Raw genomic sequence first — 55,898 nt, forward strand, 5'->3', positions numbered from 1 at the left:
CAGCATGTTTCTTTTCTCGACAATCAGAATCATACCGGGGCGGGCCGTGCCCTCCTTCCTATCTGGACGCTATTCCGCTGTCAAAGTGCGCAAGAAATTGTACGTTACCGCGCTCTTGGGAGGTTGCCGACGGCGAGCTTGCCATCACCACGGAGCCCGGGACCGACCTGTGGCAGCGCACCTACTATCACTTTCGCAACGACAACGCGCCGGTGCTGCAGCTCGAGGTTGCCGAGCGCTTTTTCTCGCTCGTCGTGCGCACGGATTTCTCCGGCGCGCACCATCGCTTCGACCAGTGTGGTGTCGCGCTCTACCTTGACGCCGAGAACTGGATCAAGGCGTCGGTTGAGTACGAGAACGAGGAGTACCAGCATCTGGGGAGCGTCGTTACCAACCACGGGTGGTCCGACTGGGCGACGACCGAGATCCCCGCGTCTACGCGGCAGATGTGGTATCGCCTGAGCCGCCGCGAAGGCGACTTCCGTATCGAGTGCTCCGGTGACGGCGCAAGTTGGCAGCAGATGCGCATCTGCCATCTGCACGAGGCTGCTGGCGTGGTGCGCGTGGGCGTGTATGCGGCATCGCCGGAAGACTCGTCGTTCACGGCGCGGTTCAGCGACATCTCGCTCGGCCCCTGCGCATGGGCGGCGCACGACGGCCAGGCGCCCGACGAGGACTGCTGAGACGGGCATCCGGGGAGAAGACGGGCAAGCGGCGTGCTGCCGGGCCGCGTGGCGGGGCGGACCGTGGAGGTGCGAAACGGGTGGCGAGCATCATGAGAGATGGGGAAGAGGAGCTGGCCGCACCCGATCTGTGGCTGACGGAGGACATGCTGGCGCCAGATGGCGAGCGTGAGCCGGGCGACGAAGGCACATGTGATGCGGGAGCACCTGACGAGCGCGCCCGCACGCCGTTTGAGCTGCCCGCGGCGGCGTATTCGTCGATGGAGCGCTACCGGGAGTTCGTCGACGGGTGTTTTGGCAGGCGGGGAGGGTTCAACCCGCAGGATCCCGTGCACTGTCAGCTTAGGATCATGCTGGTGAGCGGGGCGGTGATCTATACCCTTGCCGACGGCAGGGAGGTCGTCGTTCCGGCACCCGAGGTGCTCACGGCAGTGTTTCCCGGCAAGGACTTCTCGCCGCGGTCATAGCTGCGCAGTGCCATGCCGCAGCATGCCGTTGAAGCCCCGCGCGGGTGCAAGGCGGCAGATTGCCGGTTTTGGAGCCTCTTGGTTAGCCCAGACAAGACGCTGCTATAATCTCCGCAGGTAGCTTGCGGAGGTGTGCATGGCAAAGAAAGCTCGAAAGAAGACGGGTTCGCGCGCCGGCGCTCGGCGGCGCGCAGGGGCGGATGCGGCCCTGGATGCCGCGGCGATCGCATCGCTGCCCTCCGGCGCAGCCCTGGCCGATGCCCCGTCGTTCGACGACCTCCGTGTGGACGATGCGCAGCGCGCGGCCTTTGAGGCGTTTCGGGTGGGGAGCGAAGCCCCCGACGAGATGCACCTCGGGTTTGTGATCAGGCTCGACCGGGGGTTTCCCCTGGTGACGACGGCGGAGGCGACGTTTCGCGCCGAGCACGCCGTGGGTTTTGCCAAGCGCGACCGCGAGCGCGACGAGGGGCTGTTGCCCGCCATCGGCGACGCGGTGGCGGTTCGTCTCGCCCCAGGGCACGACATGGGCGTGATTGAGCGCGTGCTGCCACGGCGCAACGCCTTTGAGCGTTGGCGCGGCAAGAACCGCGGCGAGCGGCAGGTGCTCTGCGCCAACGTTGACCGCGTGCTCGTGGTGGCGGCGCTCGGTGCGGGCGAGGTGCTGCTCGACCGCATCGCGCGTTCCCTTGTGCTCGCGGCGGATTGCGGCGCGGCGGCGACCGTGGTGCTCACCAAGGCCGATCGCTGCACGCCGGACGAGCTCGAGCATGAGCTTGGGCGCGTGCGGCGGCTGGTGGGCTCGGGCGTTGACGTGGTGGTGACCTCGTCGGCAGAGGGCGAGGGCGTAGACGCGGTGCGCGAGCGTGTGCCGGCGGGGACGTGCGCCATGATTCTGGGAGAATCGGGTGCGGGTAAGTCCACCCTGCTCAACGCGTTGCTTGGGCATGAGGTGCTGGCCACGAGTGCCGTGCGCGAGCGCGACGACGCGGGCAGGCACACCACGGTTGCGCGCGTGATGGTCTCGCTCCCCGGTGGCGGGGTGGTTGCCGATGCGCCGGGTCTTAGGAGCTTGCCCCTGGTGGGGCATGAGCGCGGGCTGGCGCGCGTCTTTCCCGAGGTGGTGGAGGCGGCGCATGGCTGCCGCTTTAACGATTGCACGCATACGCATGAGCCGGGTTGCGCCGTGCGCGAGGCCGAGGCCGCGGGCGAGCTCGACTCGGTGCGGCTCGAGGCGTGCCTGACCTTGGCGCGGGCGATGCGCGTGAGCGCCCAGAGTCTCGATCCGGACGTAAAGCTGTAGCGGATACGCTGCCGGCGCCGTTGGGTGCCGGGGTGCTGTGCGGCGCGCGCAGCGCGTCGCGCAAAAACCCACCCGCTAGGCGGGCGGACAACGGCCTGCTTTACGAGACCACCCTCCCGCCGGACACTTGCGATTGTTCGGGCCGCAGGCAATCCGAGTCGGAAGGGCGGTGGTGGCGTATGGCCCAGAAGGCCTGCAGCCTGTCGCACACGAAGTGGCCGTGCAGGTACCGCATCGTGTTCACGCCGAAGTATAGAAGGAAAGTCATCTACAACCAAACCAGGTCCGACCTGGGGGAGATATTCAGGAAGCTCTGCCAGTACAAGGGGATCGAGATCATCGAGGGGCACCTGATGCCCGACCACGCGCACATGCTGCTGGCGATACCGCCGAAGTGCAGCGTCGCGAGCGTGATGGGCTACCTGAAGGGGAAAAGCCCGCTGATGACATTCGACCGGCACGCGAACATGAAGTGCAAGTTCGGCAACAGGAAGTTCTGGTCGGCGGGTTACTACGTGTCGACCGTCGGGCTGAACGAGGCGACGGCCGCGAAGTGCATACGCGAGCAGGAGAAGGCGGACATCGCGCTGGACCGGCTGAGCGTCAAGGAGCACGGGGACCCGTTCTCGAGGGGTCCCAAGAAGAGGGGCTAGCGCCGGTTTGACCGGCTGGCCGCGAGTCAAGATGCCGTGCGGCCTGAACAGCGTGAAGGCCGGCGCCTTTAGACGCGGGCCGGCATTCCGAGGGTTATACCCTAAGAGCAAACCACCCCTTTTAGGGGTGGTTCTGATTGCGCACCGCAATTGAACTGCTTCACTTTTTATCCAACCGGTTTTGGGCGACTTTCCCGCTGAATCTGTCGCAAACCTGACCGGCGTGTCAGATCTGCGCACAGCGATTGGTTGGATGCCGCACCGACTTTCTGAGATTGTGCCCAAGAGCACGCACATCCGCTCTGAGAATGAAGCCAGGGGAGCCGGACGGAGGCTCGGGTGCGGGAAAGGCGGGTGCGAAGCGTGAGACGAACCACCAAATTGCTGCTGAGCGTTGCTTCGGGAGTGCTCGCTTGCGTCGTGGCCCTCTGGTACGGCTCCTCGGTGCGCGCGGAAGCGGAGCAGATGCGGCAGGAGGCCCTCGCGGCTTACGGGGGCGATCTGGTGAGCGTGTGCGTCGCGACGCGCGACGTCGATGCCGGCGAGGTGTTGAGCGAGGCGAATGTTCATGTCGAGGAGTGGGTGGCGAGTCTGCTTCCGGAAGATGCGGAAACCTCGCTCGACAACCTCGTCGGCGAGCGCGCGACATCGGCTATCCCGGCCCGTGCGGTTATCAGCCCCGTTTATCTCGAGCGGGGCGACGGCGCCATCGAGGTGCCGGCGGGCACGGTGGCGGTTTCTGTCGCGGTGGACGAGGAGCATGCCGTGGGCGGCGCCTTGGCCGCGGGCGATGCGGTGGACGTGTACGTCTCCACCAACGGCGTCGCGGACCGCCTGTGCCGGGCGACGGTTATCGCGACGAGCGCCGAGGGCAGCGAGGCGGGTGGGGCGGCGATCAGCTGGGCCACGCTCGCCGTCGAGCCGGAGCGCGTGAGCGAGGTTCTTGCAGCGACGGCGCGCGGCTCGGTGAGTCTGACGCTGCCCGATGCGAAGCTGCCCGACGAGACGGATGCGGCGCCCGACGAGAGCGTCCCGGCGTCGGATGACGAGGCAGTGGAGGACGGCGGGGCGGCCGCTCCAGCCGATGAGGAAGGGGCTTCCTGATGGAAACGATTTGGCTTGCCTGCTGTGCGTGCGAGGCCTACCCCCAGATTCAGCGCGAGATCGCGGCGCGCTCTCCTCAGGCGAAGATCATGCGGGTCGACGGCGCCGCGTCGCTCGCGACGGTGGTCTTGGCGTTCGCGCAGGCGGAAACAGAGGTCGGCGTGGCGGTTGCGGCATCGGGCGCGCGGGTGCTGGAGGCACTTGAGGCACTGCCCCGGGATACACCGGTGTGCCAGGTCATCGCGCTTTGCCCCGAGACGGACGCCGCGCTCGCCGCGCGGTTGTTCCAGGCGGGTGCAACCGAGGTCATCGCGGGAGCGAGGGCGCTTCCAGACGATAGCGAGGAAGAGGAACGTGCGGAGACGGAGCGCGTCGCAGGCGCGCCCGCGCGGCCGCGCGCCTGCGATGAGGAAGCGTTCGGGGCGCCCCATGGTGACATGCGGATGGCTTCTCCTCCGGAGGAGGCCGTCGCGGAGGCGGTGCCCCGGGCGCTGGCCGGTGCGGGTTCCTTTGCGGATGATTTGGACGAACCGGAGCGGACGGGGGTTGCCGAGCCGGTTGTCGCCGAGGTGATACCCCGCCGGGGGCACGCGACCCGTTGCGAGGATGTTCCCTCCACGGAGGAGAGCGCTCCTGCGGCGCCGTTGGTGACGCTCATCTCGGGGCGCGGCGGATGCGGCAAGACCACGCTGGCGGGCGCGATGGCGCTCAGGGCCAGTGCGCGGGGCCTGCGGTGCGCGCTCATCGATCTCGACCTCATGTTTGGCAACCTCTACGCGCTCTTGGGGGTTGAGGAGCCCCGCGATGCAGCGCCGCTGGCAGCCGCTGTCTCCCTGGGGGCCCTGACCGAGGGCGAGCTGGTGCGCGCCTCCATGCGGGTGGGGCCCGGCCTCACGCTCTGGGGTCCCGTGCAGGCGCCCGAGCAGGCGGAGCTTATGGGGCCCGTGGTAGACGAGCTCATACCCCTGCTGCGCCGAGAGGCAGACCTCATCATCGTGGACACGTCGGTCACGTGGACCGATGCCGTGGCGGCGTCGGTTGCCGCCTGCGACCGGTGCCTGGTGGTGGGCGACGACAGGGTGGGTGCGACGGCGGCCGCCGAGCGCGCGATCGATCTGGCGGCACGCATCGGCGTCTCCCGCACCAAGATGGTGAGCGTCTTCAACCGGTGCTCGTCGCGCGAGGGCGCCGAGGATGCCGCCGCGCGCTTCGAGTTTACGACGGCGCTCGGCATGAAGGCGCGTATCGACGAAGGGGGTTCGGATTTGCCGGGGCTCGCAGCGGTCGGACGGCTCGACCGGGTGCTCGCTCAGCCCGGGGCGTTTCAGGCGAGCGTGTGCGCCCTCACCGACACCCTGCTCGGCGAGCTCGGCTGCGTCGGCGCGGCGGACGATGCGCCGGCCGCTCCCGCCGAGCCGCGCGTGCGCATCCGCCTTCCCTGGAAGCGGGGAGGGGGATGGGAGCCATGAGCGTGCGGGAACGTATGCGCCGCGCGGCAGAGGGCTCGCCGCGCCAGGCGGGTCGATCTCAGGCGGTGGTGCAGCGCCGTGCGCTCGTGAGCGCTGTCAAGCGCGACGCCATCGCCCGCGTGGGCTTTGACGAGATGGTGCGCATCGTGGGCGGCGACGAGCCCGAGCGCTCGCGAGCCGAGCTGCGCCCCGCCGTCGAGGCGATGGTGAACGCGCAGGGCCTCTTCGAGTTCGACCGCGCTCTGCGCGGGCGGGTTATAGAGGGCGTCATCGACGATATCGTCGGGTTGGGTCCGCTCCAGCCCCTGCTCGACGACGATACGGTGAGCGAGATCATGGTCAACGGGTGCCGTTCCGCCTTCTTCGAGCGCCGCGGTGTGCTGTACCCCATGGAGAGCCTGTTTGAGAGCGACGAGCAGATCCGCATCCTTATCGACCGCATCGTCGCTCCGCTCGGGCGCCGCCTCGACGAGCGGAGTCCGCTCGTGAACGCGCGCCTCAAGAGCGGGTATCGCGTCAACGCGGTTATTCCGCCCATCGCCCTCGACGGCCCGATTCTCACCATCAGGAAGTTCTCCGATCGCATCACATCGCTTCGCGAACTCGTGCGCCTGGGCTCGCTTCCGGAGTGGTATGCCTGCCTGCTCTCGTGCGCGGTGTCGCTCAGGCAGGATCTTGCCGTGGTGGGGGGCACCGGTTCGGGTAAGACGACGCTTCTCAACGCGCTGTCGAGCGAGATTCCCACAGGGGAGCGCATCATCACCATCGAGGACGCAGCCGAGCTCAAGTTCTCGCGGCACCCCCATGTGGTGCGTCTCGAGGCGCGCGAGGCATCGATCGAGGGCGAGGGCGCGGTCACCATCCGCGACCTGGTGGCCAACGCGCTGCGCATGCGGCCCGACCGTATCGTGGTTGGCGAGGTGCGCGGCGGCGAGGCGATCGACATGCTGAGCGCCATGCAGACGGGTCACGACGGCTCGCTCACCACGCTGCACGCGGGGAGCGAAGAGGAGGCGGTGGTGCGCCTGACGCTTTTGGCACGCTACGGCATCAACCTGCCGTCGGAGCTCATCGAGGAGCAGATCGCCCTTGCGCTCGACGGCATCGTCATGTCCGAGCGCCGCCCCGATGGCCGCCGGTTCGTATCGACCTATTCGGGCGTGTCACGCGCACCCGGCGGGGGCGTCGCGCTCGAGCGCTACGTCTCCTTCGACCGTGCCACGGCGACATGGCGCCTTGAGCGCGAGCCGCCGTTTATCGCGCGGGCACTCGAGGCGGGCACGCTGAGCGAGGAGGAGGTGGCGCAATGGAGGAGCTCATGCCCTGGGGAGTAGGGGCGCTGACCGCCGTCTCCGTGCGCGCTGCACTCGACATCGCCTCGCCCGCAGGCTCCCGCCGCGGTGAGGGGAGGGTGCACTCCGACGTGCTGCGTCTGCGCGCGCTTGCGCTCGCCCGGCGCCTGGGCGGATGGGTGCACGTGCCGGCGCGGGTCGAGCGGGTGGTGGACGCGTGGGCCGCTGAGGCCGCGCATCTGGCGGCGCCGCTTGTAGGGCCGGCCGCGCGCGAGCGCACCGCTGCGCGCGGAACGCTCTACCTGCAGGTGGCCGCGGGGGCGCTTCTGGGCTTTGTCGTCGCGCTCTCGCCCTGGGGTCTTCTGGTGGGGGCGGTTGCCCCCGCGGCGGTCTGCGCCTCCCGCGCGGCGCGCCGTGCGCGCGAGACTGCCCGGCGCGTCGAGGCGGCCATGCCCGAGGCCTTCCAAGCGCTCGCCATCTCGCTGGGGTCGGGGCATTCTCTGGCGCAGGCGCTGCGCTTCGTGGGGGCGCACGCCGAGGAGCCTCTTCGGTCGGCGTTTCTCGAGGCCTCGCTCGAGATCACGTGCGGCGTGCCCGCGCATGAGGCCCTGCAGGAGCTGCTGCGCCGCCTGCCGGCGCCGGGGCTCGGCCTCGTGACGACGGCGCTCGCGGTCTCGCAGCGCACGGGCGCCCCCTTGCGCGATCTGCTCGGCCGTGCCGCCGGCATGGTGGGGGAGCGCATTGAGCTTGCGCGCCGGTTGGAGGTCAAGACCGCGCAGGCACGTCTCTCGGCACGGCTCGTGACGGCGATGCCCGTGGTGCTCATGGGCGCCCTGACGCTGCTCTCGCCGGATTTCCGGGCGGGCATCGCGTCTGTCGCCGGGGCGCTTTCCGTGGTGGTCGCGCTGGCGCTCGATGCCGTCGCGTGGCTCATCATCCGCAAGATCATGGAGGTGAAGGTGTGATGGCAGGGCTGTTGTGGGGAGCCGCGGCGGTGGGCGCGGGCACCTCGGCCGCTGTGGGGGCATGGCTGTCGTGGCGGGCGGACGAGCTGCGGTGGCTGGGCCATCGCGTCCGCGACGAGCTCCGTGTGCTCGGGGCGCTGCTCGAGCGCACGGCACATCGTCTGGCGCGCCCCCAAGACCCCGATGATGCCCGGGTGTCCCTCTCAGAGGTCTCCGAGATGATCGATGTTGTCAATCTGGGGCTCTCCGCGGGGCTCTCGTTCGATGCGGCGCTCGAGCTCTACGGCGCTTCGCGGCACACCCCGCTTGCCAGGGAGATGATGCGCGCGCTTTTGCTGTGGCGCATCGGGGCGGGGACGCGCGAGGAGGAGCTGACGGCGGTTGCGCGCCGCGTTCATATGAAGGTGCTGGAATCGTTTGCCGTGGCCGTCTCAGAGGCCATCGCGCTCGGCGCGCCCCTGGCGGAGACGCTCGCCGCCCAAGGGCGCGAGATTCGCGCGGCGCATCGTGCGGAGATCGAGCGCGCTATCGAGCAGGCGCCGGTAAAGCTCCTGATACCTACCGGCACGCTTATCCTGCCGGCGCTGCTGCTGTCCATATTGGGGCCGTTCGTCGCGGCGAGCGGCATGTGGTGAGGAGGTCAACCATGGGAAGAGGATCTATGTATGTCGGTCGATATCTTGAGGGCTGGGCGCAGCGCTTCCGTACGGGGGTGGCGCGCGTCCGGGAAGATGCGTGTCGGCTCGCGCGGGAGGAGAGCGCACAGGGGACCACAGAGTACGCCATCCTCGTCGGCGTGCTCGTCGTGATCGCCATCATCGCCATCGTCGCCTTCCGCGACCGCGTGAGCGAGCTGTGGCAGGCGATCTCGGACGGCATCAACAGCTTGTGAGGCGCTGCCGGCGTCTGGCCCGTCTGCTGCTGCCCGCAACGATCACCCTGGCCCTGATGGGTGCAACGGCGCTCGCCATGAGAGGGGGCGGCGCTGGGCCGCGCCCCTCTGCCGCCGGGGGAGAGGGGGATGCGCCGGCGGCTGAATATCCCGATGGGACAAGGGGACAGGGGATTCCGCTGGTAGAGGGGGGAGCCGACGAGTCGGCTGCGGACGAGCAAGAGGAGGATGCCACGGGCGGAGCGTCGCTCGACACGTTTGACGATGCGCTCGAGAGGGGGCGCGCGGCAGGAGAGAATCCAGCGACGGTGTCTTGGGAGGAGGACCGGGATCTCGTCGGCGCCGCCTCCGCCCTCCTCGACGCCTATCGGGCTCAGGGCTTGAGCGAGCTTGCGACCAGCGGATACGTCGACCTTGCGGGCGATGTCTGGGGCGCTCTGCTCGTCGATGCGCGGGGATGGGTCGACATGGTGACGGTGACGGGCGCCGCCGATGACGCGACCGCCCGGGTGCAGGTGGTCCGCTTCTGGGCGGAGGACGATGCCGCCTCGTAGAGGACGGGGAGATGATGGAGGTGCAGGGATGGTTGCGGCAGCCGGGGGCGCACGCGCGCGGCGCGTGCCGGGCGGCGGCGCCCTGGAGGCGCTCTGGGGCGAGGAGCGCGCTCAGGGGACGGTGGAGTACGCGGTGGTCACGGTGGCGCTTCTCGCCATCGTGGTGGCGCTCGCCCTTCTCTGGCGCGCGGGAGAGGAGGGGGCCTTGGTGGGGCTTGCGCAAGACGCGGCGTCTCACCAGCTGGACGGTACGGGGGCGCTGGATATCGCCCTGTACTGAGGCCGCGGGGGAGACACGGGCCCAAGCGACGGTCGAGGCCGCGTTTCTGCTCCCCGTGTTCCTCACGGTGCTGCTTTTGGCTCTGCAGCCGGTGTGTCTTCTGTACACGCGGGCGGTGATGGAGGGCGCCGCGGGGCAGACGGCGCGCCTCATGATCACGAGCGAGCAACCGGATGCGGCGGGTTACCGCGCCTTTGCGCTGCGACGGCTCGCCGCCGTGCCCGATGTCGCGATCTTTCACGCGGGAGGCCCGCTCGCCTGGGACATCACCTGCGAGGCGGCCGCGGCGGGCGCAGGGTCGGTGCGCGTGACGGTGACCGGTGCGGTGGAGCCGCTGCCGGTGCTCGGCGCCTTCGCGGGCCTTTGGGGGACGCGCAACGCCCAGGGGGACATCGAGCTTGCGGTCGAGGTCGCGTACGAGGGGAGGCCGTCATGGTTGGAGGGGGATTATGAGACGTGGACGGCGGTTTGGGATTGACTGCTTTCTCGAGGAGGGGGCCTATACCACCTTGGCGTCTGCCGTGGCGCTGCTCGTGGTGCTGACCCTCCTGTTTTCTTCGGTGACGGCGATATGGAGCGCCGCCCGGTCCGGAGAGGTTCAGGCGAGCGCCGATGCCACGGCGCTCGCGGGGTCGAACGTGGTGGCGTCGTATCGCACGGCGGCTACGGTGGTAGATGCGGCGGTGCTGAGCATGGGGCTCGCAGGTCTCTGCATGACGGGGGCGGGGCTCGTGGCGACCCTCATCCCCGGCGCCCAGGCCGCTGCGGCGGAAACCGTGGAGGCGGGAATCCGAATGCTCGACCTCAGGAACGATCTTGCCGCGTCCGCGTCTGAGGGCCTCTCGCGGCTCGAGGGCGCCCTGCCCTACTTGGTCGCCGCCAACGGCGCGAGGGTCTGCGCCGCCCAGGGCACGGAGGAGATTGCCTACACCGGGACGGCTCTCGCCGCGCCGCGCGATTCCGCATCGCGCTTCCCCGCCCTGGAGGGGGAGGGCATTCCCACCGAGGAGCTGACGGCCACGGCGGACGAGCTCGATGAGGCGGCGCGCGCCCTTTCTGCCGCGGCGGAGCAGGCGGAGGATGCCAAGCGCGCGGCGTGGCTTGCCGATTGCGGGAGCGAGGGGGCGAACATGCAGGAGCGCGCCGGGCGCCTCTCTGGCCTGACCGCGGCGGAGAACCCCGACTTCGCCTCGAGCATCACCTGGGAGCCACAGGTGGCGCTCGACCGGGCGCGCGCCTATTATCGTTGGCGCCTCGCCCACAACGCGCCGGAAGGACCGGGAGTCGAGGCTGCCGCCGACGCTGCCGCACGCGATGCGTTCTACGCCTATGCCCTGCAGGAGCTGGAGGGGGCGCGCATCGAGGAGGTGGACGGACGCATGGTGTCGACCTTGGAACTGCTCCCCCGCAACACCGATGAGGTGCGGGGCACGGCGCTGTATTCCGATGCGCGCTGGCCCTCTACGGTCGAGGCCGAAGGTCTCACTCTGCACTACGGGAGCGGTTGCCCGGGTGCGACCGGGGCGGCGGGGCCGCTGCTCGCCCTCGCGGCGACGGAGAGCGGCGCGGCGCGCGAGTGCCCGGTGTGCCGTTTTGGCGTTGGGGATGTGGGCAAGACCCCCGCTGCATCCACCTCGATCGACAGCGGGTTCGAATACCACCTGCGGGCGTTCACCCAGGCACTTGACGAATACGTTGTCCGCAGGAACGAGGAGCTTGCCCTGGAGGGGGCGGCGCGAGAGGCGGCGGACGCCTCGGCCGGCGCCTTCGAGGAGGCGTTGGGCACCTTGGCGGGAAAGAGACCGCGTATCGCCCCGCCGGGACGCTACGGGTGCATCGGCGTCGCGGTGACCGGAGAGAGCGCCACGCCGGAGGAGCTCTCGCAGGCGTTTGCGCCGGGGTCGGTTCTCGCCGCGCGCGGGGCGCTCTCCGCATCGGCGCTCGCGCCCGAGGCGGCGACGTCATCGCACAACGTGCTGTCCGAGTTCTTTGCCCGCGTCTCCGAGGAGACGGGAGGCGGCGCTATAGGGCTCGTGGACGATGTGATGGGGCTCTGGGGCAGCCTGCTGATGTCCTACGGCGAGGCGGCGGGCGGTCTTGCCTCGGCATTCGACGGGATGACAGAGGGGCTCTCATCGCTGGGGATGGGACCGGTGGCGTCATGGCTGAACGACCGTATCGACGGCGCCGCGTCGGCGCTCGATTTGGAGCCGGTCGACCTGTCGCTGGTAAAGCCGGTGCTCACCGACACCTCTCATGTGATCGCGCGCTCCGGCATGAGCGGGCTCGCCGACGCGCAGGAGCTGATGCGCTCGCTTCCCGTCGGAGCGACCGACCCCGAGGCGCTGCTCGCGGCGCTGGGATACGGGGCGGTCGAGACCATCGACGAGCTCACCTTCACCTTGGCAGAGATCCCGCTCCCCGGCGGGGGCTCCCTGCCGTTGACGATCCGGTTGCGCGACCTGGTGAGAGGAGGGGCGTCATGAGGGGCATCGTATGCGAGGGGCGCGCCCAGGCAACCGTCGAGATGGCGGTCGTCTTGCCGGTGCTCCTCGTGGTGGCGCTCATCGTCTACAACCTGATGCAGTTTGCGGCGGCGACGGCGCGCTTCGACCACATCGTTGCCGACATCGTGATGGCGGAGGCTGTCTCGCCGGCGGGCGGGGAGGCAACGGCCGATACGGTGGAGAACGTGAGGAGCGCGCTCGCCCGCGCGATGGAGGGATATGGGGTCGAAGTCGCCGTCGCGTGCGAGCAGGGCGAGGGCGAGGCATCGACGGTGCTCTCGCTCATCGGCGCGCTGCACACCTATCGCTGCACGATGCGCTTCACCGTGTGGCCCGGTCCCCTGAGCATCGCAGGGGTGTCCTTGGGCGCGCCGGCGGAGCTCGTGCATGAGCGCAGCGTGACGATCGACCCGTGGCGGTCGGGGGTGGTGGTATGAGAGGCAGGTGCAAGAAGATGCGCGTAACGGTTCCGTGGCGCAGGGGCGGGGCCCGGCGGGGTCTCGACCCGTATGGTTTTCGACGAGCGGCGCGGGCGTTGGGATGGGACTGCCGCGTGCTCCTCATTGCCGAGCGCTTTGGACAGCGGCTGCGCGGCATGATGGGGCGCGACGCTCGCGCTGCCGTGCGCTCCGGGCTTGTTATGGGCTTTCCCCGTTGCTCTGCGGTGCACACCATCGGTATGGGCTGCGCGCTCGACATCGCGTTTCTCGATGCGACGGGCGGGGTCCTCACCGTTTACGAAGGTGTGGCGCCGGGGCGGTTTGTGCGCTGCGCCGACGCTTGCGCCGTGATGGAGCGCGTGTCGGGCACCGAACCCTTCGGCTATTGGGCGTTGGGTGGAATTGTTTGCTGATGGATAGTGTCGAGAAGTACACAGTATGGAGCATTGACGACGGCGCGCGTGACGCGGTTTCCATCAAGCTGATAACGACTCCTGAGCAGCAGGTTGAGCTGCTCAAGGGCAAGGGCGTCACATTCGAGCGCTGTGCGGAGGACCGTGCGCTTGACATTCTTACGAGCGGCGAGACTTATTTGCATCTCTCCGCTTATCGGTGCTTTTCCAGCGCCATGAGGACGGCTCCCATGCTGGGAAGTTCGTGAACCTCGACTTCGGGGACCTCCTGGACGTGAGCTGTCTCGACGACGCACTCCGTGAGACGTTTCGCCTCCTGGCGAAAGATGTTGAGCGCACGATCAGGGCGCGGCTCGTGTCCGAGGCCGCCGGACGCGGGGAGGACGGTTATGGAATCGTCGCCGACTTCGCATCCTCCCTGCCGCGTCGTTTTCGCGAGGGACTGAGGCGCGAACTCATATCGCGCTCCCAAGCGGATGAGTACGCGGGGTCGCTGATAGATCACTACCGGGACGCCATGCCCGTGTGGGTCCTACTGGAAGTGGTGCCGTTTGGGACGCTGCTTGCCTTTTACCTTTTCTGCGTCGAGCGCTGGGACGAGGAGAGTCGGCGGGAGATTCACTATGCCCTGAAGGATGTGAAGGCCGTCCGCAACTGCGCGAGCCACGCGGGCTGTCTCTGCAACGGCTTCCTGCCCGACCGCGAGACGAGGCACGCCACCTCCGGGGTCGTGTTCGAGTGGCTGAACGCCCATGGGATCCGCAACAGCAAGGGTCGCCGCGCTAAGCTGCGCAACCGTCGCACGCAGCAGCTCGTGACCACCGTCGCCCTGCACGACACGCTCGCAGGCGATAATGCCGCCCCGGCGGCACTCGACGCGGTCGCCGGCCTCCGCCCTCTGATGGATGAGGCGATGTCGCGCTATGGAACGCAGAACCCTCTCGTGTCGCATCTTGTGTTTCTCGCGAGGGTTCTTGATGCGGCGCGGCACTGATGTCATGATGTGCACAGATGCAAAAACCTTCGAGGTTTTGTAAGGGCCGGTCCTTTCGGGGACTGGCTCTAGTTGTTTATAGGTCCTAAGCGGGCTGAAGAAACGGGCTCTAGCCCCGACGGCGCGTGAGGTACGCCGCGGGCGATGTGTTTTCGGATGTCTACATGGAAGCTGAAAACAAAAGGTCCGTAGGTAAACCTACGGACCTAGCAGTCAAAGGGTGGTCAGAGAGGGAGTCGAACCCCCGACACGAGGATTTTCAGTCCTCTGCTCTACCAACTGAGCTATCTGACCGGGTCTGTCTCAAGGACAGCTTGTTAAATATACCAAAATCTCTTAGGGGGTCAAGAGGAAATTGGCATTTTCTTTCGCATGGAGCGTTTACCGGGGCGGGCGAGGGGTATCGGCTATACTCAGGTGCACGGTAGCGTCAGTTGCGCAATGAGGATGGAGCGAGCATGGCGGAGCGAATTCGTGGCGTCAACCTTTCCGGATGGTTTATCCCCGAGCCGTGGGTCACGCCCTCCCTGTTTGCCGCAACGGGTGCCTCAAACGCCTCGGAGCTGCAGGCGGCCCTCGGTGCGACCGCCTATAACGAGCGCATCCGTCAGCATCTCGAGACCTTTATCACCGAGGCGGACTTCCGCCGCATCGCCGCCATCGGTCTTAACGCCGTGCGGTTGCCGGTTCCCTGGTACGCCTTCGGCTCGCAGGGCGAGTCCGAGGTCTACATCCCCTTGGTCGACTATATCGACCGCGCCTTCGAGTGGGCGGAGAAGTACGGCATGGGGGTGCTGCTCGATCTTGCCACCGTCCCCGGCGGCCAGGGGGATTCGAACGCCTCTCCGAGTACGCCCGAATCCACGGCGGCTTGGCACTCCTCGACCAACGGGCGCCACATCGCTCTGAATGTGCTCGAGCGCCTCTCCAGCCGCTACGGCGACAGGGCGGGGCTTCTCGGTCTCGAACTGCTCGATTCCCCCGTCATGAGCCGCCGCGTGAACCTGTTTACCACCACCGACGGCATCCCCCGTCATTACCTGCGCAACTTCTATCGCGATGCGTACGAGCTCGTGCGCACCCATATGCCCGAGGACAAGCTCGTGGTCTTTTCCGCCTCGGGCGACCCGGGCGCGTGGAAGCGCTTCATGAGCGGTGACAAGTACCAGAACGTCGTTATGGATGTGCATCTTTACCACTACCGCGACGAGACGGCCCAGGACATCACGAGCCCGCGCGGCCTTTCGGCGGCGATCGCGCGCAACCGTCGCCTCATCAAGGAGGCGCGCGATGCGGGCTTCCCCGTGATCGTGGGGGAGTGGTCGGGTGCGGCGGTGTTCGCAAACGCCTCCACCACGCCCGAGGGGCATGCCGCGTACGCCCGCGTCTTCATCTCAAACCAGCTCGCCTCGTTTGCGGACGCCCGCGGCTGGTTCTTCCAGACGTGGAAGACCGAGAAGCGCATCGTCGCTTGGGATGCCCGCGTGGCACTCGGCTCGCTCGAGCGCGCGATGCTCGACTAGAGGACGGCGCCGGTGTTGTCGGAGCGTGAGGGCGGTATGGCCGCAGGCAAGCTGTATGTGGTGGGCACGCCCATCGGCAACAGGGGCGATCTATCGCCGCGCGCGCGGGAGACGTTTGCCGCGGCGGACGCCGTGCTCTGCGAGGACACGCGGGTGACGGGCAAGCTTCTGGCGTATGCCGGGGTGCGCAAGCCGCTCGTGCGCTGCGATGAGAACGTCATCGCGCAGCGGGCGCAGGGGCTCGTCGAGCGGATGCGCGCCGGCGAGGTCTTCGCCTTCGCGTCCGATGCGGGCATGCCCGGGGTCTCCGATCCGGGTCAGGTGCTCGTCGACGCCGCGCGGGCGGCAGATGTCGCCGTCGAGGTCATCCCGGGCCCCACCGCCTGCATCACGGCGCTCGTGAGCTCGGGCATCGCCTGCGACCATTTCTTCTTCGAGGGCTTTTTGCCGCGCAAGGCGCCGGCGCGGGCGCGCCGTCTGGCGGAGCTCGCTCCGGTGCCGGGGGCGCTTCTGCTGTACGAATCGCCGCATCGGGTGGGCGACACGCTCGACGCCCTGGCCGAGGCTTATCCCGCGCGCGAGGTGGCACTCTGTCGCGAGCTCACCAAGCTGCACGAGGAGGTCCTGCGCGCCCCGGCGCCGGAGCTTGCGCGGACGGTGCGCGAGCGGGGCGAGCTCAAGGGCGAGATGGTCGTTGTGGTCGCACCTCCCGATGAGGAGGAGCTCGCGCGCCGCTGCGCCCCGTGGGCCCAGGCTGAGGGCGGCGAGGGGGACGCGGGGACAGATCCGGACGCGGCGCTCGCCGCGGCGATCAGGCGGGCGCTGGCAGAGGGCGAGGCGGCGTCCTCCGCAGCCAAGCGGCTCTCACAGCGCTTCTCGCGCAAGCGGCGCGACGTGTACGCTCTCATCCTCGCGATGGCAGAGGAGGCCGAGGCGGGGGCTGGCCAAGCGTAAACGACGGAAGCACCGGCGCGGGGAGACATCGTAGAGGCGCATGTCGCCGGCGGTGTGCGGGCCGTTTGCGGTAGAATTGCTCCTTAGTCAAAGGTCGTCCGGCCCTGCGCCGCATCGGAAAGGAACCGCGGTATGGAGCACACCAAGCCGTCGTATTACATAACCACGCCCATCTATTACGTGAACGCCCGCCCGCACCTGGGCACGGCCTACTGCACGATCATGGCCGACGTCGAGGCCCGCTTCCAGCGCGCCTGCGGCCGTGACGTCAAGTTCCTGACCGGTATGGACGAGCACGGCGAGAAGGTGGCTGAGGCCGCCGAGAAGAACGGCTTCGCCTCGCCGCAGGCCTGGTGCGACTCCATGGAGCCGGCGTTTCGCGATCTGTGGCAGACGCTCAACATCTCCAACGACGACTTCATCCGCACCACGCAGCCGCGCCATATCGCCGGCGTGCAGAAGTTTCTGCAGGTTCTGCTCGACCGCGGCTACATCTACAAGGACGCCTACGATGGCTGGTACTGCCGTCCGGACGAGACGTACTTCACCGAGACGCAGGTGCGCCATCACGAGGAGGCGCGCCGCGCCGCCGGGGAGGAGCCGGCCGATCCCGAGCACCCGCTCTGCCCGGACTGCGACCGTCCGCTCGAGCGCATCCAGGAGGAGAGCTGGTTCTTCAAGCTCTCTGCCTTTGAGCAGCCGCTGCTCGATTTCTACGAGGCGAACCCCGGCTTCATCCAGCCCGAGACGCGCAAGAACGAGGTCGTCTCGTTTGTGAAGGGCGGCCTCAAGGACCTCTCGATCAGCCGCTCGACCTTCGATTGGGGCGTACCGTTCCCGTTTGACGAGAAGCACGTCGCCTATGTGTGGGTCGATGCCCTCATCAACTACCTCACCGCGCTCGGGTACGGCTCGGACGACGAGTCCGAGTTTAGCTACCGCTGGCCCGCTCAGGTGCACGTCGTGGGCAAGGACATCATCCGCTTCCACTGCGTCATCTGGCCGGCGCTCCTCATGGCGGCGGGTCTCCCGCTGCCGGAGAAGGTCTTCGTGCACGGTTTTCTCACCGTGCGCAACGAGGAGACCGGCAAGGTCGAGAAGATGAGCAAGAGCCGCGGCAACGCCATCGCGCCCGAGGAGGTGCTCGAGCTTCTCGGCGTCGACGCCTACCGGTACTACTTCATGAGCGACGTCGTGCACGGTACCGACGCGCCCATCAGCTGGGGCCGCATGCGCCAGGTGTACAACGCCGATTTGGCCAACAGCTGGGGGAACCTCGTCTCGCGCACTCTCAACATGAGTGCGAAGTATTTCGACGGCTGCGCGCCGGAGCGCCCCGCCTCGTGGAGCGAGCCCTCGGCGCTGCGCGATGCGTGCGACGGCATTTTTGAGCGCTACGCCGCGTGCATGCAGACGATGGACTACAGCGGGGCCGCCGCCGAGGTGCTCGCCATCGTGTCTGCTGCGAACCACTATATCGAGGACATGGCGCCCTGGGCGCTCGCCAAGGACCCGGAGAAGGCCGACGAGCTCGCGCTTGTCATCTGGAACCTGCTGGAGGTCATCCGTATCGCCGCCGAGCTCTACGATCCCTTTATGCCGAGCATCTCGGCCGAGGTGCGCCGCCGCCTGTCGCTCGACCCCGCGCCCACCCGCGATCTTGAGGCCGCGTGCCGCTGGGGCGGCCTTGCAGGCGGCGCGCCCGTCGAGAAGGGCGACCCGCTGTTCCCGCGTCTGGTGGACGAGAAGTAGTCCCCTTAGCGCAATCGCGCTCTCACCGGCCGGCGCCTTGGGGTGCATGCTTGTCTTACGTGCGGCTCCCCGCGGGGGAGCCGCTTTTAGAAAGGAACCCTGTGACCACCTCCCCGCTTGCGAACCCCACCGCCACGCGCGAGCTTCTCGAGGCGTTCGGCTTGGCGACGAAGCACCGTCTGGGTCAGAACTTTCTGATCGATAACCATGTGATCGAGCGCATCATGGCGCTCGCGGAGCTTACCGGAGACGAGCGGGTGCTCGAGGTGGGGCCGGGCATCGGCACGCTCACGCTGGCCCTCATCGAGGACGCCGGCCGCGTCGTGTCGATTGAGATGGACCGCGAGCTCGAGCCCGTGCTCGCGGCGCATGCGGTGGCGCACGGCAACTTCCGCTACCTGATGGGCGATGCGCTCAAGGTGCCGCTCTCCCTAGTGGAGGAGGCGGCGGACGGCGCGCCGACGGTGTTTGTCGCCAATTTGCCGTACAACGTGGCGGCGACGATCATCCTCGACTTCTTTGAGCGGATGCCCGCCCTCGCGCGCGCCGTCGTGATGGTGCAGAAGGAGGTCGCCGACCGCATCGCCGCGCGCCCGGGCACGAAGGCCTACGGCGCCTATACGGCTAAGCTCGCGCTCTTTGCCGAGGTAACAGGTCGGTTCGAGGTACCGCCGCGCTGCTTTTTGCCGGCGCCGCACGTGGACTCGGCGGTGGTGCGCCTCGACCGTTGGGGTGCGGGCACAGGTCCGCTCACGCAGATGACCGCGGCGGACGATGCGCCGGCCGCGTTGACTGCGGGCGACGGCTCTGCTGGACCCTCAGGCGCCGCGGAGGCTCCGGATGCCGATCAGGTTTGCCGTGTTATCGACGCCGCCTTCGCCCAGCGCCGCAAGACCATTCGCAACTCCATGGCGGCATGCGGGTTTGACAAGGCGGCGCTCGATAGCGCCTACGCGGCTGCCGGCATCGCGCCCACGGCGCGCGCCGAGACGCTCGTGCCGGCAGATTTCGTGCGGCTGACCTGTGCACTCAAGGGCGCGGGGGCGCTCTGATGGGGTCGTCGACTGCGGCCAATGCCGCGCGCTCCACGGCTGCGTGCGCCACTCCGCTCGTCTTTACCAAGCACACCAAGCGCGGCGACAAGACCTACGCCGCGCCGGTCCTCAGCGCCCCGCTCTTCGATACGCATGCGCACCTCACGTGTTTCTGGACCAAGGACCCGGTCGAGGTCCTCATGCGCGCGGAGGCCGCGGGTGTGACGGCGCTGGTGACGCTCTTCGATCCTTTGGGCGACGACATGCGGCTCGCGGCGTATCGGGAGCAGCTGCGCGGGTGGCTCGACAGCGCGCGGGCTGCGGGGTCGACGCTTGCCGACCGGGTGCGCTATCTGGTTGGTGCCCATCCCTACGGAGCGCCCGATTACACCGATGCCACCCACGCGGTGCTCGAGGAGGCGCTCGCGGACCCGCTCTGTGCGGGCATCGGCGAGATCGGGCTCGACTACCACTACGATGCGGACGACGATATCGCGGCCGCCCCGCATGACGTGCAGATGGCCGTCATGGCGCGCCAGCTCGCGCTCGCGGTTGCGCGCGATGTGCCCGTCGAGCTACACCTGCGCAACGATGCGGGCGATGAGGCGCGCGCGGCCCATGCGGACGCCTATAGGGTACTCGCGCAGGTGGGCGTGCCCCGAGCGGGCTGCGTCCTACATTGCTTTGGCGAGGACCGCGCCACGATGGAGCGCTTTCTCGAGTTGGGCTGCCATATCGCCTTCGGCGGGGCGGCGACGTTCAAGCGCAACGAGCATATCCGGGAGGCGTTTGCGGCGTGCCCGCGGGAGCGGCTGCTGTTTGAGACCGACTGCCCCTATATGGCTCCCGAGCCCATCCGCGGCCTGGAGTGCGAGCCCGCGATGATCGCGTTTACGGCCGACGCCCTCGCGCGCGATCGCGCAACGCGTACGGGTGAGGATCCAGACATCATTGTGCGGGCAGCTTGGGATAACGCCTGCCGTCTGTTTTTTCGCTAACACGGGCCGCCCGCGGGCTGACGGTGGGCAGACAAAAATCCTTACGCGCGCGGTTCAGGGGCACCGTCTGACAACAAATCATTACTGAGGGGGCGCTTTGCGGGCGCCCTTTTTACGTTGCGGTGCTCTGCGCGGCCGATTTGCTTACCCGCCGTGGGACCGTTCTTTACCGGAGGGCCGCTTGGCAAGCGAGGTGTAATTAAAACCGCGCGGATGCCGTCAGGCTTCGTCACCGGTTGGCAAGGGATGGTCGATGCGGCCCGATCTGCCGCCGCGGGCACCCTACTATCGTCTCCGGTTTGGCGGCCGCAAGGGTGCGGACCGCTCGAGTGGTGTCGTCGTGCCATGGGGGTGCGACGCGCGAAAGGAGACAAAGGTGAAGAACGTCACCAATACCCAGATTTCCCGTCGTTCCTTCCTCGGTATTGTTGGCGCCGGCGCTGTCGTCGCGGGCCTCGGCCTCGCGGGTTGCGGCAACGATGCCGGCAAGGGCGGCGCCGCCACCGATGGTTCCGCCGAGGCGGGCACCGCGACCCTCGACAAGATCACCATGGTGTGGCTCCCCAACGAGTCCGCCGCCGAGTTCGATGCTGGCCGTGAGGAGTTTGGCAGCGTCCTCTCCGAGTACGCCGGTGTCGAGGTCGAGCTCATGACCACCACCGACTACAACGTCGCCATCGAGGCCATCGCCTCCGGCAAGGCCCAGATGGCCAACCTCGGCGCCGAGGGCTACATCCAGGCTCAGGAGAAGAACGAGAACGTTCACGCCCTCTTCACCACCTCCGATACCGAGGGCACGCTCGACGGCGCCAAGTACTACAGCCGCATCGCCGTTCCGGCCGATCAGATGGCCGAGTACGAGGACGCCGAGTCCGCAACCGGCTACTCCATCAAGAACATCAAGGGCAAGCGCATGAGCTTCGTGTCGCAGACCTCGACCTCCGGCTTCAAGGTTCCCTGCAACGCCATCATGACCGAGTTCCCTGATGAGGTCACCTCGACCGACGAGCTCGCCCAGCCCGGCTTCTTCAGCCAGGTGCTCTTTGGCAACTCGCACCCCGGTAGCTGCGTCAACCTGCTCCAGGGCGACGCCGACGTGGCCGCCTTCGACGACATCGACGTCGACATGTACCTCGCGGTGCCCGAGGGCGAGCGCGACGCCGTGAACCAGCCCGGCTCCGTCTACGGTGTGGCCGAGGGTGCCGCGCAGCCCTTCGACCGCGTTCAGGGCAAGGAGTTCGGCATCATCCAGTCCACGCCCGTGTTGAACGGCCCCATCGTCTACAACGCCGACGTGCTGCCCGAGGACATCAAGGACAAGATCCTCGAGGGCATGACCTCCGCCGAGGTGGCCGAGAACGAGCAGCTCTTCGCCCCGGAGGACGCCGAGGGTACGGGCGCCATCTGGAGCCTCGGCGACACCGCCGGCTTCATCGCGGTCGACGACGAGTGGTACGACCCCATCCGCGAGCTTGCGTAAGTGCGCATATAGCGTGGGTTTGAGCGGTCCGCCGCAGGTCGGCGGGCCGCTTGTGTTCGAAGGGACACGGTATTGAGCATGAGTGAGAGACAGATGCTGCTCGAGGTGAGCGACCTCGGCAAAAACTACGACGCGTCGCGCCGCCGCGGGAAGGTCGCGGGCAACGCGGCCGCGGGCACCCCGCGCGCCCTCTCGGGCGTGAGCTTCACCGCGGGACAGGGTGAGTTCATCACGGTCATCGGCCCGTCGGGCGCCGGCAAATCGACGCTGCTGCGCTGTCTGAACCGTCTGATCGAGCCGACGGACGGCGCCATCACCTTCGATGGGCGCGACATCGCACACCTGCCCGGTAGCCGCCTGCGCGAGGTGCGGCGCGAGATCGCCATGATCTTCCAGAACTACAACCTCGTGTACCGCCTGACGGCGATCCAAAACGTGCTGCACGGGCGCCTCGGGTACAAAAACGCGCTCGCCGGCAGCCTCGGCCTCTATACGGAGGACGAAAAGGCCCGCGCCTTTGAGCTCTTGGACGAGGTGGGTCTGGGTGAGTTTGCCTACCGCCGCGCCGATCAGCTCTCCGGTGGGCAGAAGCAGCGCGTGGGCATCGCCCGTTCGCTCATGCAGGACCCCAAGGTCATGCTCTGCGACGAGCCCATCGCGAGCCTCGACCCCAAGAGCTCGCGCATGGTGATGGAGACGCTGCGCCGCCTCACGCGCGAGCGCGGCATCACGTGCATCGTGAACCTCCACCAGGTCGACTTCGCACTCGAGTTCTCGGACCGCATCATCGGCCTCCGCGCCGGCGAGAAGGTCTTCGAGGGCGCGCCGGAGGAGGCGACCTCCGCCGTCATCCGCCGCATCTACGAGGGCGATGCCGAGACCATGGTCGATGTTCCCGTCGAGGTGCCCGAAGCCGCACCGGCCGCTGGCGCCCCCGGGGCATTTGCCGTCGAGCCCGTTGCCGGAGGTGTCCAGTGAGCGCCGCCGCGCCGGCAGCGCCCGCGGCGGGCACGGGGCGCGCCCGCGCCGTCGACCTCACTTGGTTTCGCCGCCGGCAGCTCCGGACCCTTATGGGCGTGGTCGCGGTCGTGGTGGCGTTCCAGCTCTGCTCGATGGTCTGCAACTTCAGCCTCACCTACGCCTTGGGCTCGGTGCCCGCGGCGTTTGTCTGGATGTTTCAGAACTTCGTCCCCACGGCGGAGTCGCTGGCCAACTTTCCGCTGGTGATCACGCAGACCGTCTCGACGGCGCTCGACTCCGCCGCGGCGACCGTCATCGCCGCCATCGCAGGTATCGTGCTCTCCGTCCTCGGCTCCTCCACCATCGGCGTGTCGTGGGCGCCGGTGCGCGGCGCGATCCGCGCCATCGCGAGCGTCTTTCGCAACATCCCCATGATCGCATGGGCGCTTCTGCTTCTGCTCTCGTTCAAGCAGAACGAGTTCACAGGGTTCCTCGCGCTCTTCCTTACCGCCTTTGGGCAGCTCACGCGCTTTTTCCTCGATACGTTCGATGAGATTCCCACCGGGCCCGTCGAGGCGCTCAAGAGCTGCGGCGCGGGCTACTGGCAGATCGTGTTCCAGGCAGGGTTGCCGCTCGCGGTCGCCGACCTTATGAGCTGGATGCTCTACATGGTGGAGACCAACATCCGCTCTGCCACGCTCATAGGCCTGCTTACGGGCACGGGCATCGGTTTTGTGTTCAACCTGTACTACACGTCGTTCCGCTACGACACCGCCGGCCTCGTCATCATTGTCACCATCGTGTTCGTGCTCGTGATCGAGGCGGTTTCCAACGTAGCGAGGAGGTCGATGATCTGATGACGTCCGTATCGCTTTCCGAGCGCACCGCCGCCACGCTGGAGCGCGACTTCGCGGGGCGCATCCGCCTGACGGCGCGCGCGGGGCGCAATATTTCTGTGCAGCTCACGCTCGTCGTGCTCGTGGTGCTCACGTTTGTGACGTTCGCGCGCATGGGGTACGGCACGGTCGACCTTATGGAGGCGGCCCGTCAGGCGCTGGCCGACTTTGGCGCCATGATGCTCCAGCCGGCGCTCGACCCGCCGCTCGGCGCGGGCCACTTTACGTGGGCGACGGTTGCCGAGAGCATGCTCATCACCATCGCCGTCACCGCGCTCTGCACCGTCATCTCGGCCATCGTGTCGTTCTTCCTCGCGCTCGCCGCGTCGGAGAACCTCTCGAGCTCTGCCGTCTCCAACGTGGTCAAGGGCATCGTCGCGATCATCCGCTCCATCCCCACGATCTTGTGGGTGCTCGTCTTCACCGTCGCGATCGGCCTCGGTTCCGAGGCGGCCGTGCTCGGCATCTCGTTTCACTCCATCGCCTACCTCACCAAGAGCTACTCGGAGAGCTTCGAGGAGATCGACGAGGGCGTGATCGAGGCCCTGCGCGCGAGCGGGGCAAGCTTCTGGCAGATCGTGTTCCAGGCGATCGTGCCGGCGACCATCACCAAGCTGCTCTCGTGGACGTTCATCCGCCTCGAGATCAACTTCACCAACGCGGTGGCGGTGGGCGCCTTCGCGGGGGCGGGCGGCATCGGCTTCCAGCTCTATCAGGCGGGCAGTCGCTACTACAACCTGCACGAGGTGGGCGTCATCGTGTATGCGTGCCTCATCGCCGCCTTCGTGCTCGAGTACGTGAGCGTGCAGCTGCGTCGCCGCTACATCTTGCAAGACTAACGCCCCGCCGGGCGGTCGGTGTCCCTGTGCCTGCGCGGATTGGGAGAGGGTGGCGCGTCGCGCGTCCTCCCCGCGCCGGGCTTGCCATCGACCGCCCCCCAAGCGGGCTTCGGTAGCTCTTATTTTTTTCCCGAGGCACTGACCCCCGGGGGATACGAGAAAGGAATGTCATGGTTACGAGACGGGCGAGGACCGAGGTCCTCGTGGAGAGCGGCCCTGCGCTCGCGCATGAGCTCGCGGGGCTTATCGAGGCGGCATGTCCGGTGCGCGTCGTAGTACCGCCCCGCCAGGGCCTGGTGATGAACCAGGTGCGCGAGACGGCGCGCATGAGCCGCTTCTATCTGGGTGAGGCCCTTATGAGTGAGTGCCGGGTGCGCATCGGGGACGCCGAGGGCATTGGCGTCGTGCTCGGGGCGGACGGCGCGTTTGCCCGCAGCCTCGCGGTTATCGACGCCGCGTATGCGGCCGACCCCGCGCCCGTACCGCTCGCCGAGGTGGACGAGCGCATCCAGGCTGCCGGACGCGTGCTTGAGCGCAAGCGGGCCGCCGCGGCGGCGCGCATCCAGCGCTCGCGCGTCGACTTCGACGAGATGGGCGGACAGGACATGAGCGTGCAGGCGGTGGTCAAATGACGGACGAGATCTTCGCGCGCGACGCCGAGGCCGATGCGCGCGCCTTCTATCTGCAGCGCGCCTTCCGCGCCGTGCTCGACGCCATGGCGCGTCCCGGCGAGGTGACCGAGATCGAGCCGGTGGCTCAGGGCGACCCTGCTGACGCCGCGGCGGCGGGGCTCACGTCGGCGGCGCTCGTGGTGGGCGACGTCGTGCTCGATGCCGCCACCACGGTCGCGGTTGCGGGACCTGCGGGTGCGCGCGCGGCCTCCGTCATCGCGCGCCGCACGCATGCAAGGCCCCGCGCCTTGGCCCAGGCGGCCTTCTGCTTTGTGCCGGAGGATGTGCGCGGCTCCGCGGCGGCCGAGGCCATCTGCGCCCTCAATCCGGGGACGCTTATCGACCCGCAGCTCGGCGCCACGGCCATCGTCGGTTGCCGCACGCTTATGGGGCTCGACCGCGCGGGCGTGCGCACCGGTGCCGTCGCCGGCGCCGACGAGGCGAGCACGTGGGAGCTCACGGGCCCCGGCATCAAGGACCGCGCGCTCATCACGCTCGACCGCACCGACGTGATGGACGCCCGCGCCGCACGCGGCGACGAGTTTCCCTGCGGTATCGATTGCATCCTGGTGGACGGTGCGGGCCATCTCATCGCCCTGCCGCGCACCACGCGCGCACGGCGGGTGGACGGGGCGTCCGCCATGGCAGAAGGAGGTTTAGCATGGGCTATGTAGCCGTTTCCGGCGGCGAGCAGGCCATCGCCGCCTCGCTCGACCTGACGGAGCTCAAACGCGTCGGCGCAGGGCGCTCGATCGAGGTCGAGACCATCTTGGCCGCGCTTCCCGAGCTCGTGGAGCAGGTGGAGTCCGAGGGGTCGCTCTGGGCGCCCGAGGTCGCCGCCACGGCCGTCAAGCAGGCGCAGGGCTCGGTCGAAGAGGCCGTCTTCCTCATGCGCGCCTACCGGTCCACGCTTGAGCGCCTCTACACCTCGCGGGTGATCGATACCGATACGATGCGCGTCGACCGCCGCATCTCCGCCGCGTTCAAGGACATCGCGGGCGGCCAGATCCTCGGCGCCACGCGCGACTACTCCCATCGCCTGATCGAGTTCGAGCTCGCCGACGAGACGCCCGCCGACGTGCGCGAGCGCGCCGCCGAGCTCGAGCGGGCGCTTGCCGCCGAGCCGCAGGCAGAAGCGGCGGCCGCCCAGACCAGGGTGCCCCGCGTCCTCACGTACCTGCGCGAGATCGATATGGTGAGGTCCTATCCCCTCGACGACACCGAGCCGGTCGACATCACCAAGACCCCGCTCGCGTTCCCCGCACCCCGCAGCGTCATCCTGCAGGCGCTCTCGCGCGGGCTCACCCAGGCTGTTATCGCTATCGGCTACGCCGCCATCCGCGGCTTCGGGCTCAGCCACCCCACGGTGGGCGAGCTCAGGCACGGCACCGTCGCCGTGACCATCGACGCGCCGGGCTCCGACGCCCCTACCGAGGACGATGCCTACTACCTGGGCGCCATCCCGGTGACCGAGGTGGAGAGCCTCATCGTGTCCGACGAGGTCGACGACCGCGGCAACCACCGCAGCGCCCTCGACGTGGGCTACGGCCTTGTGGTGGGCGACGACGAGAGCAAGGCGATCGCCATGAGCGTGCTCGATCACAGCCTGCGCGCCGACGACGTGCGCTATCCCACCCAGGACCAGGAGTTTGTCCTCTACCACATCGACGGCGTCGAGGCCACGGGCTTCATCAGCCATCTCAAGCTCCCGCATTACGTGACGTTCCAGAGCAAGCTCGACGCGGCGCTTCGCTCCATCGCGGAGCCCGAGAAGGGAGGCGAGGCAGATGCGTAAGAACTACAACTTCGCCTTCCTCGACGAGGGCTCCAAGCGCGAGATCAGGCGCGCCATCTTAAAGGGTGTGGCCATCCCCGGCTACCAGGTGCCCTTTGCCAGCCGCGAGATGCCCATCGGGCGCGGCTGGGGCACGGGCGGCCTGCAGCTCACGCTCTCGTGCATCGGGCCCGACGATACCCTGAAGGTCATCGACCAGGGTTCGGACGCGAGCGTCAACGCCGTCTCCATCCGCGGGCTCGTGCGCGAGACCACCGGCGTCGAGACGACGACCGTGACCCAGGAGGCGACGCTCATCCAGAGCCGCCACCGCATCCCCGAGCATCCGCTCACGCGCGACCAGCTGCTGGTGCTGCAGGTGCCCACACCGGAGCCACTGCGCACGTACGAGGCGCGCGAGACCGTGACGAAGCGCCTGCATGCCGAGGCGGAGTACACAGGAGCCTACCTTGAGCTTTTTGAGCAGATCGTGCGCTACGGCACCACGACGACGGGCGCCGACCACCCCGTGATGGTCGAGGACCGCTACGTGATGGCCCCGAGCCCCATCCCGCGCTACGACAACGCGAAGCTCAACATGGCCGAGAACCTCACGCTTCTGGGCGCCGGCCGCGAGAAGAAGATCTACGCCGTGCCGCCCTACACGCACGTGGCGTCGCTCGCCTTCGATGACTACCCGTTTGTGACCGAAGAGTTCGAGGGCGCGCGCTGCCATCGCTGCGGTGCCACGGGCGTGTACCTCACCCAGACGGTCGACCCCGCCACGGGTGCGCAGATCTGGATGTGCTCCGATACCGATTATTGCGACCAGCGCGTGGAGGCGGCGCGTGCTGCCGCGACCGCGCGGAAGGGAGGCGACGCCCGATGAGCGACGCGACCGCAACCGCAGATGAGACGCTGCCCCGTCCCGTCAGCCATACCTACGTGGACGATGCACCGGTGCTGAAGGTCACCGGCCTATCCAAGCGCTTCGGTGCCGGTTGCCCGTACTGCGCGGACCCCGACGCCCGGCTCGAGCGCAACATCTGCCCGGTCTGCGGCACGGTGCACGCCGTCCGCAACGTATCGCTCGAGGTGCACCCCGCAGAGATCTTAGGGATCGTGGGCGAGTCCGGCTCCGGCAAGTCCACCCTCATGCAGTGCCTCTACTTCGACCAGGATCCCACCGAGGGCGACATGCGCGTCGCCGCGTTCGACGGCGGCGCCGAGAACTGCTTTACGGTCTCGCGCCAGCAGCAGCGCTACATCCGCGACCGCATCTTTGGCATGGTGTACCAAAACCCCTACCTCGGCCTCCGCATGAACTTCTCGAGCCTCTCCAACATCGCCGAGAAGCAGATCGCGGCCGGGGTGCGCAACGTGCACCAGATGGTCGACCGCGGCGAGGAGCTGCTCGAGCGCGTCAAGATCCCGCTGCGCCGCAAGCAGGACCCGCCGCGCGCGTTCTCGGGCGGCATGCAGCAGCGCGTGCAGATCGCCAAGGCCCTCTCCAACGAGCCGCCCGTGCTCTTCTTGGACGAGGTCACCACGGGGCTCGACCTCTCGGTGCAGGCCCGCGTGCTCGACCTCATCCTGCAGCTCCGCCGCGACCTCGGCGTCTCGATGGTGGTCGTCTCGCACGACCTCGGCGTCATCCGGCTTCTGGCCGACCGCACCATCGTCATGCTCGACGGTCAGGTGATCGAGCACGGCCTCACCGATCAGATCATGCAAGATCCGCAGCACGCCTACACCCAGGAGCTCGTCTACTCGCTCCTCTAGCGCGCGAACCGGCATCTTTCCCAGTGATTGGAGACTTTCTTGTACGTCATCAGGAACGGCATCATCGTCCAGCCCGACCGGCTGCTCTTTGGCTACGAGCTCGTGGTCGAGGGCGACCGCATCGCGGCCATCCAGCGCCAGGGCACGCTCGACGCCGAGGCCCGCGGTTTCGGCATCATCGATGCGCACGGTGGGTATGTTACGCCCGGCCTCATCGACATCCACTCGGATTACATCGAGACTGTCATCTCGCCCCGGCCGACCGTCCTTATGGACTTCCCCACAGCGCTCTTCGAGGCCGAGCGCGAGCTTCTGGCCCACGGCATCACCACCATGTTCCACTCCCTTTCCGCCTACGCGCACGACCTCATGGACGTCAAGCCCGTGCGCCAGTGGGACAACACCGAGAAGATCATCGCGCTCATCGCCGCAGCCAAGAAGACCGAAGGGCGCAACGCCCACCTCATCCGGCACCGGCTGCACCTGCGCCTCGAGATCGACAACGTGCACTTGGTGGAGCAAGTCGAGCGGCACCTGCGCGCCGGCGAGATCGACGAGCTCAGCTTTATGGACCACACGCCCGGCCAGGGCCAGTACCGCGACATCGAGATCTGGCGGAAGTCGTTCCGCGGCGACATCACGCGCGAGGAGGCCGAGCGCATGCTCGCCGAGCAGCAGGCGGCGCCCAAGCTCTCGTTCGAGCAGCTCGACTACCTCGCCGGCGTCGCGCGCGAGCAGGGCATCGCGCTCGCGAGCCACGATGACGACTCCTTGGAGAAGCTCGAACTCATGCGCGAGCTCGGCTGCACCATCTCGGAGTTCCCCATCTCGCAGGAGGTGGCCGCCGCCGCGGTGGAGCGCGGCATGGCGACCGTCATGGGCACGCCCAACATCCTGTTGGGCAAGAGCCACTCGGGCAACCTCTCTGCCCGTGACGCGGTGCGCGCCGGCGTGGCGACGTGCCTCTGCTCGGACTATTACCCCACCGCGATGCTCCAGAGCGCGTTTGTCCTGCACCGTGAGTTCAAGCTGCCGCTCGAGCAGGCCTTTGCCATGCTCACCATCAACCCGGCGCGCGCGGTAAAGATCGACCGCGAGCTCGGCAGCCTCGAGGAGGGCAAGAAGGCCGACATCCTCGTGGTGCGCGAGGTGGCCGAGGGGCAGCGGAGCTACCCCGTCATCACCGCGACACTCGTGGACGGCCGCGTGGTCTCGCGCATGTGGTACCCGGCGCTGCCGAGCATGTCGGCGCGCTTCGCGACCGACGCCGCCACGCTTGCCGAGACGCTTGCCGACGAGGAGGTGCGCTAACATGGCCGAGACTTCGCGCCCCCTGCTCGAGATCCGCGACCTCAGCAAGGGCTTTACCCTGCATGCCGCCAACCGCCGCGTGCGCGGCTGCGAGCACATCTCGCTCAAGGTGATGCCGGGCGAGTTTGTGGGCATCACGGGCCGCTCCGGTTCGGGAAAGTCCACCATCCTGAAGTGCCTCTTTCGCACCAACCTGCCCGAGTCGGGCGAGATATGGTACGACTCGGCCGCCTTCGGCCCCATCGACCTCGCCACGCTCGATGAGCGGCGCGTCATCTACCTGCGCAATTACGAGATCGGGTACATCTCGCAGTTTTTGGACGTCGTCCCGCGCACCACGGCGCGCGAGATCGTGCGCGCCAGCGCCGCCGAGGCGTTTGAGGACGAGGCGGACATCGAGGCGGAGACCACGCGCATGCTCGAGCACTTCGATTTTCCGCGGCCGCTGTGGGACCTCTATCCCAACACGTTCTCGGGCGGCGAGAAGCTGCGCCTCAACATCGCCCGCGCCATGGTGCGCCGGCCGCGCCTCCTGCTGCTCGACGAGCCCACGGCATCGCTCGACAACGCGAGCAAGCGCAAGGTGCGCGACCTCATCGAGCAGCTCAAGGCGGGCGGCACCACGATGCTCGGCATCTTCCACGACCTCGAGTTCATGGAAGGCGTCTGCGACCGCGAGTACAACATGCAGGCCGGCGGGTTTGTGGCGTGAGCGCGGCGCAGCCAGGCGTCCGCATCCGGCCCGCTGCGGCGGCGGATGCGGACGCGCTCTGGGCGCTCGTGTGCGCGCTGGAGGACACGGTGTTTGACCGGGCGGCGTTTGCCGAGCGTTTGGCGGTGCAGCTCGCCGACGAGCGCTATACCTGCCTGGTGGCAGAGGACGGCGGCCGGATTCTCGGCATGCTGAACCTGCGCATCGAGGTGCAGCTTCACCACGAGCGCCCCGCAGCGGAGATCATGGAGCTCGTCGTCGACGAGCCGGCGCGGGCGCACGGGCTCGGGGCCCGTCTGGTCGAGGAGGCCCGCGCTTGCGCCCGCGCGGCGGGCTGCGAGGTGTATGAGGTCACCTCGAGCTTCTACCGCACGCGGGCGCACCGCTTCTACGAGCGCGCCGGCCTCGCGAAGTCGCATTACCGTCTGAGTCAGCGCTTGTAGCTTTGCATGTCCCTACGCGCGGGTATCATGAGGCCAACCGTCACGGCTGAGGAGGCGCGCCATGGGCAAGAAGCAGCGGAGCGAGGGCAAGGTAAACACAGAGAAGAAGGATAAGAAGGAGAAGAAGCGCATGAAGGAGCAGAAGCGGACGGCCGCGCAGAAGGTCGCCGCGCGGCCGATGGCGCCGCAGGACGCGCCGTGCCCGTCCAGTGCGCGCACGGTCGTGGGCGCCTGGGACCTCCACAGCCATTCGACGTTTTCCGATGGCTCCGCCTCGGTGGACGAGCTCATCGCCGAGGCGCGTGCGTTCGGCCTTGCCGCCCTCGCCGTCACCGATCACGACAGCCTGCGGCAGCTCTCCCCGGTGCGCGCCCTGGCCCGCCGGGAGGGCTTCCCCGTGCTTGCGGGGACCGAGGTCTCGGCGCGCGATTACACGACGGGCAGAAACGTCCACATCCTCGCCTTCGGGCTCGAGGCCACGCCGGACGGCTCCGGCCCCCTCGAGCGCATCGTCGACGACACCCTCCGCCAGCGCACGGCAAACACGCTCTGGCAGGCATGGCTCCTCCGCCGGCGCGGCGCGGAGTTCTCGGGGCGCTACATCTCGCTCGACGAGGTAGTCGTCACCGCGGGCGCGAGCCTCGGCGTCTACAAGCAGCACGTGATGGAGGCGCTCACGCACCGCCATCACGAGGACCCCGATTACCAGTTCTTCTACCAGTGCCAGTTCAAAGGTGAGAGCCCCGCCAACCACGACATCGTCTATCCGGCGGCGGCAGACGCGGTGCGCGCCATCTGCGAGCAGGGCGGCGTCGCCGTGCTCGCGCACCCGGGGCAGATGAACTCCTGGGCGTCGCTTCCCGAGCTCGTGGCCGCGGGTCTTGCGGGTATCGAGGCCTACCACCCCGATCACGGCCCCGTGGATACATCGCTCGCCTTTGAGGCGGCTGCGCGCTATGGGTTGTTTGTCACGGGCGGAAGCGATTACCATGGCAAGTACGGCGCGCCGGCATCGCTCGGCGAGGCCTTTGTCATGCCCGACGAGGCGGGTCCGCGCGTTGAGGAGCTGTTCGCACGCGAGGTGCGCCTCTCGTAAGGTAGGGAGCGCGGCGTGGGGACCAAACCGTTTGCGGGATATGCGCACGTTGTGGAGCGGATGGGCGATCGGCTGGGTGCCGAGGGGCTCGTGCGCCTGTTGACGGAGGGTGAGGCCGAGGTTTCTCGCAACGCCTTTGCGCACCTCGAGCTAGCGGGCGTCTCGACCGAAGACGCCACGTTTGAGCAGGTGGTGTTTCACGATTGTGCCTTTGAGGACGTCGACTTCTCGGGCAGCACGCTCACCGACGTGCGCTTTGAGGGCTGCCGCTTCATCTCCTGCCGTATGGAGCGTTGCTGGCTCAACCGGGTCGATTTTCGCTCGTGCTCCGCGCCGGGACTGAGCTTTCTCAAGAGCCGTCTCACGAGCGTCTCGGCAACCGATTGCCAACTGCGCTACGCCGACGTCTCCGAGGCAACGGTGCGCGGACTCCGCTTGCGCGCCTGCAACCTCGCGGAGAGCTCGTGGCATGCGACGGGTCTCAAAAGCGTCGCCCTGGTCGATTGCGACCTCACGCGCGCAGAGTTTGTGCGCACGCCGCTCGCGGGCATCGACCTCACCACGTGCCGTATCGGCGGGTTTACCGTTTCGAGCGATTACCGCGAGCTGCGGGGCTGCGTGATCGCGCCCGATCAGGCCGTCGACCTCATCGGCCTTCTGGGCGTGCGCATCGCCGAGGACTGAGGGGCGCCGGCGCTTCCCGTCGATGCTTCCCGTCGGCGCTCCGTGCGCGCTTACACGGTTGCGCCCGGGTGCTGAACCGCGCTGTCGCGCGGAGGGAAGGCCGCGCGGATGGCATCGAGAAGTTCCGCCGTGCGGATGCTCGCGGCAAGCGGGACGACGGGCGACTCGGTGGCACCGGCGCGCACAAGCGCGCAGAAGTGGTCGATCTGCCCAAAGAAGTCATCGACCTCGTACGGGAGGCAAATCTCCTCCGGCGCGGCGCCCTGCCGCATGAGGACCGCATGCTCGGGCCGGTGAAGGTCGTCTACCACTATCTCGCCCTCGGTGCCGACAAGGCGCGCCTGCCGGGGGAGCTCGGCGGTGTCGCCGGCGGCGATGAGGCGGCCGGTCGCACGGGGGTAGACAAGCTCGGCGTCGACGAAGCTGTCGACAGCTCCCTCATAGCGCGTCCGGCAGCTGGCGACCTCGGGCGTGCCGGCCAAAAAGTCCTCCAGCCAACCGGCGCAGTAGATGCCCGTGTCGAGCAGCACGCCGCCTTGGCGCGGGTCGGACATATAGTCGTTGCCCGCGGCGATGCGCCCTCCCATATCGTTTTCGAGGGCGCACTCCACGCGCACGATCTCGCCGATGGCGCCCGCGTCCACGAGGGCGCGCACGCGCCGGTAGCACGGGGTAAAGCGCGTCTTCAAGGCTTCCATGAAAAGGACGCCGCCCGCCCGCGCCGCCTGCGCGACCTCCCGCATCTCGCGGGCGTCGAGCATGGCGGGCTTCTCGCAGAGGACGGCCTTGCCCTGGGCGATGGCGCGCATCGCCCACGGGTAGTGCAGGCCATGGGGGAGGGCGAGGTAGATGGCGTCGATGTCATCGCGGGCAAGCAGCGCCTCGTGCGCCGCCCCCGGCTCGTTACCGAGGGCCTCGTCCGAGAGCGCGCCCGTGGCATCCACGCCAAACGCCGCGCCAAAAGCGGCCGCCTTGGCGGCGGTCCGGCAGCTCAGGGCAACAAGGCGCGCGTCGGGCACGTGCGCCAGGCTCGCGGCGAAGCGGTGCGCGATGCGCCCGGCGCCGAGGATGCCCCAACGGACGGTCTTCTCTGGTGCGGTCATGGTGTGTTCCTTCTGGTCGGGGTTGTCCGCATGAACCCGCCCGGGCGCCTCAGCGTCGGCGCGCACGGCGGCGGCTCAGCGCTAGCGCAGCTCGACGACGGCAAAGACGCCGCCCTCGGCATCGGTGAGGGAGACGACCGCCCGGTCGCCGTCGATGACGGCGTGCGGGTAGATGGTGTCGCCCAGCACGGCGGCGCGGCGATAGTCGACGCGCACGTGGCGCGCCCCGCGCTCGCGCACGTCTCGGGGGAGGTCCTCGCGGGCGATCTGCTCAAAGGCCATCTGCACATAATGGCAGTTGTTGACATGCTCGTTGGTGTCGATGAGGCTCGGCCCCACGGAGATGGGCGCGCACATCCTCAGGTGTTCGGGCACCGCGATGCGCCTGCCCTCGGCGGGCATCTCGAGGGGTGCGCCCTCTCCGTACGGCGCGACGTGCTCCGGCGCGGGCCGGCAGGGACGCATGGCGGCGAGGTCCATAAACGCCCACGAGGAATCGGCGCGCACGATGAGGCGGCCCGCCTCATCGCGCAGGTAGAAGTTGCGCTTGGCGGTAAAACCGTGGAAGTGCGTGGCAAAGGTGCCCGCCGTCACGGGCTCGCAGAGCGAGGGGTAGCGGTCGATGACGATGTGCCAGTGCGTGAGGACCCAGGCGCGCTGCTCGTTTCTGAGCCATGCCAGCCCTACGCCGAGGGATTCAGATTGAAAGGTGCTCACATCTTGAAAAGCGTTGATGAGGGCGGGCAGCGTCATAAGGCCGCGGCGCCCCACCTCGCTGTAGCGGACGTGGTAGGTGTACTCGAAGGCGTTGGGCGAGGGGGCGCCGCCTGCGGTGCTGGTTTCGAGGGTGTCGGTCATGTAGGGCTCCTTGCGTCGCTAAACGATGGGGGTTATACCCGAAGCGTGCAAGAAGGAACGGGAGACGCGACGCCCCGGCGGAACCTCGGCTAGAACGTCGTCCCGTTCCAGCCAAAGTTGGGGGTGGACGAGCAGCTCACATAGATGCGCGCCGGGTCGATGCCGAGCGTCTCGGCGACGGCGGGCGTCACGGCGGCGGTGAGCGCCTCCCATGCACTCGCCGGAACCTCGCCCCGCGCGAACACCCCGACCTCGATCAGGGCGCTCGCCTCGCTATCGTCGCCCCCGAAGTAGATGGGCGCGTTCTCGTCGAAGAGGCACATGAGCCATTGCTCGGACTTACCGGGGATGTTCTCGATGGCTTGGCCGAAGGCGGCCTTGAGGGCGTGCTGGGCGGTCTCGGGGATGGGTGTGGTCGCGTGCGTCTTGATTACGGGCATGGCGGGACTCCTATCAGGGGTATCGGACAGATACCTCGGTTGTACCCGCAACGCGCCGCTGCCGCACGGACAGCCGACGCCCTCCTGGCGTCACGGGCGTTGCCGTGTGCGGATTTGCCACTCTGGGCGCATGAAAAAGGGTAGGAAGTGGCAAATCCGCACACGGGAACTTCGGGGTGGTGAGAGGCGCGCTTCGGCGGGGCCGGATGCTGGCGGGTGAGCGGCGCGCGGCGGCGTTAGCGGGTGAGCGGCGCGATGGCGCGCACGGCGGCATCGATGGCGGCTGCTACCAGCGCAGGGTCCTCGATGGTCGCGATAGCTTTGCCGCGGAAGCCGTATTCGGTGATGTCGGAGAAGAGCACCTTGACGGGCGGGTCGGAGATGATGGGCGAGACGGCGGCAACGGCGGTCTCGGTCGCTTGGGCGATGCGCTCGGCGTCCTCGGCAAGCGGCGCGCCGGTGGAGGTGACGGCAAACGGTACGACCACGAGGTTTGCCGGCGGCAGTTTGGTGAGCGACGTTTTGGAGAGCACCGAGTTGGGGATGATGACGGTCTGCCCGCTCGCGTTCTCGATGGTGGTGTGCCGAAGGCCCACGTCGGTCACCACGCCCTGGTCCGAGCCGACGCGGATGTGGTCGCCCGGCACCACCACGCGCATGAGGGTGAGCTGAAGCCCGCCGATAAGGTTGGAGAGCGTGTCCTGAAAGCCGAGGGAGACGGCGATGCCGCCGACGCCGAGCGCGGCGATGACGGTGCTGATGTTGACGTTGAAGCACGTGTCGAGAATGATGCTCCCGCCGATGAGCCAGATGGTGCCGCGTGCGATGTTTACGATAATCGACGACGCCGGCAGGGGGTTCTCGTCGCTGTGAAGGGCGCGGCGCAGCACGTGTGCGCAGGTGCGCGAGCAGGCAAAAGTGACGATGAGAATGATGAGAAACCATGCGACGAAACGCATCCAACCTGCGGGGAGGATCGAGAAGAGCTGGTTCAGAAACGGTTCCATAAGGCGGCCTATCGTGTCTTCGGTATCTTTTGCCCATGGTATACCCCATTCTCTATCCGGCAAAAACGGAGCGGGCGCGGGCGAAACATGGCGCCGCTGCGGGCGTGCGCGTATACTTTCGTCCATATGACGCAAGAGAAGGGGTACCCATGGCACGGGAGCGCACGGTGATAATGACGCCGACGGGCAGGACGTTTACCGTGGGAGAGCCCCTGGTGGAGACGCCCGCGCCGGCGCCCTCGCTCGGGGCGGACTCGACCGGCGTGGTGTTTGAGGGCGGAGGCATGCGCGGGCTGTTTACCGCGGGCGTCATCGACGTGTGGATGGAGCAGGGCATCACCGCGACGGCTGCCGTGGGCGTGTCGGCGGGCGCCACGTTTGGCTGCAACTTCAAGTCGCTGCAGATCGGTCGTCCGCGCCGCTATAACGAGCGGTTTTGCGCCGACCCGCGGTACGCGAGCCTAAGGAACCTTCTCACCACCGGAGACCTGTACAGCCGTGACTTCGCCTACGGTGAGCTGCCCTGGGAGATCGACCCCTTTGATCTTGCGGCCTTTGAGCGCAACCCCATGCGCTTCTACACCGTCTCGACCGATCTTGCCACGGGCGGCGCCGTCTACCACGAGCTCACCGGTTCGGGTGCCGAGGTCATCGAGTGGATTCGCTCCTCGGCATCTATCCCCGTGCTCGCGCGCCCCGTCGAGCTCGACGGCATGCGTCTGCTCGACGGCGGGGTGGCAGATTCCATTCCGCTCGACTGGATGCTCGCGCAAGGGTTTGCGAAGACGGTGGTCGTGCTCACGCAGCCCGCGGGCTACCAAAAAGAGCCCAACAGCCTTATGCCGCTGTTGCGCCTGTGGTTTCGCCGCTATCCGCGCTTTGTGGCCGCGCTTGCCGATCGCCACGAGCGCTATAACGCCACGCTCGACAAGATCGCGCGCCTCGAGCGCGAGGGCCGCATCTTTGTGGTGCGCCCGTCCGCTTCGGTCAAGACGCCCGCCATGGTGCGCGACCCGGCGCTGCTTGAGGAGATATACCAGCGCGGCCGCGCGGACGCCGAGGCGGCGCTCCCTGCGCTCGAGGCCTATTTGCGCGCCTGAGGGCTTGGGGCGGGGCGCCGGCGTTCAAGGAAAAACTATGCAGTTGCGCGCCGGTGACGATTAGGTACCGTAGGGTAGAGGTATCAGAGGTACAGACCGCTGCTGCCGGCTTCCCCTCGCGGTGGGACCGGTGTGTGTTTGCCCGGCGCAAGCGCGCGTCGGGCGCTGTTGATCCCCTTTTCGCTCCCGTCTACCCGAGAGGACCCTATGCACGGTGACACCATTTTGCTCATGACGTTTGTGTTCGCGCTGGTCGCCGCCTTTGTCGGCGGACTCGTCGCCCGTGCGCTCCGCCTGCCGCCCATCGTGGGCTATCTTCTGGGCGGCTTTGCCGTGGGCCCTTTCACCCCGGGCTTCATCGGCGACTCGCATGCGATGAGTCAGCTTTCCGAGATCGGCGTCATGTTCATGATGTTCGGCGTGGGCATGCACTTCTCGCTCAAGGACCTGCTGGCCGTCAAGGGCGTCGCCATTCCCGGCGCCGTGCTGCAGATCGCGCTCGGGACGCTCGCCGGCACGGGGCTGGCGCTCGCGCTCGGCTGGTCGATCGAGGCGGGCGTCATGCTCGGCCTCTCGGTGAGCATCGCCTCGACCGTCGTCCTCATCCGCAACCTCACCGATGCCGGCAGGTATCAGAGCACAGGGGGTCGCATCGCCACCGGGTGGCTGATTGTCGAGGACCTTGCGACCATCGTCATCCTTGTCATCCTGCCGGTCGTGTTTGGGCCGGGCGAGGTGGCGGGGCCCGCGCTAGCGCTTCAGATCGCCGAGGCGCTCGTGCTCACCGCGGTCTTCGTGGCGCTCATGCTCGTGGTGGGCACCCGCGCGCTGCCCTGGCTGCTCGTGCGCATCGCGCGCTTCTGCCCGCGTGAGCTGTTCCAGCTCGCGGTGGTGGTCGTCGCACTCGGCGTGGCCATGGTCGCCTCGCTCGTGTTCAACGTCTCGGTGGCACTCGGTGCGTTTCTGGCAGGCGTGGTGGTGAGCGGCTCGGCCCTCTCTCACCGCATCGCCGCGGAGGCCGTACCCTTTCAGGACCTGTTCTCCATCATCTTCTTCGCGTCCGTGGGCATGATGGTCGACCCCTTCACGCTCGCCGCGCACCTGCCCGAGCTCCTTGCCATCGTCGCCCTCATCATGGTGGGCAAATGGCTCATCAACATGGTGCTCGGCATTGTGCTTTCCGCGGGGCTCGGCACGACGCTCACCGTGGCGGCCGGCCTTTCGCAGATCGGCGAGTTCTCGTTCATCATCGGGCAGCTCGGCATGTCGCTCGGCGTGCTTACGGCCGAGCAGTACAGCCTCATCCTGGGCGGTGCCGTCATCTCGATCGCCCTCAATTCGTTTGTATTCAAGACGGTGGACCCGTTCGAGCGCGCGCTCGGCGCGCGCCTCCTGTTCCGGCATCTGTACGACCGTCATGTGCGCACCGTGGCGAGCCCCGAGGCGGAGACGCTCAGCGACCATGTGGTCGTGGTGGGCTACGGGCATGCGGGCCGCTGCGTGGCCGATGTGCTGGCGCGCCTCTCGGTACCGTGCCTTGTGGTGGAGCGCGACCTCGCGGCGGCCGAGGAGGCGGAGGCGGCGGGGCTCTGCGTGCTGCAGGGGGATGCGGCCAACTCCACCATCTTGGAGCACGCGCACCTCGCGCAGGCCCGTCTCATGGTCATCGCCGTCGGCGAGGAGACCTCGGCCGAGGTCATGGCGCACGAGGCGCGCGAGCTTGCACCGGGTCTTAGCATCGTGGCCCGCGCCGATTCCGACGAGGCGGTCTCCGAGCTCGTGGCGGCGGGCGCGGCCGATGTTGTGCGCCCCGAGCTCGAGGGCGGCGTCGAGCTCATGCGCCATGCCCTCCTGCGTCTCGGGTACCGTCCCCAGCAAATCCAGGGCTATGCCAACGATCTGCGCGCCAGCGGCTACGAGGCCTTGGGCGACGGCGCGCAGCTGAGCCGCGTGCGGGCCATCGAGCGCTTCATGGGCGCGATGCGTGGGCTCGAGCTCGATTGGGTCCAGGTGGGCGAGGGCAGCTCGCTGGCGGGCAAGACCTTGGCCGAGAGCGACCTGCGCGCCCGTACCGGGGCGCAGGTGGTGGCGCGCCGGCGCGGGGACGACGTCGCCCTCGTGGTGGCGCCCGACGAGCGGGTCGAGGTGGGCGACGTGCTCGGTCTGGTGGCCACGCCCGAGGGCATCGCCGCGGCGGAGCGCGAGCTCGCTCCGGGCGCCTAGCGTGCGCCCCGCGCAAGCGTGGGACTTTCGTGCGCGCCCCTTAACGCGGCCATTTGGGGACGGGGTCAAAGTATGCAATGGCGCGCGGGCGCGGGCGGCGCGACCGTGATGCTATGCGGCGGGCAGTGCAACGGTGATGGTGAGCGTGCCGTCTGCCGCTTGGGCGGCAACGGTGCCGCCCATGGCTTCTACCAAGCGCGCTACGATGGCGAGGCCGAGCCCCGTCCCCTCTCCCGTGCGCGCGGCGTTGCCGCGATAGAAGCGGTCGAAGAGCCGCTCCGCATCGATGCGTGAGGCATCCGCCACCGGGTTTGCGAACCGTATCGTCACGCTACCTGCGGGCAAGACCGCGCTTGCGGTGTGGGCGGTGCCCGCGGCCCCGTTGCGTGCGGCCGTGCCGGCGCCTGCTGGCGTTACGGGGGAGGCTGTCTCGCGTGCCACCTCCACCGTGGGTGCGCCCATGCCGTGCCTGAGGGCATTGACCGTAAGGTTCATGAGGACGCGCCCGAGCGCCTCACGGTTGGCGAGCGTGCAGACGCCCGCGTCGGCCTCCGCGCAGAGGACGCGCGGCTCCCAGCCACGGGCGTTGAGGTCGGGGTAGAACGTAAGAAGCGCCTCGGAAAGCGCGGGCATGACCTCCACCGGCTCGAGCTCTAGAGCAAAGTCTGGGTCGCTTGCCCGCGCGTAATCGAACAGGCCGTCCACCAGCTCGCGCATGGTGGCAAGCCGCTCGGTCGCCTGCGCGCGAAAGCGCGCGGCCGCCTCCGCGTCCTCGGTGCGCTCCGCAAGCTGCAGGTACCCTTGGGCGCCGGCGAGCGGCGTGCGGATATCGTGGCTGAGCGATGCTAGGTCCTGCTGGAAGGCGCCATGAGCGCGTTCGGCAGCGATGCGCGCCTCCTCGGTGCGATCAAACTCGGCGTTCAGCGCCTGCGCGAGCCGCGTAAGGCCGGCGCTACGCACGTGCAACATAATGCGCGCGTTGTCGAGCCCCTGCTCGGCCCGTGCCTCGATAGCGCAGGCGATGCGCCCAAGCTCGCGCTCGCGTGCAAGAAGAACGAGGGCGCAGAGTGCGCCCGCCGCGCCGAGGACTATCACGCATATCAGAAGAATGGTCTGGGCAGCCATGCGCCCTCCTCAGGTAACCCTGCCGGCCTTAGTCGTTTTCAGCCGCTGTTTCCATAAAGCTGAGGCGGAAAGCTCGTTTTGTATTATCCAAGCGTAGCACGCCGCCATACCGTTTTGACGAGCAAGCCGGATGCGCCCACCCAGCCCGCAGAGACAGCGAAGGGGTACAGTGCGCTCGTCGCATTGCCCAAGAGCATGGCAGGATTCTCGAGCGCGGTGGCAACCGAGCTGAGCTGTATCTGCGCGATGAGCGTATAAAGCCCGGCCGCCATAGGGAACATGTTCGCCAGCAGATCCATAACCCATGCAACAGATCCTCCCGGCAACGAGAGCCCCATAAGGGTGGCAAAACACATGCTGATGGTTTTTACGGGTATGGTTGCCGCTACCATGAGCGAAAGGGATGCCACGGCTGTTGTGTAGAAGACAAAGCCTGCAAATCCGTAGCACCATGCAGCCACGCTTGCCTCTTCGATGGAAACGCCGGTTGCCGCTGAGAAGACGATGCCCTCCGCCATGACAAGGGAGACTGAGACGAGGGAGATGAGGAAAAGCGTCGCCAGCGCAGCATACGTGTGAGCGCGCCGGTACCCCGCACAGATAAACGACCGAGTTGCCCCGTGCTCGGAAGAAAGGAGATCGGCGATGATGATGCTCGAGAAAAGCGCGCAGATGCCGTAAAAGCCACGGCTGTTGGGGGCAACCACTATGGTGAAGTCGCCTAACGTGCCATTTGCGATGTGCACGAGGTAAGCGAAAAGTTGTGGGGCGAGGGGGACGAGTACGCAGCAGGCAAGGCAGATCCAAAACGTGGGGGAGCGGCGTAGGCGAAAGCGGTTCGCGCGCACGATGTTGATGAACATGGGCGGCCTTTCTCGGCGTTTCCAACGGTGCCGTCCGCCCGGACCGATGGGCTCTGGACGGACGGCGCAAAATGATGGCTACAGCGTCTTGCGGCGGAAGACGATCCAGCCGAGCGCGCCTGCCGCGACCGCCCAGCCCACGGCGACGAGCGCCGTATGCACGAGCGTGCCCGCATCTTGGGTGACAAAGGACGCGCCGTTGCCGAGCGTCATGGCCTGCGCGTAGAGCAGGTTGTCGATAGCAATCTGCGCGAAACCGGTCGCCGGTGGCAGAAACGCCGCGACCATGCCAAAGAGCAGCATGAAGCCGTTGCCCACGATGCCGAGGCCCACGAACATGGTGCTCACCCAGGCGAGCGTCTCCCCGCGGGAGAGGATGGCGCAAAGGGTGCAGACGACGGTGTAGGCAAACCCAACGAGTGAGGCCAGACCCCACCACATGAGTAGCTGTGATGCGCTCGCGACACTCTCGATGTGCATGCCGAGCAACCAGGGGACAAGCCCGAAGCAAGCAAGCATGACACCCGGTATCACCAGCGTAAACAGCGCCCCCACCGCAACCTTGGAGGCAGCGTATCCGCTTCGGGCGCCGCTGCCAGCGAGCACGGTCTTGAACCCGCCCGCCTTCCAGTCGCTCGCGATCAGGTAGGTGGGCGCATAGGAGGCGAACAGCGGCAGAAAGCCGGATAAGAACGATATCTCTGCCGTGGTGTCAAGGGCGTTAGGGAAATCCACCCCAGAGATCGGTTCGCCCGCGCTGAGGGCGATAACGACGTTCATCCCTATGAAGAACAGGCAGAACCCGACGATAAAGAGCAAAACGCCCGCCGCCACGCCCGAGCGGCGCAAACGGTAGAGGTCGGCGCGCAGATAGTTCAGCATCGTCCATCACCTGCCTCTCCGGGAGAAGCGGCCGGTGGCGCGACCCGCACCGGCGCCGGGTGCGGTGCCGGCGTCGTCCACGTCGTGCCCGCCCATGAGCTCCACAAAGAACGCCTCGCGGTCTCCTTCCGTGCGGTGCAGGTCAGAAAGCGCGATACCCTCGCTCATGAGGACCTCGCCCACGCGTGCGGTGTCCACCTCGCCGTCGATGCGCAGGGTGTCGTCCGGCATCATCTGGATGCGCGCGCCGCGGACGCGCTCGGTGAGCGTGGCGAGAGCCCGCTCGGGCTCGGCGCAGCTGAGGGCGAGGTAGCTCGCGCACTCCTCCTCAACGGCGGCAGCAGTCAACTCGCGCACCATATGGCCGTCGCGGATGATGCCGTAGCAGGTGCACATACGCTCGAGCTGGTCGAGCACGTGCGAGCTGATGAGCACCGTCACGCCGCGCTCGTGGTTGAGGCGCACGATAAGCGTGCGGATGGCGCGCGCCGCATCCGGGTCGAGGCCGTTCAAGGGCTCGTCCAACATGAGCACGCTCGGGTTGCCCATGAGGGCGAGTGCGATGCCTAAGCGCTGCTTCATGCCCATGGAGAAGCGCTTGGCCTTCTGGCGGCCGGTGTCGGCGAGGCCCACGGCGTCAAGCAGCTCCTGGCAGGTGCGCTTGGCGTCTACGAGCCCTAAGGTGAGCGCCTTCACCATGAGGTTGTCGTACGCAGAGAGACTGGGGTAGATGCCCGGGCTCTCGATGAGCGTACCCACCGCCGGATGAGCCTCGCAGGGTGCGAGCGCGGCGCCGAGCACGTGCACCTCGCCTGCGGTTGCCGGCATGAGCCCCGCCACGATCTTCATGGTGGTGGACTTGCCCGAGCCGTTTTTGCCAATGAATCCGTAGATCTCGCCGCGTCCCACGGTAAGGTTGAGGTCGCGGAGGGCCCGCTTGCCGCGGAACTTCTTCTCGAGCGCGTGCGTCTCGATGGCGTTCATGCTCCGGTCTCCTTTCGTCTGGCCTTCATCTTGGCATAGAAGATACGGGGCGCCCTGCAAGAAGGCGCCAGCAAAGCTGCAAGATTGTTACAAGATTGCCCGCGTCGCCGCGCTGCCGCCCGCGACGCGCTTTCGCCCGGGCACGGTGCCGTCGCGCCGCCCGGGTGGCGCCGGAGGGCCATGCTGCGCGGGCGCCGCGCCGTGCCCGCGCCGACGGCGGCCTACCGCCGCAGCTTGAAGCCGATGCCCCACACGGTCTCGAGGTACCCGTCGGTGCCCAACGCCTTGAGTTTGGCGCGCAGGTTCCCCATATGGGTGACCACGGTCTTCTCGTCCGCGACGGTGGGGGTGAGGGCCGCGTCGTCGGTGCACGCGAGCACATAGAGCTCACGCTTGGTGAAGACGCGGTCGGGGTGCGCCATCAGCGTGGCGAGAAGGTCGAACTCCGTGCGGGTGAGCCTGACGGGCGCGCCCGCCACCGTGAACGTGCGCGTCTCGGGCGAGAGCCGCCAGGTGCCGAAGGCAAGCGCGTCCTCGGTCTCTGACCGCCCCTCCTCGGCGCCGGCGCCGCCGTTCACCGGGCGCGCTGCGCGCCGCAGTAGCGCCTCGGCGCGGGCGAGGAGTTCGTCGAGATCGAAGGGCTTGACCAGGTAATCGTCGGCGCCGGTGCGCAGCAGCGCCACGCGGTCGGACACGGCCCCCTTGGCCGAGGTCACGATGATGGGCACGGCGCCGAGCCGGTCGCGCACGAGCGGCACCAGCTTCTCACCGGGCATGCCGGGGAGCATGAGGTCGGTGATGATGAGGTCGAAGCCCGGTCCGGCCGCGCGGTCCCGGCCCGCGCCCTCGATCACGAGGCGCGCCTCGCTTCCCGAGAAGACGGGCGTGCAGACATAGCCCTCCTGGCCGAGGAAGGTGCACACGATCTCATTCAGGCTGGCATCGTCTTCCACCACGAGCGCGCGTCTGGGCATCATGCCTCCCGTTGCAGGTCATCCGACAGAGGGTTTACAGGCGACGGCATCATGCTAGCACGTCGCCGTCCCGCCCGCCGTGCCCGGGCGCTTTTGCGCATCTGACGGGGCTTGCCTTAACGCCCGCTTAATTTCTGAAAACGGTTGGCCCCGCTCCCGCGCGCTGGGCATAATGAGACCTCAGGGAAGGAGTGCCCGTGGATACTGCACACGCACCGCGCGTCCTCGTCGTAGACGACGAGCGCGCTATCACCGACCTCGTCGGCATCTATCTCAAAAACGAGGGCTATGAGGTGACGCTCGCCTACAACGGGGCGGACGCCGCCCGCGCCATTCTCATGCAGGATTTCGATCTGGCGATTCTCGATATCATGCTGCCGGATATCGATGGCTTCGAGCTTCTGCGCACCATTCGCGCCAACCACACCTACCCCGTCATCATGCTCACGGCGCGCGACGCCCAGTCCGACAAGATCGAAGGGCTGACGCTCGGGGCAGATGACTACGTGGTCAAGCCCTTCCGTCCGCTTGAGCTCGTGGCGCGTGTCAAGGCGCAGCTGAGGCGCTACACGAGCTATGGCACGCGCGATCAGGCGGAGGATGCCGAGGTCTCGGTCAACGGCCTCACCATCAACCGCGATGCGCGTCAGGTGACGGTGGACGAGAAGCCGGTCCGCACGACTCCGCTCGAGTACGCCATCCTCCTCTACCTGGTGGAGCACCGCGGCAAGGTGGTGCCGGTGGAGGAGCTCTTCCGGGCGGTGTGGAACGAGGAGTTCATGGCGGGTTCCAACAACACCGTTATGGTGCACATCCGCCATCTACGCGAGAAGATAGGCGACGATGCCGCCAACCCGCGCTTCATCAGAAACATATGGGGCGTGGGCTATACCATCGACGCATAAGCGCGTCTTGGGAGATTTGCTGCAGCGCAATACGGGGGTGGAGCGCATGGCGATACAGCACAAGGGGGTGCGCCGCGAGGCACATGCCCCCATCAATCCGTTGACGGGTGTGGCCCGTCCGGTTTCTGCGGCCGAGGGAGACGCCGTCGAGCCGGAGCCATCGTTTTGGGACGCCGACGAACCCGCCCGCGCCGTCCGCGACGCACCGGGCTTGGATGCGTCCATCCCCTTTATCACCGACGAGGGGGCTCCCGAGGAGCCCCGGCCCCTGCCCGAGCGCCTCGGCGCTCTTCTGGACAACCGTGCGTTTGCCATCTCGATGCTCTTTGTGCTGTTGATCGCCGTGGTGGGTCCGCAGCAGCTCTTGCTCTTTGTGCTGTTGCTCTTTGTGGGCTATCTTCTGATCGATCGGTTTCCGCCCGCGCGGCGCTGCGCCATCTTGGGCGGCGCTGCGTGGCTTTTCACCCTCCTGGTGGGCACTATCGTCACCGGAAGCGTGACGGCCCCTCTTGTCTTTGGGCTCGATCACCTCTTTATGTGGGGCGGCTTTTTGCTCGCCGTCGCCGTGTGCGGCTCCTACTTTGCGGGCCGCTCCATGTTCAGGCTCGGCTATGCGCGCGGCCAGGAGGAGGCCGACCACGTCATCGCCTCCCATCTTGTCGACCGCCTGATCGACCACCGCAACAACTGGGAGGGCCTCGACGGCGACTACCTCGAGGTGGAGAGCGCCCTCAACCGCGTGCGCGAGCGCGAGCGCCGCGCCGAGCAGGCCCTGCGCGACGAGGCGGGCCGCAAAGACGACCTCGTCACCTACCTCGCCCACGACCTCAAGACGCCGCTCGCGAGCGTGGTGGGCTATCTCTCGCTTCTCGAGGAGGCTCCCGACCTCCCGGTGGAGCAGCGCGCCCGCTTTACCGGCATCGCGCTCGAGAAGGCGCATCGCCTGGATGAGCTCATCGAGGAGTTCTTCGACATCACGCGCTTCGACTTTCACGATATCGTGCTCACGCGGGGCTACGTGGACCTGGCGCTTATGCTCGCGCAGGTGGCGGACGAGTTCTACCCCACGCTGTCCGCCCAGCACAAAGAGGCGGCGATCGACGTCCCCGAGGGCCTCACGGTCCTCATCGACGGCGACAAGATGGCCCGCGTCTTCAACAACGTGATGAAAAACGCGATCGCCTACAGCTACGAGCATTCCGTCATCCGGGTGCGGGCGCGCAGGCTCGCGGCGGAGGGGGATGCCGAGGGGTTGGTCGAGATCCGCTTCGAGAACCAGGGCGACCCCATTCCCGCCCCCAAGCTCAAGTTGATTTTTGAGAAGTTCTACCGGCTGGATGCCGCGCGGGCCACCAACCGCGGCGGCGCGGGTCTGGGCCTTGCCATCGCGCGGGAGATCGTGAGTGCGCACGGGGGTACCATTACGTGTGAGTCGACGCCGGAGCATACGGTCTTCATCATCACGCTGCCCGCTTAAAAGGAGGTTCGCCTCGTGGCCAACCTATTTGAATACTTGGGATACGAGCTCGCCCCGTTTGACGAGCGCGAGGTCAACGCCATCGATGCCGCCATCTTTTCGCAGGCGTGCATGATCGACGGTGCGGGCATCGTGCCCGCCGCGCCCAGGCGCCCCTCGGCGCTCTCGCGCCTGCGCGCCCTCGTGGCGCCGGGCAGCATGCGGAGCGCGTGTTTTGCCGACCTCGCGCGCGCTGAGCGCTTCGACACCATGTTTTTGGGCTTCGTGCCCGGCGACCTCAAGGAGATGCTGCTCCGGCTTGTGGCGAGCCCGCGGTATCGCGACGTGCGCCTCGTGGGGTACCAGGCGGTGTTTGACGAGACGACGCACACCCAGTTTGCGGCGACAACGTATGTGTGGCGTGACGCCTTCGCCTTTATCGCGTTTCGGGGGACGGACACGTCGCTCGTCGGCTGGCGCGAGAACTTCGATATGGCGTACAAGCCCGTGGTGCGTGCCCAGCGCCTCGCCAAGGCGTATCTGGAGACGATGGCGGCGCATCTGGCGTGCCCGCTCATGGTGGGCGGCCACTCCAAGGGCGGCAACCTTGCGCTCTTCGCGGCTCTCACGGCGGCGCCGCGCGTGCAGGAGCGCATCGCGCACGTGTGGGCGCTCGACGCCCCCGGCTTCAAGGCGGGGCGGTTCGGAGAAGAGGACTATCGGCCGCTCGAGGGGCGCATCACGCGCATCGTGCCCGATGATTCCATCGTGGGCATGTTGCTCGAGCACCACGGTCCCGAGCGCACGGTCGAGAGCTTTGCCACCGGTCTCGACGCGCACTCGGCGTTCTCGTGGGAGGTGGCGGGCGACGACTTTGTGGGGCGCGACCGTCCCAACGACGCCTCGCTGGGGCTGCGCGCCGTGGCGGCCGAATGGCTCGCCGGTATGGATGACGCCCGCAAGGAGCAGGTGATCGACGCCCTCTTTGCCGCCATCGCCGCGAGCGGAGTCCCCGATGCGCGGGCCGTCTTTGCCGGCGGTCCGGAGATCGGCCGTGCAGCGATGGAGGCGATGCGCGCGCTCGATGCCGACGAGCGGGACCTCATCACGCGCGAGCTCGGCAACCTGGCGGCCATCGTCGCCCGCCGCGTGGGGCAGGACGTGGCGGGCGCGCTCTTCGGGTGGCTCGGCTAGAGGAACGCTGCCCCGTCCCGTTCGCGTAACTGCCGACACCTCTTCGGACGCGGGGATAAAACCGCCAGATTGCATCTCCGCAAGAGCAGGGGAGAGAAGCGGCGGATTGTATGGTTTTTGGGGAAAGAACGGGCGGATTGCATCTTTCTATACAATCCGCCCATTCTTTGCACGGCGCTGAGCTGGGCTTTCGTCGCATTGGAATCGCGACATGCAATCTGGCTATACAATCCGCGGGTTTTCTCCCCTCAGGGGTCCGGACATACCATCCGCCGCATAACTTCCGCGGGAACCGCCCATACCATCTGCGGACGTTCTTCTCCAGGGCCCGGGCGTAGCGTCCGCCCGACTCCTCCGCCGCCCGGGACCTTCCCAAAAACCAGACGCCTGCCGGCGTTATCCTGCCGTACCCGTCATCGCTCCCGCACGCGCCCGTCGCGCACCTCCCAGGTGCGCGCGGTCGCCGCGGCGAGAAATGTCGGATCGTGGCTGACCAGCACGAGCGCTCCGGGAAAGGCCGCGAGCGCCTGCTCGAGCGCCTCGGTCGAATGCAGGTCGAGGTGGTTGGTGGGCTCGTCCATCAAGATGAGGACGGGGCGATCGAGCATGCCGAGCGCGAGCATGAGCTTGCGGAGCTCGCCGGGGCTCACACGCTCGCCGGCAAGTATGCGGTCGGGGTCGGAGTTGAGCTGCGCCACGGTAGAGAGGACCCGTCCGCGCGCGGCGGCGTCGAGCGCGCGCACGCGGGCGAGCACCTCGGCGCGCACAGCGGGGGAGGGCTCTTGCGGGATGTCGAGCACGCGTAGGCCGGGTGCGAGCAGCCCGCGCAGGTGCGCCAAAAGCGTGCTTTTGCCGGCGCCGTTGGGGCCCACGATGCCGATGTGGTCGGTGTTGCCCACAAAGAGCGACGGTATGGCGAGGGTGCCCGCGCCGCAGGGAATGCGCCCCTCGGCGAGGTGCGCGAGCGTCTTGCGGGGGCTCGGCTCGGCGTCGAGCCAGAGGTCGCCGTCGTAGCGTTTTGCCACAAAGGCGGCGGCGACGCGCTTCTGCGCCGCCTCGGTGCGGGCGCCCATCTGCGCGGAGAGCCGCCCGCGCGCCCCGTCCTGCCCCGTGTAGACGGCGAGGTCGATTTTGGCCTTGGCCGACTTGTCCTTGGGATCGATGTGGCGCTTGCTGCGGCGCGCGCCGGCACGCGCCGCCTCGCGGGCGCGCCGGTCCTGCTCGGCGGCAAGGCGGGCGAGCTCGCTTTTTGCCGCCTGCCGCTCGGCGATGAGGGCCCCGCGCTCGCGGTCCGCCTCGGCATGCGCCTGCGTGTAGCCGCCGGGACGCACCACCACGTCGCCGTTCTCAAAGGAGACGCAGCGCTCGGCGAGGGCGTCGAGCAGCTCACGATCGTGGCTCACCACGATGCCGATGCCGCGAAACGACTCGAGTGCGCGGGCGAGCTCGCTGCGTGCGTCATGGTCGAGGTGGTTGGTCGGCTCATCGGCCACCAGCACGTCCGGTCGGCGCCACAGGGCCACGGCGATCTGCAGCTTCTTGCGCTCGCCGCATGAGAGTTCGTCGAACCGCCAGGCCATATCGTCCTCAAGGTGAAAGATGCGCCTCAGCTCGCGTGCCTCGCGGCTAAAGTCGAGGGCAAAGTCGGCAAGTCCCTCCGGCGGATCGTCGACCTCCTGGGTGCACAATATCCCCATGAGAGCGGGGCTGACGGTGCCTCGGTCGGGTGCGAGGTCGCCCACGGCGATGCGGGCGAGGGTGGTCTTGCCGCAGCCGTTGTCGCCCAGCACCCCCGTCCATCCGGCCGGAAAGGCAACGGAAACGTCGTGGAGGATAGGCGCGGTGGCAGAGGGATAGGTGTAGGTCACCTGCGAGAGGGTGAGTTGCATGGGTTGTCTCCTCGGGTTAGGCAGCCGCCGCGCTTGCGCGGGGCGGCCCCGGCGACGCATGCGACGCCGAAAGCGTGCGGAACGTTTGAGAACGTTAGCGAATACGCACCCGAGAAACCCTTTCTCATCGTAGTGCCCGCGTGTCGCATACGCGGCTGTGCATAACGCAGTATAGCGCACCGTCGCGCGCCTTACACTCCCCTAACATGTCTCTTTCAGCTGCATGAAGTCGAGCGCGTACCATCTGGTGAGCTATCACGTACGATGCACGCAGACTCGGGTGCGCTAAACATTGGGAGGTACTGAGGTGGATACAGCTGATCAGAGCTGGGCGGCACAGGTAGAGGCGGCGCAGGCGCGCGAGATGGGGGCGCCGGATGCTGCTGCGCCCGCGTCCGAGCACCCGGTGCGTCTGGCCGTTCAGAACCTCGACCTCTACTACGGGGACTTCCACGCCCTGAAGAACGTCTCGATCGACATCCGCGACCGCGAGGTGACCTCGTTCATCGGCCCGTCCGGCTGCGGCAAGTCCACGCTGCTGCGCACGCTGAACCGCATGAACGACCTCGTCAAGGACTGCCGCATCGAAGGCAAGATCACGCTTGACGGCGAGGACATCTACCAGGACTACAACGTTACGCGCCTGCGTCAGCGCGTGGGCATGGTGTTCCAGCGCCCCAACCCGTTCCCCATGAGCATCTTCGATAACGTCGCCTACGGGCCGCGCGGCATGGGCATCAAGAGCAAAAGCGAGCTCGAGGGCATCGTTGAGGAGTCCCTGCGCCGCGCCGCCCTCTGGGACGAGGTCAAGGACAAGCTCAAGAGCTCGGGCATGGGCCTCTCGGGCGGCCAGCAGCAGCGCCTGTGCATCGCGCGCGCCATCGCCGTCCAGCCCGAGGTGCTGCTCATGGACGAGCCGACGTCGGCCCTCGACCCCATCTCTACGCAGATGGTCGAGCAGCTGGCGCTCGAGCTCAAGGAGCATTACACGCTCGTCGTGGTGACCCACAACATGCAGCAGGCGTCGCGCATCTCCGATTCGGTGGCGTTCTTCCTGCTCGGCGAGCTCGTGGAGCACGCGCCCACCCAGCAGCTCTTCTCGACGCCCCAGGATCAGCGCACGGCCGACTACCTCACCGGACGCTTTGGCTGATACGGTGTAAGATGGAGCCGGTACGGTGCGCGCGGGCGCGCCGTCAGTGGTTGTAGAGTAAGGGTGACGCATGATCTATTACGTTGAGGATGACGACAACATCCGCGGTCTCACGCTCTATGCGCTGCATCAGCAGGGTATCGAGGCGGAGGGATTTGCCTCCGACAGCGAGTTCAAGGCGGCGGTTGCCCGGCGCGTTCCCGACGCCGTCCTGCTCGACATCATGCTGCCCGATACCGACGGGCTCGAGATCTTGCGTCGCCTGCGCGCCGACCAGGAGACGGCGACGGTGCCCATCATGATGCTTACCGCCAAGGACACCGAGCTCGACAAGGTGGTCGCACTCGACGGAGGTGCGGACGACTACCTCACCAAGCCCTTCTCGCTCATGGAGCTCACCAGCCGTTGCCGCGCGCTTCTGCGCCGCGGCGGCATGACCAAGAAGGTCTCCGACGTGCTCTCCTCGGGCGGCATCGTGCTCTCGCCGAGCCACCGCGAGGTGCGCGTCGACGGCGAGGAGGTCAAGCTGACGCTCCGCGAGTTCGACCTGCTCGAGTACCTCATGCGCAAGCCCGGTGTCGTCTTTAGCCGCGAGGCGCTCCTCCAGAGCGTCTGGGGCTGGGACTTCGACGGCGGTTCGCGCACGGTAGACGTGCACGTGCAGACGCTGCGCCAGAAGCTCGGCGACCACGCGAGCTGCATCGAGACGGTGCGCGGCGTCGGCTACCGGTTTGCCGACCGCACCGAGTAGCGCCGGCCTCCTCCCGGCTGATCGTCCATGAGCCCCTTTGGATCGAAACACACCCTTTCGCGCCGCGTCTTCGGCACGGTCTTTACCGTGGCGTTTGCCGCCATCGCCGTCTTCACGGTGGTGGGATCGGCGTTTCTGCAGTCCAATCTGGCGGCGGTGACGCGCAGCGAGCTGCACGACGAGGCGGAGATCGTGGCGGCGGCGCTCGATAGCACCACCAACGACATCGCCGTGCTGCAGCGCGTCGAGATCGAGAACACGCGCCTCACCCTTATTGCAGAGGACGGCGCCGTCATCTACGACAACCAGGAGCCGGCGGCGACCATGGAGAATCACGGGCAGCGCCCCGAGGTGCTCCAGGCGCGCGAGACGGGGCACGGCTCAGACGAGCGCGACTCCACCACCATCGGCGAGGTCATGCTCTACGAGGCGGTGCTGCTCGATAACGGGCAGGTCATCCGCATCGCGCAGGCGCAGGCGGGGGTGCTCTCCATCCTGCTGTCGTTCGTGGGGCCGCTCCTCATCATCGCCGCGATGGTGATCGTCGTCTCGTTCTTCGCGGCGCGCCGCGAGTCGCGCGCCATCATCGCGCCCCTGCTCGACGTCGACCTCGACCACCCCAAGCGCAACATGGAGGGCGCCTACGCCGAGATGGTGCCCATGCTCGAGCGCATCGAGAGCCAGCGCCAGGAGCTCAAGCAGCAGGTGCGCGTGCTCGCCGACAACGATCGCATGCGGCGCGAGTTCACGGCAAACATCACCCATGAGCTCAAGACGCCGCTTACGGCCATCTCGGGCTACGCGGAGCTCATCTCGTCTGACATGGTGGTCGACGAGGCCGATGTGAAGGATTTTGCGAGCCGCATCTACCGCGAGGCGGGGCGCCTGACGGCCCTTGTGAACGACATTCTCACCCTCTCGAACCTCGACGAGGCGGAGCGGTCGGAATCCGATGAGGCGGCGGGCGTACTCGGTTCGACGGAACCCATCGACCTGCCGCGCATGCTCGAGACCGTACAGCAGCGTTTGGAGCACGTAGCGCTCAAAGCCGAGGTCGCCCTCTTCTTGGACGAGCACCCCGCCATGGTCATCGGCGTGCCGCGCCTGCTCGACGAGCTCGCCTACAACCTCGCCTCAAACGCCATCCGCTACAACCGCCCCGGCGGTTCGGTGGTGCTCGCCTGCGGTATCGACGATGACGGCAGGCCGTTTATCCGCGTGGAGGATACGGGTATCGGTATCGCGCGCGAGGAGCAGGCAAAGATTTTCGAGCGCTTCTACCGGGTGGACAAGAGCCGCTCCAAGGCGCGCGGCGGCACGGGGCTCGGCCTGGCGATCGTCAAGCACGCGGCTGCGTTCCATGGGGCGACGATCTCGCTCGACAGCGAGCCGGATTGCGGCACGCGCATCGTAGTGACCTTCCCCGTGCAGGTGTTGCCGAGCGTTGCGGTGCCGACGGATGCGCGCTAGCGCGACGCGCACCGGTAGGCCGCGCAACGTTGGGGAGCCCGCGGTCCCTTATGTGTGCGGGAAAGCGCATATTACTAACCCCCTGTGGCCAAAAACCGCATCGAAATAATGATTAGCGCTCTGAATGCATGAAGAAAACGGGGCCTCGGACCCGCTTTATGATCTATTTGGGGGTCAAAGAACACAGAATCGCGTCTTCAGGGCTCCTCAAGGACGCAAAAGCTGGGGGGTCAGTTATTATTTCGCTACGGTTTTTGGCCATAGGGGGTTATTACATAACGGTCTGCGCCGGTTTGTCTCGAGCGAACGTCGCGGAACAGCTCAGATGAAGCCTTCTGTGGATTGGGCATCGCACCGATAGCGTTCGACGCGCATCGCTCTCGCGCACTTGCGCATGACTCATGAAAATAATCTAAGTCTTTAGCGCTTAGGTTTTATGCGTGAGCAAGGTGGGTATCATCATGCGCGGTAGGTAGAACAGGTGCGGGGATATTCCGCAGCCTCGAAAGGAACGGTAGCGTATGCGTCAGTTCAAGACAGAGAGCAAAAAGCTTCTCGATCTTATGATCAACTCGATCTACACCAACAAGGAGATTTTCCTCCGCGAGCTCATCTCCAACGCGTCGGACGCCGTCGACAAGCTCAACTTCAAGAGTCTGACCGACGACAGCATGCATGTGGAGCAGGGCGATCTTGCCATCCGCATCGCGTTTGACCGCGATGCCCGCACCATCACCATTTCCGACAACGGCATTGGCATGACGGCCGACGAGCTCGAGCGCAACCTCGGCACCATCGCGCACTCCGGCAGCGAGGAGTTTAAGACCGAAAACGCCGAGAGCCAGGGCGACGCCATCGACATCATCGGCCAGTTTGGAGTGGGCTTCTACTCCGCCTTCATGGTGGCGAAGCGCGTGCGCGTCGTGTCGCGCGCGTTTGGCGCGGACGAGGCCAACGTGTGGGAGTCCGACGGTCTCGAGGGTTACACCATCGAGCCCGGCGAGCGCGCCGACCACGGTACCGACGTGATTCTAACGCTGCGCGACGACGTCGCGGGCGAGAACGGCGAGGAGGGCGAGAACTACAGCCGCTACCTCTCCGAGTGGGCGCTCAAGGACCTCGTCAAGCGCTACAGCAACTACGTGCGCTACCCGATTCAGATGATGGTCACCAAGTCCCGCCAGAAGCCCAAGCCCGAGGACGCGGGCGACGACTACCAGCCCGAGTACGAGGACTACCAAGAGCTCGAGACCGTCAACTCCATGACGCCCATCTGGAAGAAGCGCCGCGAGGACGTGGAGGACGCCGACTACCACGAGTTCTACAAGGCAACGTTCCACGATTTCGAGGACCCGGCCCGCACCATCAGCTTCCATGCCGAGGGCGCGCTCGAGTACGATGCGCTGCTCTTTATCCCCGGCCGCGCGCCGTTTGACCTCTATAGCAAGGATTACGAGAAGGGTCTCGCGCTCTACAGTTCCAACGTGATGATTATGGAGAAGTGCGCCGACCTCGTGCCCGACTACTACAACTTTGTCCGCGGCGTGGTGGATTCAGCCGATGTCTCGCTCAACATCAGCCGCGAGACGCTCCAGCAGAACCGTCAGCTCCGCGCCATCGCCCGCCGGATCGAGAAGCGCATCACCTCCGACTTGGAGGACATGCGCGACAACGACCGCGAGGCGTACGAGAAGTTCTTCGAGAGCTTTGGTCGCGGCCTTAAGTACGGCATCTACGCGAGCTACGGCGCCAAGGCGGGCGAGCTCGCGGACCTGCTGCTCTTCTGGAGCGCCAAGGAGCAGAAGATGGTCACGCTCGCCGAGTACGTCAAGGCGATGCCGGAGGACCAGAAGGCGATCTATTACGCCGCGGGCGACGATCGCGAGCGCCTCGCCAAGATGCCCGTGGTGACGGGCGTGCTGGCGCGCGGCTACGACGTGCTGCTGCTCACGCAGGACGTCGATGAGTTCACGTTCCAGTCCATGCGCGAGTACGTAGCGAAGGACTGCCCCAAGGTCTACGAGGACGAGGCGGCGCGCGAGGCGGCGGCGAAGGCCGTGGCCGATGGCGCCGAGCCCGAGCTCGAGGACCGTCATCTTGAGCTCAAGAACGTTGCGACCGGCGACCTCGACCTCGCGAGCGAAGACGAGAAGAAGGAGGCCGAGGAGGCGACGCGCGAGCACAGCGACCTCTTCGACGCGATGAAGGAGGCGCTCGGCGGCAACGTGCAGAAAGTCGCCGTGTCGGCGCGCCTGGGCGAGAACGACACGCCGGCCGTCATCACTACGGAGGGTCCGCTGTCGCTTGAGATGGAGAAGGTGCTGAAGCGCGGTCCCGAGGGCGATGTGGAGGGTATGCCGACGGCGCAGCGCGTGCTCGAGCTCAACGGCAAGAGCCCGGTCTTTGGGAAGCTCGTTGCCGCGCAGGAGGCGGGCGACGCCGATAAGGTGAAGCTCTACACGGGGCTTCTCTACGACCAGGCGCTGCTGGTCGAGGGCATCCTGCCGGAGGATCCGGTCGCCTTCGCGAAGAACGTGTGCGAGCTGATGTAGGCGGCTTACGGTATAGCGTGGAGCTTTGGGCCCCGGGATCAGGTTCC

Annotated in this window: 56 protein-coding genes and 1 tRNA gene; 46 read left to right on the forward strand and 11 right to left on the reverse strand. The window is 67.3% G+C overall.

Annotated features, from left to right (window positions below):
• The first annotated feature begins 77 nt into the window (after positions 1 to 77).
• From B5F70_RS05905 to B5F70_RS05980, 18 genes are all read left to right on the forward strand, one after another.
• Positions 78 to 683 carry a DUF1349 domain-containing protein gene (locus tag B5F70_RS05905; RefSeq protein ID WP_087204648.1) on the forward strand — a complete coding sequence of 202 codons (606 nt, stop codon included), beginning with the start codon at positions 78 to 80 and terminating at the stop codon, positions 681 to 683.
• Positions 684 to 775: 92 nt separating this feature from the next.
• Entirely contained in the window at positions 776 to 1,150 is a 375-nt protein-coding gene (locus B5F70_RS05910) for a hypothetical protein (RefSeq protein WP_143753931.1), read from the forward strand.
• Positions 1,151 to 1,286: 136 nt separating this feature from the next.
• Entirely contained in the window at positions 1,287 to 2,450 is a 1,164-nt protein-coding gene (rsgA, locus tag B5F70_RS05915) for a ribosome small subunit-dependent GTPase A (RefSeq protein ID WP_087204650.1), read from the forward strand.
• 179 nt (positions 2,451 to 2,629) lie between these two features.
• Positions 2,630 to 3,103, forward strand: a complete 474-nt coding sequence (gene tnpA, locus B5F70_RS05920) for an IS200/IS605 family transposase (protein ID WP_087204651.1) — start codon at positions 2,630 to 2,632, stop codon at positions 3,101 to 3,103.
• A gap of 363 nt (positions 3,104 to 3,466) precedes the next feature.
• Positions 3,467 to 4,207, forward strand: coding sequence for a Flp pilus assembly protein CpaB (gene cpaB, locus B5F70_RS05925; RefSeq protein WP_087204652.1), 741 nt, complete (start codon positions 3,467 to 3,469; stop codon positions 4,205 to 4,207).
• The gene (locus B5F70_RS05930) at positions 4,207 to 5,676 is read left to right on the forward strand and encodes a P-loop NTPase (RefSeq protein WP_087204653.1); all 1,470 of its coding nucleotides are present in this window, start codon (positions 4,207 to 4,209) and stop codon (positions 5,674 to 5,676) included. The genes cpaB and B5F70_RS05930 overlap by 1 nt, the downstream gene beginning before the upstream one ends.
• Positions 5,673 to 7,010 (forward strand): CpaF family protein, encoded by a 1,338-nt coding sequence (locus B5F70_RS05935; RefSeq protein WP_087204654.1) that lies wholly within the window; start codon positions 5,673 to 5,675, stop codon positions 7,008 to 7,010. The genes B5F70_RS05930 and B5F70_RS05935 overlap by 4 nt, the downstream gene beginning before the upstream one ends.
• Entirely contained in the window at positions 6,983 to 7,933 is a 951-nt protein-coding gene (locus B5F70_RS05940; protein WP_087204655.1) for a type II secretion system F family protein, read from the forward strand. Before B5F70_RS05935 ends, B5F70_RS05940 begins: the two co-directional genes overlap by 28 nt.
• Positions 7,933 to 8,568, forward strand: a complete 636-nt coding sequence (locus tag B5F70_RS05945; RefSeq protein ID WP_087204656.1) for a type II secretion system F family protein — start codon at positions 7,933 to 7,935, stop codon at positions 8,566 to 8,568. Before B5F70_RS05940 ends, B5F70_RS05945 begins: the two co-directional genes overlap by 1 nt.
• 11 nt (positions 8,569 to 8,579) lie before the next feature.
• A complete protein-coding gene (locus tag B5F70_RS05950) occupies positions 8,580 to 8,825 on the forward strand; it encodes a hypothetical protein (RefSeq protein ID WP_239463112.1) in 246 nt (81 codons plus the stop codon).
• On the forward strand, positions 8,789 to 9,379 hold the full coding sequence (locus tag B5F70_RS05955) for a hypothetical protein (RefSeq protein ID WP_143753932.1): 591 nt from the start codon (positions 8,789 to 8,791) through the stop codon (positions 9,377 to 9,379). Before B5F70_RS05950 ends, B5F70_RS05955 begins: the two co-directional genes overlap by 37 nt.
• Positions 9,380 to 9,407: 28 nt before the next feature.
• Positions 9,408 to 9,659, forward strand: a complete 252-nt coding sequence (locus B5F70_RS10845) for a hypothetical protein (protein ID WP_241145919.1) — start codon at positions 9,408 to 9,410, stop codon at positions 9,657 to 9,659.
• Entirely contained in the window at positions 9,643 to 10,137 is a 495-nt protein-coding gene (locus tag B5F70_RS10850) for a TadE family protein (RefSeq protein ID WP_343283727.1), read from the forward strand. The genes B5F70_RS10845 and B5F70_RS10850 overlap by 17 nt, the downstream gene beginning before the upstream one ends.
• Positions 10,109 to 12,145, forward strand: coding sequence for a hypothetical protein (locus B5F70_RS05965; protein ID WP_087204658.1), 2,037 nt, complete (start codon positions 10,109 to 10,111; stop codon positions 12,143 to 12,145). The genes B5F70_RS10850 and B5F70_RS05965 overlap by 29 nt, the downstream gene beginning before the upstream one ends.
• Positions 12,142 to 12,603, forward strand: coding sequence for a hypothetical protein (locus B5F70_RS05970; RefSeq protein WP_087204659.1), 462 nt, complete (start codon positions 12,142 to 12,144; stop codon positions 12,601 to 12,603). The genes B5F70_RS05965 and B5F70_RS05970 overlap by 4 nt, the downstream gene beginning before the upstream one ends.
• A 116-nt stretch (positions 12,604 to 12,719) precedes the next feature.
• On the forward strand, positions 12,720 to 13,019 hold the full coding sequence (locus tag B5F70_RS05975; protein ID WP_241145920.1) for a DUF192 domain-containing protein: 300 nt from the start codon (positions 12,720 to 12,722) through the stop codon (positions 13,017 to 13,019).
• Positions 13,019 to 13,267: a hypothetical protein gene (locus B5F70_RS10620; RefSeq protein WP_158094944.1), complete on the forward strand. Its 249-nt coding sequence runs from the start codon at positions 13,019 to 13,021 to the stop codon at positions 13,265 to 13,267. The genes B5F70_RS05975 and B5F70_RS10620 overlap by 1 nt, the downstream gene beginning before the upstream one ends.
• On the forward strand, positions 13,264 to 14,013 hold the full coding sequence (locus tag B5F70_RS05980; protein WP_158094945.1) for an Abi family protein: 750 nt from the start codon (positions 13,264 to 13,266) through the stop codon (positions 14,011 to 14,013). The genes B5F70_RS10620 and B5F70_RS05980 overlap by 4 nt, the downstream gene beginning before the upstream one ends.
• A gap of 221 nt (positions 14,014 to 14,234) precedes the next feature.
• Here B5F70_RS05980 and B5F70_RS05985 read toward each other — a convergent pair.
• Positions 14,235 to 14,307: transfer RNA gene (locus B5F70_RS05985), tRNA-Phe, on the reverse strand.
• Between the two features lie 164 nt (positions 14,308 to 14,471).
• Here B5F70_RS05985 and B5F70_RS05990 point away from each other — a divergent pair.
• The 19 genes from B5F70_RS05990 to B5F70_RS06080 all read left to right on the forward strand — a co-directional run bounded on the left by B5F70_RS05990 (position 14,472) and on the right by B5F70_RS06080 (position 32,922).
• Entirely contained in the window at positions 14,472 to 15,536 is a 1,065-nt protein-coding gene (locus B5F70_RS05990) for a cellulase family glycosylhydrolase (RefSeq protein ID WP_087204661.1), read from the forward strand.
• A gap of 36 nt (positions 15,537 to 15,572) precedes the next feature.
• Positions 15,573 to 16,490, forward strand: coding sequence for a 16S rRNA (cytidine(1402)-2'-O)-methyltransferase (gene rsmI / locus B5F70_RS05995; RefSeq protein WP_087204772.1), 918 nt, complete (start codon positions 15,573 to 15,575; stop codon positions 16,488 to 16,490).
• Between the two features lie 132 nt (positions 16,491 to 16,622).
• The gene (metG, locus tag B5F70_RS06000; protein ID WP_087204662.1) at positions 16,623 to 18,242 is read left to right on the forward strand and encodes a methionine--tRNA ligase; all 1,620 of its coding nucleotides are present in this window, start codon (positions 16,623 to 16,625) and stop codon (positions 18,240 to 18,242) included.
• A 101-nt stretch (positions 18,243 to 18,343) separates the two neighbouring features.
• Positions 18,344 to 19,294 carry a 16S rRNA (adenine(1518)-N(6)/adenine(1519)-N(6))-dimethyltransferase RsmA gene (gene rsmA, locus B5F70_RS06005; RefSeq protein ID WP_087204663.1) on the forward strand — a complete coding sequence of 317 codons (951 nt, stop codon included), beginning with the start codon at positions 18,344 to 18,346 and terminating at the stop codon, positions 19,292 to 19,294.
• Complete coding sequence (locus tag B5F70_RS06010) at positions 19,294 to 20,274, forward strand: TatD family hydrolase (RefSeq protein ID WP_087204664.1); 981 nt, start codon at positions 19,294 to 19,296, stop codon at positions 20,272 to 20,274. The genes rsmA and B5F70_RS06010 overlap by 1 nt, the downstream gene beginning before the upstream one ends.
• Positions 20,275 to 20,650: 376 nt before the next feature.
• On the forward strand, positions 20,651 to 21,754 hold the full coding sequence (locus tag B5F70_RS06015) for a phosphate/phosphite/phosphonate ABC transporter substrate-binding protein (RefSeq protein WP_206383512.1): 1,104 nt from the start codon (positions 20,651 to 20,653) through the stop codon (positions 21,752 to 21,754).
• Between the two features lie 78 nt (positions 21,755 to 21,832).
• Positions 21,833 to 22,732, forward strand: coding sequence for a phosphonate ABC transporter ATP-binding protein (phnC, locus tag B5F70_RS06020; RefSeq protein ID WP_087204773.1), 900 nt, complete (start codon positions 21,833 to 21,835; stop codon positions 22,730 to 22,732).
• Positions 22,729 to 23,571, forward strand: coding sequence for an ABC transporter permease subunit (locus B5F70_RS06025; protein WP_241145921.1), 843 nt, complete (start codon positions 22,729 to 22,731; stop codon positions 23,569 to 23,571). Before phnC ends, B5F70_RS06025 begins: the two co-directional genes overlap by 4 nt.
• A complete protein-coding gene (locus tag B5F70_RS06030) occupies positions 23,571 to 24,449 on the forward strand; it encodes an ABC transporter permease subunit (protein WP_087204666.1) in 879 nt (292 codons plus the stop codon). The genes B5F70_RS06025 and B5F70_RS06030 overlap by 1 nt, the downstream gene beginning before the upstream one ends.
• A gap of 170 nt (positions 24,450 to 24,619) precedes the next feature.
• Entirely contained in the window at positions 24,620 to 25,081 is a 462-nt protein-coding gene (locus B5F70_RS06035; protein WP_087204667.1) for a phosphonate C-P lyase system protein PhnG, read from the forward strand.
• Positions 25,078 to 25,794 carry a phosphonate C-P lyase system protein PhnH gene (phnH, locus tag B5F70_RS06040; RefSeq protein WP_087204668.1) on the forward strand — a complete coding sequence of 239 codons (717 nt, stop codon included), beginning with the start codon at positions 25,078 to 25,080 and terminating at the stop codon, positions 25,792 to 25,794. The genes B5F70_RS06035 and phnH overlap by 4 nt, the downstream gene beginning before the upstream one ends.
• Complete coding sequence (locus tag B5F70_RS06045; RefSeq protein WP_087204669.1) at positions 25,782 to 26,915, forward strand: carbon-phosphorus lyase complex subunit PhnI; 1,134 nt, start codon at positions 25,782 to 25,784, stop codon at positions 26,913 to 26,915. The genes phnH and B5F70_RS06045 overlap by 13 nt, the downstream gene beginning before the upstream one ends.
• Positions 26,908 to 27,783 (forward strand): alpha-D-ribose 1-methylphosphonate 5-phosphate C-P-lyase PhnJ, encoded by an 876-nt coding sequence (locus B5F70_RS06050; RefSeq protein ID WP_087204670.1) that lies wholly within the window; start codon positions 26,908 to 26,910, stop codon positions 27,781 to 27,783. Before B5F70_RS06045 ends, B5F70_RS06050 begins: the two co-directional genes overlap by 8 nt.
• On the forward strand, positions 27,780 to 28,676 hold the full coding sequence (locus B5F70_RS06055) for an ATP-binding cassette domain-containing protein (RefSeq protein ID WP_087204671.1): 897 nt from the start codon (positions 27,780 to 27,782) through the stop codon (positions 28,674 to 28,676). The genes B5F70_RS06050 and B5F70_RS06055 overlap by 4 nt, the downstream gene beginning before the upstream one ends.
• 39 nt (positions 28,677 to 28,715) lie before the next feature.
• A complete protein-coding gene (locus B5F70_RS06060) occupies positions 28,716 to 29,987 on the forward strand; it encodes an alpha-D-ribose 1-methylphosphonate 5-triphosphate diphosphatase (protein ID WP_087204672.1) in 1,272 nt (423 codons plus the stop codon).
• 1 nt (position 29,988) lies between these two features.
• Positions 29,989 to 30,699, forward strand: coding sequence for an ATP-binding cassette domain-containing protein (locus B5F70_RS06065; RefSeq protein ID WP_087204673.1), 711 nt, complete (start codon positions 29,989 to 29,991; stop codon positions 30,697 to 30,699).
• Positions 30,696 to 31,142, forward strand: coding sequence for a GNAT family N-acetyltransferase (locus tag B5F70_RS10625; protein WP_158094946.1), 447 nt, complete (start codon positions 30,696 to 30,698; stop codon positions 31,140 to 31,142). The genes B5F70_RS06065 and B5F70_RS10625 overlap by 4 nt, the downstream gene beginning before the upstream one ends.
• A 61-nt stretch (positions 31,143 to 31,203) precedes the next feature.
• Entirely contained in the window at positions 31,204 to 32,238 is a 1,035-nt protein-coding gene (locus B5F70_RS06075; protein WP_087204675.1) for a PHP domain-containing protein, read from the forward strand.
• 15 nt (positions 32,239 to 32,253) lie between these two features.
• Positions 32,254 to 32,922, forward strand: coding sequence for a pentapeptide repeat-containing protein (locus B5F70_RS06080; protein ID WP_087204676.1), 669 nt, complete (start codon positions 32,254 to 32,256; stop codon positions 32,920 to 32,922).
• Positions 32,923 to 32,972: 50 nt separating this feature from the next.
• On the opposite strand, the gene B5F70_RS06085 is transcribed toward B5F70_RS06080, so the two are convergent.
• From B5F70_RS06085 to B5F70_RS06100, 4 genes are all read right to left on the reverse strand, one after another.
• On the reverse strand, positions 32,973 to 34,025 hold the full coding sequence (locus B5F70_RS06085; RefSeq protein WP_087204677.1) for a Gfo/Idh/MocA family oxidoreductase: 1,053 nt from the start codon (positions 34,023 to 34,025) through the stop codon (positions 32,973 to 32,975).
• A gap of 81 nt (positions 34,026 to 34,106) precedes the next feature.
• Entirely contained in the window at positions 34,107 to 34,883 is a 777-nt protein-coding gene (locus B5F70_RS06090) for an acyl-ACP thioesterase domain-containing protein (protein ID WP_087204678.1), read from the reverse strand.
• Between the two features lie 89 nt (positions 34,884 to 34,972).
• A complete protein-coding gene (locus B5F70_RS06095; RefSeq protein WP_087204679.1) occupies positions 34,973 to 35,323 on the reverse strand; it encodes a hypothetical protein in 351 nt (116 codons plus the stop codon).
• Positions 35,324 to 35,559: 236 nt separating this feature from the next.
• Positions 35,560 to 36,330, reverse strand: coding sequence for a mechanosensitive ion channel domain-containing protein (locus B5F70_RS06100; protein ID WP_087204680.1), 771 nt, complete (start codon positions 36,328 to 36,330; stop codon positions 35,560 to 35,562).
• Between the two features lie 149 nt (positions 36,331 to 36,479).
• Here B5F70_RS06100 and B5F70_RS06105 point away from each other — a divergent pair, with 149 nt between their 5' ends.
• A complete protein-coding gene (locus B5F70_RS06105) occupies positions 36,480 to 37,430 on the forward strand; it encodes a patatin family protein (protein WP_241145922.1) in 951 nt (316 codons plus the stop codon).
• Positions 37,431 to 37,637: 207 nt separating this feature from the next.
• Complete coding sequence (locus B5F70_RS06110) at positions 37,638 to 39,653, forward strand: cation:proton antiporter (protein ID WP_087204681.1); 2,016 nt, start codon at positions 37,638 to 37,640, stop codon at positions 39,651 to 39,653.
• Between the two features lie 111 nt (positions 39,654 to 39,764).
• Here the strand turns inward: B5F70_RS06110 and B5F70_RS06115 are convergent, their stop codons facing one another.
• From B5F70_RS06115 to B5F70_RS06135, 5 genes are all read right to left on the reverse strand, one after another.
• Positions 39,765 to 40,778: a HAMP domain-containing sensor histidine kinase gene (locus B5F70_RS06115; RefSeq protein WP_087204682.1), complete on the reverse strand. Its 1,014-nt coding sequence runs from the start codon at positions 40,776 to 40,778 to the stop codon at positions 39,765 to 39,767.
• 83 nt (positions 40,779 to 40,861) lie between these two features.
• On the reverse strand, positions 40,862 to 41,641 hold the full coding sequence (locus tag B5F70_RS06120) for a hypothetical protein (protein WP_087204683.1): 780 nt from the start codon (positions 41,639 to 41,641) through the stop codon (positions 40,862 to 40,864).
• A gap of 78 nt (positions 41,642 to 41,719) precedes the next feature.
• Positions 41,720 to 42,523: an ABC transporter permease gene (locus tag B5F70_RS06125; RefSeq protein WP_087204684.1), complete on the reverse strand. Its 804-nt coding sequence runs from the start codon at positions 42,521 to 42,523 to the stop codon at positions 41,720 to 41,722.
• A gap of 6 nt (positions 42,524 to 42,529) precedes the next feature.
• On the reverse strand, positions 42,530 to 43,507 hold the full coding sequence (locus B5F70_RS06130) for an ATP-binding cassette domain-containing protein (protein WP_087204685.1): 978 nt from the start codon (positions 43,505 to 43,507) through the stop codon (positions 42,530 to 42,532).
• Between the two features lie 221 nt (positions 43,508 to 43,728).
• Positions 43,729 to 44,484 carry a response regulator transcription factor gene (locus B5F70_RS06135; RefSeq protein ID WP_087204686.1) on the reverse strand — a complete coding sequence of 252 codons (756 nt, stop codon included), beginning with the start codon at positions 44,482 to 44,484 and terminating at the stop codon, positions 43,729 to 43,731.
• A gap of 194 nt (positions 44,485 to 44,678) precedes the next feature.
• On the opposite strand from B5F70_RS06135, the gene B5F70_RS06140 reads away from it, so the two are divergent.
• The 3 genes from B5F70_RS06140 to B5F70_RS06150 are packed head-to-tail and all read left to right on the forward strand — an operon-like array spanning position 44,679 to position 48,036.
• Complete coding sequence (locus B5F70_RS06140) at positions 44,679 to 45,386, forward strand: response regulator transcription factor (RefSeq protein ID WP_087204687.1); 708 nt, start codon at positions 44,679 to 44,681, stop codon at positions 45,384 to 45,386.
• A 46-nt stretch (positions 45,387 to 45,432) separates the two neighbouring features.
• Positions 45,433 to 46,863 (forward strand): ATP-binding protein, encoded by a 1,431-nt coding sequence (locus tag B5F70_RS06145; protein WP_087204688.1) that lies wholly within the window; start codon positions 45,433 to 45,435, stop codon positions 46,861 to 46,863.
• A gap of 15 nt (positions 46,864 to 46,878) precedes the next feature.
• Complete coding sequence (locus B5F70_RS06150) at positions 46,879 to 48,036, forward strand: Mbeg1-like protein (RefSeq protein ID WP_087204689.1); 1,158 nt, start codon at positions 46,879 to 46,881, stop codon at positions 48,034 to 48,036.
• A gap of 413 nt (positions 48,037 to 48,449) precedes the next feature.
• Here B5F70_RS06150 and B5F70_RS06155 read toward each other — a convergent pair whose 3' ends face one another.
• The gene (locus tag B5F70_RS06155) at positions 48,450 to 49,925 is read right to left on the reverse strand and encodes an ATP-binding cassette domain-containing protein (RefSeq protein ID WP_087204690.1); all 1,476 of its coding nucleotides are present in this window, start codon (positions 49,923 to 49,925) and stop codon (positions 48,450 to 48,452) included.
• A 364-nt stretch (positions 49,926 to 50,289) separates the two neighbouring features.
• Between B5F70_RS06155 and pstB the strand changes: the two genes are divergently transcribed.
• The 4 genes from pstB (at position 50,290) to htpG (ending at position 55,851) form a co-directional block, all read left to right on the forward strand.
• A complete protein-coding gene (gene pstB, locus B5F70_RS06160) occupies positions 50,290 to 51,078 on the forward strand; it encodes a phosphate ABC transporter ATP-binding protein PstB (RefSeq protein WP_087204776.1) in 789 nt (262 codons plus the stop codon).
• Between the two features lie 70 nt (positions 51,079 to 51,148).
• Positions 51,149 to 51,829 carry a response regulator transcription factor gene (locus tag B5F70_RS06165; protein WP_087204691.1) on the forward strand — a complete coding sequence of 227 codons (681 nt, stop codon included), beginning with the start codon at positions 51,149 to 51,151 and terminating at the stop codon, positions 51,827 to 51,829.
• 27 nt (positions 51,830 to 51,856) lie between these two features.
• Positions 51,857 to 53,299: an ATP-binding protein gene (locus tag B5F70_RS06170; protein ID WP_087204692.1), complete on the forward strand. Its 1,443-nt coding sequence runs from the start codon at positions 51,857 to 51,859 to the stop codon at positions 53,297 to 53,299.
• Positions 53,300 to 53,820: 521 nt separating this feature from the next.
• Positions 53,821 to 55,851, forward strand: coding sequence for a molecular chaperone HtpG (gene htpG / locus B5F70_RS06175; RefSeq protein WP_087204693.1), 2,031 nt, complete (start codon positions 53,821 to 53,823; stop codon positions 55,849 to 55,851).
• Positions 55,852 to 55,898 lie beyond the last annotated feature (47 nt).

The organism is Collinsella sp. An268, assembly GCF_002159765.1.
Lineage (GTDB): Bacteria > Actinomycetota > Coriobacteriia > Coriobacteriales > Coriobacteriaceae > Coprousia.

Bases quoted from the DNA above. Each gene is read 5' to 3' on its own strand.
- B5F70_RS06090 (WP_087204678.1), bottom strand. From the start codon at position 34,883: ATGACCGACACCCTCGAAACCAGCACCGCAGGCGGCGCCCCCTCGCCC.
- B5F70_RS06055 (WP_087204671.1), top strand. From the start codon at position 27,780: ATGAGCGACGCGACCGCAACCGCAGATGAGACGCTGCCCCGTCCCGTC.
- phnC (WP_087204773.1), top strand. From the start codon at position 21,833: ATGAGTGAGAGACAGATGCTGCTCGAGGTGAGCGACCTCGGCAAAAAC.
- B5F70_RS10845 (WP_241145919.1), top strand. From the start codon at position 9,408: ATGGTTGCGGCAGCCGGGGGCGCACGCGCGCGGCGCGTGCCGGGCGGC.
- B5F70_RS05970 (WP_087204659.1), top strand. From the start codon at position 12,142: ATGAGGGGCATCGTATGCGAGGGGCGCGCCCAGGCAACCGTCGAGATG.
- metG (WP_087204662.1), top strand. From the start codon at position 16,623: ATGGAGCACACCAAGCCGTCGTATTACATAACCACGCCCATCTATTAC.
- B5F70_RS06100 (WP_087204680.1), bottom strand. From the start codon at position 36,330: ATGGAACCGTTTCTGAACCAGCTCTTCTCGATCCTCCCCGCAGGTTGG.
- B5F70_RS06075 (WP_087204675.1), top strand. From the start codon at position 31,204: ATGGGCAAGAAGCAGCGGAGCGAGGGCAAGGTAAACACAGAGAAGAAG.
- B5F70_RS06010 (WP_087204664.1), top strand. From the start codon at position 19,294: ATGGGGTCGTCGACTGCGGCCAATGCCGCGCGCTCCACGGCTGCGTGC.
- B5F70_RS06085 (WP_087204677.1), bottom strand. From the start codon at position 34,025: ATGACCGCACCAGAGAAGACCGTCCGTTGGGGCATCCTCGGCGCCGGG.
- B5F70_RS06115 (WP_087204682.1), bottom strand. From the start codon at position 40,778: ATGGCTGCCCAGACCATTCTTCTGATATGCGTGATAGTCCTCGGCGCG.
- B5F70_RS05965 (WP_087204658.1), top strand. From the start codon at position 10,109: ATGAGACGTGGACGGCGGTTTGGGATTGACTGCTTTCTCGAGGAGGGG.
- B5F70_RS06165 (WP_087204691.1), top strand. From the start codon at position 51,149: ATGATCTATTACGTTGAGGATGACGACAACATCCGCGGTCTCACGCTC.
- B5F70_RS06105 (WP_241145922.1), top strand. From the start codon at position 36,480: ATGGCACGGGAGCGCACGGTGATAATGACGCCGACGGGCAGGACGTTT.
- B5F70_RS06155 (WP_087204690.1), bottom strand. From the start codon at position 49,925: ATGCAACTCACCCTCTCGCAGGTGACCTACACCTATCCCTCTGCCACC.
- pstB (WP_087204776.1), top strand. From the start codon at position 50,290: ATGGGGGCGCCGGATGCTGCTGCGCCCGCGTCCGAGCACCCGGTGCGT.
- B5F70_RS05930 (WP_087204653.1), top strand. From the start codon at position 4,207: ATGGAAACGATTTGGCTTGCCTGCTGTGCGTGCGAGGCCTACCCCCAG.
- B5F70_RS05990 (WP_087204661.1), top strand. From the start codon at position 14,472: ATGGCGGAGCGAATTCGTGGCGTCAACCTTTCCGGATGGTTTATCCCC.
- B5F70_RS06145 (WP_087204688.1), top strand. From the start codon at position 45,433: ATGGCGATACAGCACAAGGGGGTGCGCCGCGAGGCACATGCCCCCATC.
- B5F70_RS06125 (WP_087204684.1), bottom strand. From the start codon at position 42,523: ATGCTGAACTATCTGCGCGCCGACCTCTACCGTTTGCGCCGCTCGGGC.
- B5F70_RS06110 (WP_087204681.1), top strand. From the start codon at position 37,638: ATGCACGGTGACACCATTTTGCTCATGACGTTTGTGTTCGCGCTGGTC.
- B5F70_RS06170 (WP_087204692.1), top strand. From the start codon at position 51,857: ATGAGCCCCTTTGGATCGAAACACACCCTTTCGCGCCGCGTCTTCGGC.
- B5F70_RS06135 (WP_087204686.1), bottom strand. From the start codon at position 44,484: ATGATGCCCAGACGCGCGCTCGTGGTGGAAGACGATGCCAGCCTGAAT.
- B5F70_RS06130 (WP_087204685.1), bottom strand. From the start codon at position 43,507: ATGAACGCCATCGAGACGCACGCGCTCGAGAAGAAGTTCCGCGGCAAG.
- B5F70_RS05945 (WP_087204656.1), top strand. From the start codon at position 7,933: ATGGCAGGGCTGTTGTGGGGAGCCGCGGCGGTGGGCGCGGGCACCTCG.
- B5F70_RS05935 (WP_087204654.1), top strand. From the start codon at position 5,673: ATGAGCGTGCGGGAACGTATGCGCCGCGCGGCAGAGGGCTCGCCGCGC.
- B5F70_RS06045 (WP_087204669.1), top strand. From the start codon at position 25,782: ATGGGCTATGTAGCCGTTTCCGGCGGCGAGCAGGCCATCGCCGCCTCG.
- B5F70_RS06035 (WP_087204667.1), top strand. From the start codon at position 24,620: ATGGTTACGAGACGGGCGAGGACCGAGGTCCTCGTGGAGAGCGGCCCT.
- B5F70_RS06065 (WP_087204673.1), top strand. From the start codon at position 29,989: ATGGCCGAGACTTCGCGCCCCCTGCTCGAGATCCGCGACCTCAGCAAG.
- B5F70_RS06095 (WP_087204679.1), bottom strand. From the start codon at position 35,323: ATGCCCGTAATCAAGACGCACGCGACCACACCCATCCCCGAGACCGCC.
- rsgA (WP_087204650.1), top strand. From the start codon at position 1,287: ATGGCAAAGAAAGCTCGAAAGAAGACGGGTTCGCGCGCCGGCGCTCGG.
- B5F70_RS05910 (WP_143753931.1), top strand. From the start codon at position 776: ATGAGAGATGGGGAAGAGGAGCTGGCCGCACCCGATCTGTGGCTGACG.
- B5F70_RS06120 (WP_087204683.1), bottom strand. From the start codon at position 41,641: ATGTTCATCAACATCGTGCGCGCGAACCGCTTTCGCCTACGCCGCTCC.
- B5F70_RS06030 (WP_087204666.1), top strand. From the start codon at position 23,571: ATGACGTCCGTATCGCTTTCCGAGCGCACCGCCGCCACGCTGGAGCGC.
- tnpA (WP_087204651.1), top strand. From the start codon at position 2,630: ATGGCCCAGAAGGCCTGCAGCCTGTCGCACACGAAGTGGCCGTGCAGG.
- phnH (WP_087204668.1), top strand. From the start codon at position 25,078: ATGACGGACGAGATCTTCGCGCGCGACGCCGAGGCCGATGCGCGCGCC.
- B5F70_RS06050 (WP_087204670.1), top strand. From the start codon at position 26,908: ATGCGTAAGAACTACAACTTCGCCTTCCTCGACGAGGGCTCCAAGCGC.
- B5F70_RS05940 (WP_087204655.1), top strand. From the start codon at position 6,983: ATGGAGGAGCTCATGCCCTGGGGAGTAGGGGCGCTGACCGCCGTCTCC.
- rsmI (WP_087204772.1), top strand. From the start codon at position 15,573: ATGGCCGCAGGCAAGCTGTATGTGGTGGGCACGCCCATCGGCAACAGG.
- B5F70_RS10620 (WP_158094944.1), top strand. From the start codon at position 13,019: ATGGATAGTGTCGAGAAGTACACAGTATGGAGCATTGACGACGGCGCG.
- htpG (WP_087204693.1), top strand. From the start codon at position 53,821: ATGCGTCAGTTCAAGACAGAGAGCAAAAAGCTTCTCGATCTTATGATC.
- B5F70_RS05950 (WP_239463112.1), top strand. From the start codon at position 8,580: ATGGGAAGAGGATCTATGTATGTCGGTCGATATCTTGAGGGCTGGGCG.